Raw genomic sequence first — 44,270 nt, forward strand, 5'->3', positions numbered from 1 at the left:
CCTTTTTTTTTGTATCGATTTTTCGATACTTTTTTACTTATAGAGAGTACAGATAAAAAACTTTTCTGTTTTTTTAATAGTGAGTGTGTTAAAATAATTCGAGTAAGTGAGGTATAACATATGAAGATTGGATTTAATAATGAGAAATATCTTCAAATGCAATCCAGCAAGATTATGGAAAGAATATCGCAGTTTGGAGATAAATTATATTTGGAATTTGGTGGGAAATTATATGATGATTTTCATGCGAGCCGTGTTTTGCCAGGCTTTGCACCCGATTCTAAACTACAAATGTTAAAACAGTTAAAAGATCAAACTGAGATAGTTCTTGTCATTAACTCAAAGGATATTTTACAAAATAAAGTAAGAGCAGATTTAGGAATTACATATGATCAAGATGTTTTGCGTTTGATCAAAGAATTCCAAAAAGCTGGTTTTTATGTTAGCAGCGTTGTCATAACACAATGTGAAGGAAAGAAGATCGCAGAGAGCTTTAAAGCTAAGTTAAAACGTCGTAAGATTGCGGTTTATCAGCATTATTATATTGAAGGATATCCTACTAATACAAAACACATTATTTCAGAACAAGGATTCGGGAAAAACGATTATATCAAAACAACTCGTCCATTAGTAGTCGTTACAGCCCCAGGTCCAGGTAGTGGAAAAATGGCTACATGTTTATCTCAGCTTTATCATGAACATAAACATGGTATTAAAGCTGGATATGCGAAATATGAGACCTTCCCAATTTGGAATATTCCTCTTAACCATCCAGTCAATTTAGCTTATGAAGCTGCTACGGCTGATTTAAATGATGTAAACATGATCGATCCATATCATTTACAAGCTTACGGTGAAGTAACAGTTAATTATAATCGAGATGTTGAGATTTTCCCTGTTTTAAAATCAATCTTCGAAGAAATTTTTACGACTAGTCCTTACCAAAGCCCAACGGATATGGGTGTAAATATGGCTGGTTTCTGTATTGAAGATGATGAAGTATGTTCCAATGCTTCCAGACAAGAAATCATTCGGCGATATTTTAGTACCAGAACACGATATATTCAGGAGTTGTGTACGATTGACGAAGTTCAAAAACAGGAAACTGTTATGAAAAATGCAGGTATTAGCGAAGAAGACAGGCCATGTGTTGTAGCTGCTAGAAAGAAACAGGAAGAATCAAAAGTGTATTCAGGAGCAATTGAGCTAGAAGATGGTACTTTGATTACAGGGAAAACCACCAGCTTTATGGGGGCTTGTTCATCGATATTAATGAATGCTTTAAAGTATCTTGCGAATATTGATGATAAAGATATGTTGATCGAACCAAGTGCATTTGGTCCTATTCAAACTTTGAAGACAGAATATTTAGGAAGCCAAAATCCAAGACTTCATACCAATGAAATTCTGATTGCCTTATCTTTAAGTGCGCAAACCAATGAAAATGCGGCAAAAGCGCTTGATCAATTAAAGAATTTAAAAGGAATGCAGGCTCATGTGACTTGTTCAGTTGCATCTGTTGATCTTTCAGTGTTTAATAATCTTGGAATTCAACTGACTTATGAAGCAGAACATCGTTAAAGGAGAGATATCATGGCAAAATCTATACCTAGCTCGGGAGCAGGAGCGGTTCGTATTATTTTAAAAAATAAGGATAATTTTCATTTTAGTTTACGCAATAAAGGGCAGGAAGGAGATAGAACTTCCTACTTATATGATGTTTTCTATGAAAATGCCACAGGAACTTTAAACATGATGGTTAAAGATGGTGTAGTTGAAATTGCTGCGCTAAATTTAAGTTTGGGTAAGGTTATCACTTTAGATAGTGATACAAATCTTAAAAAATTGTGTACCTTTGTATTGGAAAGCGAGAAATAAATGTTAGTTCGATTACATGTGGTGATTGACAAAGAGGATGAAGATATAGAAAAAAAAGTCAAAGATAAATTATCTTTCTTATGTGCAAAATTCTCATATTCACCATCTAGAGAACAGCCTTCGTTAAATGGATGTTTAGAATGGTATGCAACAGCAGATTTAAGTGATCAGGAAATAAATGATCTTTTAGACGTCTTAAACAATGATTGGGATGGAGATCATTATGACTGTGATGCTTATGGATTTAATACCAAAATGTTTGACGAGAATGTTTATTACTTACAATTTCAGACAATATAAAAGAGCTAGTCTTTTCGTAGTTTTTGAAGTACGAAAGCTAGCTCTTTTATTATGTCTTCAGAATTTATGGATGCCGGATCTTTGTTGATTTCAGCGCTTTTAGAATGAAGATACGCAGCACAAGCAGCTCCTTTAGATGGAGATATCTTATGCCCTAGTATACCTGTAAGAATGCCACATAATAAATCACCACTTCCTCCTTTTGCCAAGGCACTGTTTGGTCTGGATAATACATAGAAATCGTTTTTAGATCCAATATAGGTGATATCAGATTTAAGGATCAATATACAATTGGAATATTTATTTGTAAATTCTCGTACTGTAGAAAATGGAGATTCTAAGATTTCCTGAACTGTTTTATTAGTCAAGAATGTCATTTCTTTTACATGAGGAGTGAGTATAGTAGGGGCATTACGATTTAACCATTCTAAATGGTCCTGCATGACCCATAGAGCATCTGCATCCAAAATGACAGTCTTGTTAGAGGATAGAAGAGTTTTTACCATTTCAATGGTAATTTCATTTCGCTGCATACCATTTCCAATAGAGATTAGATCATATTGATCCATATTTTGTTTAAGAAGATCAACAGCACTTAAGGCAAAATGCCCGTCTCGATCATTAGCTCTTAGATGCATCGCAAAATCCATCTTCATAGCCATAAGATCACCAATACAATCAGGTTCCATTAATGTCAGCGTACCAATTCCACTGGCAGCACAGGCTTTGGCGGCAATCGCAAGGGCTCCAGGCATCGCTTTTGATCCACCGATCATCAAAGCTTTACCAAAACTTCCTTTATGTGAATGATCATCTCTTTTTGGCAGCATTTCCTTGATGAGTTCTTCATTGATCAATTGTGCATGCTCATTTTCTAGATGAAGTGAAGTAGGAATTTTAATATCAGCTAATAAAAGGTTTCCACAGTATTCTTTTCCTGGATAAATCCAATGTCCTTCTTTAAAACAATCCAAGGCAATGGTTGTATCGGCATGAATGGCACAGTTTAAGATCTTTCCACTTGTGGCATGTATTCCACTAGGAATATCAATGGCGTAGATTTTCTTATTTGATGCGTTTGCCATATCAATTAATTGTTTGTAAGAGCCTTCAATATCTCTAGATAATCCATTGCCAAATAAACAGTCAATTAGGATATCGCTTTGATTGATATAGAAACGAATTGTATCAAGATCATCTGTATATGGTATAGCTAAAGAACAAATGATCTGAAATTGAACTTTGGATTCTTGTGAAAGGGTTTTGTGATAGGGAAGATAGATGGATACGTCATATCCTTCATGGGCTAATAGTCTTGCGATAGCTAAACCATCTGCTCCATTATTTCCTTGACCACAAAGAACACATATTTTTTTTGAAGGATCTTCTTTATTTTGAATGATCCTGCAACATTCAGCTGCAGCTTGTTCCATCAAGACTAAAGAAGGAATATGATATTCATTAATGGCACATTGATCGATTTTTCTGGCAATTTCTTGAGAATGAATAAACTGTTTATTCAACATCACATACCACACTCTTTGATACTAGAGGGGCAAATTCGTTTTTGCATGCGACATGTAGCGGATAATCTGCGTATGTATCCAGATCTTCCTTATTCAAGGTCACTTCTAAAACAACGTCAAAGCTTCTTTGGGAATTTAAGAAATCTTTTCCGACCCACATATCTTGGACAAAAGGAATCTGGCCTTTCATCTTATTTAGGATTTCGATCAATGCATCCTGATTTTGTTCATTTCTTTCGTTTAATTTAAAAAATACAATATGTTTCATAAGACACCTGCTCTTTCTAACTAATAATATACACTAGAATATGGAAAATAACTTGTTTTTTTTGAAGTTGTGTTATAATTTAAGACCTAAGAGGTAATGCTATGGAGAAAAATAACTCAGTAAAAAATTCGGTTATTATAAGTGGTTTGATTGGAACTGGGGGTTTGTTTGTCGCAAAACTTTTAGGACTGGTTTATTCAATACCATTTTCAAGTATATTAGGTTCTGAAGCTTATATGGGATATTATGGGCAGGCTTATAATATTTATTCGTATGTTCTGAATGTATTTACCGCAGGATTTCCTTTTGCGGTTGCAACCTTGGTTGCACGTTATACAGTATTAAAGGATGCCAAAACTGTCCTGCTGGTAAAGAAGATTTCATTATCTTTTTTAGCTGTTACAGGGTTTATAGGCATGCTTATATTGATGGCTTCAGCTGGATTTTTAGCACCGTTAATGGTTGAAGAAGATCCGGAAATTATGGCCAATGTCATTCGTATTCTTTCAGTTGCTATCTTTTTAGTTCCTGTTCTATCGGCCTTTAGGGGATTCTATCAAGGTATGAAAGAAATGGAAGAGTATGCCTTTTCGCAAGCTTTTGAACAGTTGTTTCGTGTAGGCTTCTTATTGAGCGCGGCATGTTTGATCGTATATGTTTTTGGTTGGGAGAGAAAATGGGCTTTATATGCTTCTGTTTTATCGACCTCAGTGGCTGCCATTGCGGCAATTGCTCAAATTGTTCATTTTGATCGAATTCACTGTAAGCCGATCATTGAACAGGCAGCTGTTCAAAAAGAAAAACCGATCGATTCAAAAAAGTTATTAAAAGAATTTTTTGTCTTGGCAATTCCATATTTAATTGTTGCGATTTTAGGATACAGTGATTCAATTTACAATGCGGTATTATTGCCTACGGGTTTACGTCTGCATAATTATACCTCTGATCAAATTACAACGATCATTTCCGCAACAACATATGTTGGAGTGAAATTAACGGCTATTCCGATGATCTTGGCGCCTGGTTTTACAGCCGCTTTGATTCCACATATTTCCAGTGCTTTGGCACAAAAGAATTATAAATTAGCTAAAAAGAATGTGTTGGATTGTTTAAATATTATCTTTTATATCGCATTACCAGTATCTTTCTGTATTTTTGCATATGCTGAACCTTTATTCTTCACTTTGTTTCATAATGAAGATCTTCAGCTTTGTACGTATGTAACTCAATGGTTGTCGATTGAAGGATTTTTTGGGACTTTAACACCTGTGGTTACAAATATTATGATGGCTTTGGAGTTAAAGCGAAATGTATTAAAACGTTTGTTGGTCTGTACTTTGATCAAAGGTTTAACAATGGTTCCTTTAGTATGGATATTAGGATTTCCTGGAGCAGTCATTAGTTCAACTCTGGGATATCTGTATCTTCTTTACTATAACTTTAAAGAAATCCATAAAGTGTATGGGATTAACTATCATAAAACAGGCATTATCATTGTTCGTGTTTGTATTGGAATTGTCGGATTATGGACCACTTCATTATTGTTGACACAGATTGGTCTAGGTGGAGTTGAAGGGGGAAAATTAATTTCCTTTGTGAAGATGGCTGCGAATGGTTTGATCTGTGTAGTTGTATATTTTTTAATAACAGCGTATTTAAAGGTTCCTCAGAGCGTTTTCCATATTCGTTTTTCAGGAATCATGAATAAATTAAAGAGAAGAGGAGAATAAACTTGTTTGATGTTCTTGTGATAGGAGCTGGACATGCTGGTATTGAAGCATGTATGGCTAGTGTAAGGATGAAAAAAAAGACTGCATTGATAACTTTGAATATTGATATGGCCGGGTCTATGCCATGTAATCCAAGTGTTGGTGGTCCCGCAAAAGGAATCGTTGTGCGTGAAATTGATGCCTTAGGGGGCATAATGCCTATTGTAGCGGATAAAACAGCTTTGCAGTTTAAAATGTTGAATACAACAAAAGGGCCAGGTGTCTGGTCATTACGTGTACAAAGTGATAAAGAAGCTTATAAAAAGATGATGAAAGAAATCCTTTTAAATACAGAAGGATTAACAGTGATTGAGGCTGCCTGCCATTCTGTTATCATTGAAGATGGTAAAGCAACAGGGGTTCGATTAGAAGACGGAAGAATCATTGAAGCTAAGACAGTTATCTTGACAACAGGAACTTATATGACAAGTACGATCTTAAGAGGTCATACCGCAACAAGCAGTGGACCGGAAGATCAACCTACAGTAAATACTTTGTCTGAAAGCCTTCGTATGGCGGGTATAAAAACATTCCGTTTAAAAACAGGGACACCTTGTCGTGTCTTAAAAGATTCGATTGATTTTTCGAAAGCGGAAGTTCAACCGGGAACGAATGAGTTTTTAAGCTTTTCAACTACGACCAAAGAAGAAGATGTGCTTCCATTTGATCAACAGGAAGTTTGTCATTTGATCTATACGACACCAACGACACATCAGATTATCAATGATCATCTACATGATTCGGCGATGTATTCAGGATTGGTTAAAGGTGTAGGACCTCGTTATTGTCCAAGTATTGAGGATAAGCTTGTTCGTTTTGCGGATAAAGAAAGGCATCAATTATTTTTAGAACCGGAATCTAGATCATTAGATACGATTTATATTCAAGGATTTTCAACTTCTATGCCAGTTGATGTACAGGAAGAAATGGTTCATTCTTTGCCTGGACTTGAAAACTGTATCATCAAAAAATATGCATATGCGATTGAATATGATGCGATCGATCCTTTACAGATGAAACCGTCTTTGGAAAATAAGATCGTAGAAAATCTATTTACAGCTGGTCAGGTCAATGGAACAAGCGGATATGAAGAAGCAGCCGGTCAGGGAATCATGGCTGGAATCAATGCCTGTCTGAAAATTGATGGAAAAGATCCATTCATTTTAAGAAGAGATGAAGCTTATATCGGTGTTATGATCGATGATCTTGTGACAAAAGGAACCAAGGAACCATATCGTTTATTGACATCAAGAGCTGAATATCGTTTATTGCTTCGCCATGATAATGCAGATCAAAGATTATTGGAAAAAGCCTATCATCTAGGGTTGGTATCTAAGGAAAGATATGATGCTTTCGTCTTAAAAATGGAGCAAATTGAACGTGCAAAAGAGGAATTAGCTCAGGTTCATATAAAACCAGGGAGCAGTGTTGATGAATATCTTCAATATTTAGGTTTTGATCCTTTAGCACATGGATGCAGTGAATTGGATTTATTAAAACGTCCAAAAGTAACGATTCATGGTTTAAGTTCGATTACTAATGTAGATTATCCACCGGTTATTGCCCAACAAGTAGAAATTCAAGTTAAATATCAGGGGTATATTGAAAAGGCCAAACGTGATGCAAAGCATCTAGAACAAATGGAAAAAGTGGCATTGTGTGAAGATCTAGATTATCTACATATGGATAATTTATCTTTAGAAGCTAGACAAAAATTAGACCAAATTCGACCTGCTACACTTGGACAGGCAAGCCGTATTTCAGGTATCAATCCAAGTGATATTGCCTTATTGGCGATGAAAATGAAAAAATAAGCGAAAGATGTTATAATATAGTGTAAAGGGGACATCTATATGAAACATAGAAAAAAAACAAGAAAGATATCAAATATGACCCGGTTTATCATATGTGCATTGCTTTTAGGTATGACTTGTTTTTTAACTTGGAGCGGAATTCAGGATCTTAAAACAACAGCTGAGATACGCTTGAGTATCCAACAGAATAAAAAGAAAACTCAGGAATTAGAGGAAGAGAAAAGTGATCTGGAAGAAACAAAACAAAAGCTGACAAATCCGGATTATATCGAGTATATCGCTAGAGGAAAATACCTTGTGACAAAAGAAGGGGAGCAGGTGTTTAAATTTCCTAGTTCAGAAGATGAAGAGAGTGAAGAATAATATGCAGACAGATCAGAAGTATAAGATGTATCTTTGGAAACAAAAGAAAGAATATTATACCGAAGAAAATGGTAAGATTCTTTTTAAAGAAGATACACCAATGGAGATTATCGAAAGCTATGAATTGTGGCAAAAGCAGATGCAAAAGCTTAACGATTTTCCTACTAAGCGCACTTCTGGTCTTTTTTCTTTTTTAGAAAGAGACACAAAAGAAAAACCAAAGCAGGAACCAGCTAAGGCTTTGATGCTGGCAAAAGCGTTTATTCAGCGTCAAAATGAAGGGCTGGATTTTAGTAAAGAGATGTTTGCCCCAGGTTTTATCATGATTGACGCATACAAAAAAGTGTACACATCATATCTACAGATTCCAAAATACAATACTAAAAAGTATATGATTCAGACACATTTGAAAAACAATGATATGATTGCACTGTTGTGGACCATGGAAGATATGGATAAGGTAACGATATTTACGTTTGATAAAGATAAAAAAATTACTAAAGTACAAGAATTCGTATGTAGTAATTGATAAGAGCTGTTTAGGACATTTAATTGTCAAAACAGCTCTTTTTTGATACTTTTTCGGCTTTGTCATTTTTTTGTAAGAAATTTATGTCATGCTTATGGATGGAGGGGATGATATGAAGAATTACAAAAAATTGGTCATCAAAGTCGATGAGACAATTGCAAGTGAATTGATAGCTAATGATTCTGATGATTTTGATGGTCAAGATCTTAATGAGGATGACCAGACATACTATCTTAAGGATCCTATTGAAAAGGATGATTACATGATCCATGAAGGCAGGATCGTTTATGGAAAAAACCTAGTTGTACTTGATCCTCAAAGGTCTTTCATTACGATTCGAGAAACTTTTCGATCAGGAGATTTGGTCATGAATTTTGAAACTGGCGAATTTTTTCGTAACGAAGAAAAGCTAAATTTATCCTATATTGAACAGTTCTTATTGGAAATATTTGTTAGAAATGCTAATCGGATCTTATCTAGAGAACAGATTATCTCAATGTTTGAAAGTATCTCTAAAAAAGGAATCGGTGATAACACTCTTTCTGTTTATATTTCACGCTTAAGAAAAGCTTTAGGAACTTATAAAGGAATGGGATATATTAAGACATATCACAAACTGGGATATAAGTGGAATCACAAGATTCGATAGTCTTGAACGCCTTTAGAAACGCTAAAAAACTTGAAATGTACGCATGAAATGTATAAAATAAGAACGATGCGAAAGGAAAGAAAGAGTATGTCAAATCGATTTGATTCAAAAGAAGTTTTTAAAGAGCGTTTTAAACTAGAAGTATCAGAAATGTATGGTCGCAATTTTGAAGAAACATCTTCTATTGAGCGATATCAGGTTTTAGGACATATGATTCGTGATTATGTAGGTATCAATTGGCGTGAAACTAAAAATGCGATCAAAAAGAAAGAGACAAAGCAGTTATATTATTTCTCCATGGAATTTTTGATGGGACGTCTTTTCACAAACAACTTGATGAATTTAGGGTTGTATGATGTTGTAAAAGAAGGCCTTGAAGATCTTGGTATGGATATCAATGAAATGGAAGAAATGGAATCCGATGCAGGATTAGGAAATGGTGGTCTAGGACGTTTAGCCGCTTGTTTTATGGATTCTCTTGCCTCTTTGAATTTAGCGGGTCATGGTAACTGTATTCGTTATCGTTATGGTTTGTTCAAACAGAAAATTGAAAACAAACGTCAGGTGGAGCTTCCTGATTGCTGGCTAAAGTACGGAAATGTTTGGGAAGTATGGAAACCACAACATTCTGTAGAGGTTAAATTTGGAGGATCTGTGGATCTTTACATGGATCACATGGGAAAATTCCATACAAATCATAATCCTGATTTTGTTGTAAGAGCGGTTCCGTATGATGAGCCAATCGTTGGATATCATACAAAGACAACAAACACATTACGCTTATGGGATGCAGAAATTGATGAAGCGAGCGTAAACTCAGGACAGTTAAACAAATATTTGAATGATGTTATGGCAATCACTGCCAACGTATATCCAGATGATTCTACGGCTGAAGGAAAGAAATTGCGCTTGAAACAAGAATATTTCTTCGTATGTGCAGGAATCGATCAAATCATACGTTCACATTTACAGGTGTATCCAACTTTGGATAATTTACCAGAAAAAGTTGCGATCCAGTTAAATGATACGCACCCAGTTCTTGTAATTCCTGAATTGATGCGTGTTTTAATGGATGATTATAATTATGAATGGGATGATGCATGGCGCATTGTGACAGGTACTGTAGCTTATACAAACCATACAGTTATGGCTGAAGCTTTAGAAAAATGGCCTCAAGATACAGTTCGTTCATTATTGCCACGTATCAATATGATCATTGAAGAAATTAATCGCCGTTTCCAATTTGAAGTAGATCACAAAGGCTTGTTGCATATTTGGAACAATGTTGCGATCATCAAAGAAGGTCAGGTACATATGGCGCATTTAGCTATCGTAGGTAGTCACAGTGTCAATGGTGTTGCAAAACTACATTCTCAGATCTTGGTTGATGATGTAATGAAAGAATTCGCTGTGTTATATCCAGAACGTTTCAATAACAAGACAAATGGTATTACACATCGACGCTGGTTATTGTATTCCAATCCACAATTGACTTCTTTATTAGAAGATACAATCGGAGATAGTTTTAAAACAAACCCAGAAGATCTAGAAAAATTGATGGATTACGTAGACGATCCAATTATTCAGAATCGTTTTATGGAAGTTAAACATCAAAGAAAGCAGATCTTGGCCGATTATGTAAAGAAAACTTTAGATATTGATGTTGATGTAAATTCTATCTTTGACTGCCAGGCAAAACGTCTTCATGCATATAAGAGACAGTTGTTGAATATTTTCTGTGTTATGCATTTATACTTTCGTATGAAGAGTGAGCCTAATTTCAGAATTTATCCAAGAACATTCTTCTTCTCTGCCAAAGCAGCTCCGAGCTACGAATTGGCAAAAGAAATCATCAAATTAATTAACTTTGTTGCGGAAAAAGTTAATAATGATCCAGAAACCAATTCATTCTTAAAAGTGGTATTCATCCCTAACTACTCTGTTTCTGTTGCCGAAATCTTATTGAATGCAGCAGATGTTAGTGAGCAAATCTCTACGGCTGGTAAAGAGGCAAGTGGTACAGGTAATATGAAATATATGATGAATGGAGCCTTAACACTTGGTACTTTAGATGGTGCAAACGTAGAAATTGTTGAACGTGTAGGACAGGAAAATGCGCAGATCTTTGGTCTTCATGTCGAAGATATCAATGAATTAAAACATCAGAATTCTTATAATGTATGGGATTTTTACAATTCAAATTATAATGTTCGTCGTATCGTTGATTCATTGGCAAATGGAACGTGGTCTAGTAATCATGACGAATTCCGTTTGATCTATAATGATTTGATGTTACGTAATGATGAATTCTTTGTGTTGGCAGATTTTGATTCTTATGTATATGCTCAATCTCAAGTAGAACAACGTTATCGCGATCGTGGACGTTGGGCTCGTACAATGTTGATAAATATTGCCAAATCAGGATACTTCTCAAGTGATAGAACAATCAAAGAATATGCAGATGAAATCTGGCATTTAACACCAATTAGTTTTGAAGATTAATAAGAAAGGGCTATATGCCCTTTTTCTATGTTATACTTGAGATAAGAGGAGCAGGATTATGAAGAAAAGAATATTATTATTAGGTGCAACTGGATCGATTGGATTACAGACAATCAATGTGATTGACCAACATTCAGATCTGTTTGAATTGGTGGGAATTGCAGCAGGTCATAAGGCTAAAGAGCTTAAGCAAATATTAGATACACACAATACTATCCAGGCAGTTGGAATTTCAGATGTTTCAAAAGCTGAAATCTTTGACTCTATTAAGGTATATAGTGGTGAAGATGCCATGTGTAAGATGATCCAGGATCTAGATTATGATTTATTGGTCAATGCGGTCGTAGGATTTCGCGGACTGAAGCCAACTTTAGAATCCTTGAATAAGGGCATTGATGTAGCTTTGGCAAATAAAGAAAGCCTGGTTGCCGGAGGTGTGTTGGTAAGAGAAGCCTTAAAGAGAACAAATACAAAACTCTACCCAATTGACTCAGAGCATTCTGCAATTTTTCAATGTCTTCAAGGCAATCGCAAAGAAGATATAAAACGATTGATCATTACGGCATCAGGAGGAAGTTTTCGAGACAAGAGTCGAGATGAACTGACTCATGTAACAGTAGAACAAACCTTGAATCATCCAAACTGGTCTATGGGAAAACGTATTACAGTAGATAGTGCGACTATGGTCAATAAGGGCTTTGAAGTAATTGAAGCGCATTATCTTTTTGATCTGCCGTATGATCAAATAGATGTTGTCTTGCATAAACAAAGCATTGTTCATTCTATGGTTGAATATAATGATAATGCGATCATGGCACAGTTGGGTTCAGCTGATATGCGTTTACCTATCCAATATGCTTTAATGTATCCTGATCGTTTATGCCTAAAGGAGGATAAACCTTTGGATATGACAAAAACATTACAACTAGATTTTAAAGAAATGGATTTTGTACGATATCCAATGTTGAAACTTGCATATGAAATTGGTCGAAAAGAAGGAAATCTTGGTGCTGTGTTCAATGGTGCGGATGAACAGGCTGTGGAATTATTCTTAGAAAAAAAGATATCTTTTTTATCCATTGAAGAGGCAATTCAATATGCGATCAATACTGTTGAATATATTGCCACTCCTAGTTTAGAACAGCTGGAAAACAGCGATAAAATGGCTCGAAAAGCAGTTTTATCCTTTGCGCAAAGTGCGCATTCACTAGACTAAAACTTTTATTCGTAGTAAAATAAATAAAGACTGTAAGAGAAATGGAGTGAGAGCCATGAAAAAGAAAATTATTTATACTTTAGCAGCGACTATGGCTGTAACAGGTGCTGTACAAATCGTATCAATGCCAGTTAGTGCCAAAAGCGTTGCCCAAGATGTATCACAAAGCACGAATAAACCTGTTGAAATTAAAACCGCGCAGGACTTTATTGATACTTATTGCAGCTTAAGCAAAATAGATTCCAAGGGGAATTTTACGAATGAAAAAGTATTAATCACGGCTTTGACTCAGAAGAATTATCAAGGTGTTCTTTCAGGGAAAGTCGTTTATGATACTCTTTCCAAAGAAATGCAGGCTGAAATCGATACATTATTGAGTGAACAGTTGCAAGCAGAAGCGTTAAAGTTAAAGATGCAGCCACTTTATAAAAGTTTTCCTGAAATGGCAGCAGCTGCTCTAAAAATTGATATGGAATTATATCCTGAAAAATATTCATCACAAGATGATTCAAATAATGAAAATACAGAAAATCCTTCAGATGAAGTAGAAGATACGAGTAACCCGGGACAAGGAGAAACGGGGGCAGATAATAGTTTAACGGATGATAGTCAAAATGATAAAACGGACGTTGAGGATGATTCTAAAGATAACGATAATCAGATAGATAAGAATGAAGACGACAACAATAGTGAATCAACAACGGATGATGAAACCAAAGATCCAGTTGAAGATAAAGAAGATTCTTTTACAGATGAAGAAACAGAAGATCCTGTTGATGAATCCAAAGATGAAAATAGTGAGGCTGCATATCCAATCGTTGGCTTGACACCTGGTAAAAAAGAAACAGAAAAGAAGAGCGTGGAAGAACCAGTTTCTATTTTAGCTGCTCTAGAAAAACCAACGGTTGTAGTTGAAACACCTGCGACGGAATCTAAGCAGGAAACGGTAAATCTTGAAACAGTGTCAACAACGCTTCCAACGCAAACAACTACAACATCTACGGAAGCTCAAAACTTTATTGACACATATTTAACAAGTTCTGCAGGGAATGTTTATACGCAGGCAAATAGCTTAAACTATAGAAATATTTTGAATGGTTTGTCTACATGGAACAAGTTTACTGCTGCGACTCGCAGTGATGTTAACGCAATCTTGAAGACAAGAGTAGGTAAGACTTATCAGACTCTATTGAAAGAAGCACAAACGATTCAGTTCAATGGTGTTAGTCAGACAGTGGCCGGAGGATCAATCAATACCGCAACACAAAGTAATGCCGGATTGTATGGTGCATTGATGGGCTTGTCTGTTGGCTTGTTTGGACTATTCTTTAAAAAGAAAAAAGAACATAATTAGGCTCTGATGTGAGATCAGAGCTTTTTTTCTAGAAATGAGCGCAATATTTGACAACTGTTTCAGTCTTTAATAAAATTAGAAATACGAAAGAGAGAAGATCAGCTTATGCAGTTAGGTGAATCATTGGAAGATTATTTAGAATCAATTTTAGTTTTATCAAAATGTTTAGATCATGTTCGAAGCGTCGATGTGGCAAGTTATCTTGGCTTTTCTAAACCTAGTGTTTCACATGCGGTCAAACTATTAGCACAGCAGGGGCATATTCATCTGGATGATAACAAGTTTTTGACATTGACTGAAACCGGAAAGAAAATCGCAGAGGAAACGTATAGAAGACATTGTTTCTTTACCGAAATGTTGGAAAACATCGGGGTCCCTAAAGATATAGCACAAGAAGATGCATGTCATATTGAACATGTGATATCTCAGGAAACATTTGATGCGATTCAAAAATACTATGAAGAAAAAGAAGCACAGTAGAGTGCTTTTTTTTGGAAAGAGAAAAGATAAATATGAGACCAGAAATATTAGCTCCCGTGGGAAATAGAGAAGCTTTAGAAGCAGCGATTGCGGCAGGCTGTGATGCCGTATATTTTGGATTGCCGGTTTTTGGGGCAAGAGCTTATGCCAAAAACTTTAGTTTAGAGGTAACAGAAGAAATTATTAAAAAATGTCACCTTTTAAATATAAAGGTGTATATTACGATGAATACAGTAATCTTTGAAGATGAAATGGAAGAAGCTTATGCTTTGGCAAAACGTTTGCATGAGATGGATGTAGATGCCTTGATCATCCAAGATTTAGGATTATTGCATCTTTTGCATCACCGTTTACCTGATTTAGTATTACATGCGTCTACACAATTAAGTGTTTCTAAACCAAATATGATTGAAAAACTAAAACAATTAGGGGTCCAACGCGTGGTTCTGGCTAGAGAATGCACGATGGATGAGATACGGGCATGTGTTGAAACTGGTATGGAAATTGAAGTTTTTATTCATGGTGCCATTTGTATTTGTTATTCAGGACAATGTTATTTTTCAAGTGTTCGCTACGATCGAAGTGGCAATCGTGGTATGTGTGCTCAACCATGTCGAATGCCATATACTCTGTATCAAGATAATGCACTTGTAGGCAAAGAGCTTTATTATTTAAGCCCAAAAGACCTTTCTTTGATCGATCAGGTAAAAGAACTTGAAGAAATGGGAGTTGTTTCTTTAAAGATAGAAGGACGAATGAAGAGTGCTGCTTATGTTTATGAAAGTGTGATGCAGACCAAGAGCGTGTTAGATAATAAGTTTCGTTCTAAACAAGATATAGAAGATTTGATGGTGACTTTTAACCGCGGTTATACAAAAGGCCATGCATATAAGATGAGTGGATATGATCTTATGAATCCACAGAGCTGTAATCATCAAGGAATCAATATAGGAAAAGTGATAGGGAAGAGAAATGGCAGACTGGTTCTACAGCTTAAACATGAATTGAATCAAAATGATGGTATTCGAATTGGAAAAGATCTTGGCTGTCATGTCAATTATTTATACGATAAAAAAGGCAAACTGACGAGCCATATACCTGCAGGTTCGGTTTGTGAGATCAAAGGCCCTAAACAAGCTAAAGTAGGGGATACGATTTTGAAAACAACTTCTGTCTTGGTAAATGAGAAAGTTGAAAAAAGAATCAAGCAAACGAATCGCCAAATTCAATTGAATGCATCTATTGTTTGTGACGGTGTTGGCTCACCATTGATCTGCAAGATATATGATCAAAATATCAAGGTTGAGGTGATTTCAAAGGATGTGGCCAGCCAAGCACAAAATCGTGCCTTGGATGAAGTGACAATCAAGAAACAATTCAACAAGACAAAAGATAGTTTTGCCTCGTTTGCCTCAATCAATGTGGATATTCCATCAAATATTTTCTTTACGATTTCCAGTATCAATGAATTGAGACGTAATGCTTTAGAAATGTTCAAATCAAAGAAATTAAAGAAACGACCAATCAAAGAAATAGATTATGTATACAAACCGCCTGTTTCAAAGACTGACCGAAACATTTATGAAGTTATGACGCCGGATAAAAAGATGGATACTAAAGATCTATGGGTGTGTGAGATGGATCAATCTAAAGGAAATATAACTTCTTTAAAAGGAGATGTATTGCCTCATCTAGGGAAGACACAGATCATAGATGGAATGAACGTAACAAATTCATGGGCTATTGCAGCCTTATTGGAAATGGGATATCAGCAAGTTGTGCTCAGTGATGAAAATAAGCTTGAGAATATTTCAAATATCATGAATTCATTTAAGGAAAGATACGGTTTTGATGCACCAGTCTTGGTGTGTATATATCAACATCGCCGTTTGATGACAATGAATCATTGTGTAATCAATACAGCTTTAAAAGATGGAAAGAGAAAGAACTGTTCTTTATGTCATCAACATGAATTTAAGCTAAAAGGTAAGGATAAAAAATCAGTGATTTGCCTTGGTGATAGAGATTGTCATTTGCGTTTATATGATGAGATTTTGAGTGATGATATTGCACAAATTGCATCTTTAAAAACAATGGGAATCAAAAATTTTAAAGCTGTATTTTTAAATGAGTCTTTGCGTGAAATACAGAGCGTAATAAATCGAATTCAAAGCTTAAAAGCCTAGTTTTTTTATTGAAACTAGGCTTATTTAGTGCTATCATTTTAATAGCTTATAAGGCTTAAAGGAGGAAATTTTATTATGCCTATTATTGTTGATGTATATGCACGTGAAGTATTAGATTCTCGTGGTAATCCAACAGTTGAAGTTGAAGTAACTACTGAATCTGGTGCTTATGGACGCGCTATGGTTCCAAGTGGAGCTAGTACAGGAGAAAGAGAAGCATTAGAGCTTCGTGATGGCGATAAAACTCGTTACTCAGGAAAAGGAACTACTAAAGCAGTTGATAATGTAAACAACATCATTGCTCCAAAAATCATCGGTATGGATGTTCGTAACCAGAACCTTATCGACCATACAATGTTAGAACTTGATGGAACTCCATTCAAGAAAAACTTAGGTGCAAACGCTACATTAGGTGTATCAATGGCTTGTGCAATCGCTGCTGCTGATTTCTATGGTATGCCATTATATAACTACTTTGGTGGATTCAACGCTAACACATTGCCAGTTCCAATGATGAACGTTATCAATGGTGGTAGCCATGCTGACTCTACAGTAGACTTCCAGGAATTCATGATTCAGCCAGTTGGTGCTAAATCAATCAAAGAAGCAATCCGTATGGGTGCTGAAACTTTCCATGCTTTAAAAACAGTATTGAAAAAACGTGGATATAACACTAACGTTGGTGACGAAGGTGGATTCGCTCCAAGTTGTGTAAACGGAAACGAAGAACCACTTGAATTGTTGGTTGAAGCTATGAAAGCTGCTGGTTACAAACCAGGTGAAGATATGACAATCGCTATGGACGTTGCTGCCAGCGAATTCCATAACCATGAAACTGGTTTATATGAATTGAAAAAATCAGGACAAGGAAATAAAACAAGCGATGAAATGATCGATATGTATGCAGAATGGATCGAAAAATATCCAATCGTATCTATCGAAGATGGTCTTGGAGAACGTGACTGGGACGGATGGAAAAAACTTACTGATCGTTTAGGTGACAAAGTTCAGTTAGTAGGTGATGACTTATTCGTTACTAACCCAGCTATCCTTCAAGAAGGTATCGAAAAAGGTATCGCAAACGCTATCCTTATCAAAGTTAACCAGATTGGTACTTTGACTGAAACTTTCGATGCTATGGAATTAGCTAAGAAACATAACTACACTTGCGTAGTATCTCACCGTTCAGGAGAAACAGAAGATTCAACAATCGCTGATATCGCTGTTGCATTCAACGCTGGACAGATCAAAACTGGTTCAATGTCTCGTACAGACCGTATCGCTAAATACAACCGTTTGATGCGTATCGAAGATGAATTGAATCAGCGTGGAGAAGCTCACGTTGCTAAATACTTAGGTAAAAAATCTTTCTACAACTTATACAAATAAGCCTTGTAAAAATTGACCTCTTCGGAGGTCTTTTTTTTAATTCTTAGATATATCGTGTATAATTTATATATCATCGGAGGTTTTGTATGAAAGCTATAATTTGTGATTTGGATGGTTCTTTGATGCCACCAAGCAGTGGACTATATGTAAGTGAAAAAGTAAAAGAAAAATTAATCGAAATTCAAAAACACGGAATCATGGTTGTTTTAAATTCAGCCAGGATCATTCAAGGGGTATACCCTTTGGCAAAACAAATTCAAATGGATGATTTTGGAGGATATGTTATTTCCTGCAATGGATGTCATGTAATGAATGTTAAGACCAATGAGACCGTATTCGAATATCAGATATCGAAAAAGGATGCTTTGTTTATCTGGCAAATTTGCATGAAACATGGCTTAAAACCTGGGATTTCTCAACCAGAGTATATGTTGGCAGAGGATTTTGCAATTGGATATCAGTTGGATCGCAATAATTGTGAAGTGGATTATTTATTAACAAGAATTCCAAAACAGTATATAGAAGGTCCTATCTGGAAATGTTGTATATCAGATACAAAAGAACAATTAGATGCTTGCTTTGAAGATGTAAAAAGTGAAATTGAATCATATTGTGATTTAAAAGTCATACGTAGCACACCAACAATGGTTGATATCATTGATAATAAGGTAGATAAAACTATAGCTGTGGATCGCTTGTTAAATAAGTTGAATATTAAATGGAGCGATATCAGTGTTATCGGAGATACGAACTCAGATCTTGGATGTATTCAAAAAGCAGGTCTTGGTGTAACTTTGGAAAATGGTAGTGAAGCTTGCAAAGATGCAGCTGATATGATCGTGCCATCTTGTTATGATGATGGATGTATTATGTGGCTGGATAGAATTTTGGAGGATCTTAGATGAAAATCATAGATATGCACTGTGATACGATCTTAGGATTGCTAGAGAAAGAACAAAAATATCAAGATGTTTCTCTTTATGCCAATGATCTTTGTGTTGATATTCAAAAATTAAAAGCTGGAGATTATCTGATTCAAAATTTTGCTTTATTTACCGACCAGAAAACTTTAGAAATACCTGAACATCAAACTATGAAATTGATGGATATGTATTATCGAATGTTAGAAGAAAACCAGGAATATATTGCACCTGTATTGCGCTATGATGATATAGAACGAAATGCTAAAGATGGCAAGTTATCTGCCATGTTAACTTTAGAAGATGGTGGTGTTGTTTTTGATGATTTGGCAATGTTAAGAAACTATTATCGTATGGGTGTACGAATGATAGCTTTGACATGGAATTATGAAAATGGAATAGGCTTTCCTAATTTATCTATTAATGATATGGGAACAGATTATAAGCAAGCTAATTTCTTTCAGAGGGTGGATACAGTCAATGGCTTGACAGATTTTGGAATCGACTATATTCGTGAAATGGAACATTTAGGAATGATCATTGATGTTTCCCATTTAAATGATGCAGGTTTTTATGATGTGCTGAATTATACATCTAAGCCATTTGTGGCTTCACATTCGAATGCAAGAAGTATTTGTCCGGTTGCACGTAATATGTCAGATGACATGATTTTGGAACTAGCTAAACGTGGTGGAGTCATGGGAATCAATTTCTGTGGTGATTTTCTAGCTTTGCATGATCAAGAAAATGGTCCAAGTCGAATTTCAGATATAATAGAACAAATCAAATATATCAAAAAATTAGCAGGTATCGATGTTATTGGTTTGGGAACGGATTTTGATGGGATCAATTCAGAATTGGAAATAAAAGATGCTTCGCAAATGTCAAAATTAGCACAGGCTTTAAAAGAAGAGGGATTTAGCGAAGAAGAAATAGAGAAAATATTCTATAGAAATGCATTAAGAGTGTATAAGGAAGTGCTGAAATAGCATTTCCTTCTTTTTTTTATTTTTTTAGCACTTAAGACTTGATTCTGCCAAAAAATGTGTTATGATATTAGCAGTTAGATAAATAGAGTGCTAACTGATAGAATTTCATATAGAAATAAGGAGGCGATATTATGAAATACTATCCAGGATTTAATAGATTTGATTTATTTGATGATTTCTTCTCAGATGCAACAACAAAAACAGCTAATGTTTTAAAGACAGATATTCATGAAAAAGATGGATATTATGTTTTGAGCATGGAAGCTCCAGGTGTTAAAAAAGAAGATATTCAAATTGAATTGAAAGATGGTTATTTGAAAGTTACAGCTTCTAGAAACAGTTCTAAAGAAGATAAAGATGAAAAAGGACGCATTATCCGTCAAGAACGTTATTCTGGAAGCAGCTCTCGTAGCTTCTATGTAGGAGAAGGAATCAAACAGGAAGATGTTAAGGCAAACTTCGACAATGGTGAATTGATCATCTCAATTCCTACAGAAACTAAGAAAGTTGAAGAAGAAACAAAATTCATCCCTATCTTATAATCAAATCAGACATGTCATTAAGACATGTCTTTTTTAATGAAAGAAAAAAGCTCCGAAGAGCTTTTATAGTAAATCGACAAGGTTTTGAATAAATTCATCATAATCTTTTGAAGTAAGGATTTTTTTAACATTTTCACTTTCGGAAAGAATCATGGTAATAGGTTCATAAATCTCATTAAACATATAACGTTCATTCTTGTTAAAGCACATCATGATGACAAGATTTACGGATTTATCGCTCCATTGAATTGGTTGATCACTGATGATAATATTAATGCCAGTTTTGTTGGCATACATTTTCATTGCGTGTGGAATCGCAAAATTACCAAAAGCAGTTGAAGAGATTCGTTCTCGTTCTAAAACTTCTTCTTTAAATGATGTATTGACGTATCCTTTATCTTTAAATTATTGATACATATAATCAATGCATTCTATTTGTGTGTGAAGATCATTTTTTCTTTCAAAGAATTCAGGTAATATCATTTCTCTTAGATATTGATTGAATTCTTTTTTGTCTTTTTCTTTATGAAGTTCATCAATTTTTTGTTTAAGGATATCCTGATCTCTTTTAGTAACAAAGATATTGATCAAAACAGATGGAATTATTTGAGGCCTGGATAAAGGAATTGTGGAAATAATTAAATCAATATTTTGAATGGCTTCTAGTTCACTTTCATCAGTAACAATATATTTGACCAATAAATCATTGGAAAAATATTGATTTAAAGTATCGGTTACTTTTTGGTTAATATCATAATAATTTGGGCAGTATAAAGCAGCCGTAATCTTTGTGGTCAAGCTCTTTTGAGCTTCAATCGTACTACCTAAATGAAATGCGATATATGCGATTTCATCATCATTGATCGTTATACCGGTATACTCTTTGATTTCTCCCGCAAGGTTCACAGATAGATCATAAATCAAAGGACAGGATGATTTAATGCTTTCTGTTAATGGATTTTTAGAAAAGTAATCATTTTTAGAACGAACAAGAAGATTTCGAATATGCAAAGCAAAACGAATCAAAAACTCAGGTTCACTTAAATCGATATAATAGAAAGCATTTACATTTTCAATCAATATCTTTACAAGATCTAAGCAATCTTTTCCGACAAACTCTTCCAAGTTTCCAACAGTTATGCTTTTATAGTCGATCGTTGTAGCACGAGAAATAATAAGCAGAGTCATCTCATAGATTTCAGCATTGCTGAATTCAATATTGAAGTGTTCATTCAATTTTTCGGCTATTTCCTGTGCAAGAGCATATTCATGTAATCTAACCCCAGGTAAAGAATCAACATTCTGTTTATTAATATTATCATTGATGATCCTGTCGACTGCAATTGTGACATGTAAAACTAAGTTGATCAAAGAATAATCATTGATAAAATAGTGATATTTATCAAATACTTCCAAGATTGTTCTGCGTATAAAATCGATATCGATATCCATAAATGCATGTTGTAAAGATTCAATATTTACAAAGTTAACATTGCTTTCATCATACAGTATGGTACTTAACATTTTCCGCTTATTTTTTTCTAGTCCGGAACATTCAATAAAATCACCTTTTGTGATCAGTTGCAAATCAAATTTTTGTAGACGATGTTTCACTTTGGTCAGTTCATTTTTAAGTGTGGACATAGAAATAAAAAGTTCATCACATAGATCATAAGTGTCCAGGGTTACATGAGAATTATGGTTAATAAGTTTATTTATGATATAGGAAACTCTTTCATCAGAAGTTTGAGGGATATGATTGGTATTATCAGCTAAGATCATTACACCTACTTTTGAGTCAATTCGATAGCCTTCGTATGATGATTGTATCGTGTTAGGGAATTCTTCATTTATTTCTCTTACATAATTTTTGATGCTACGTACAGATACATCCAATCTTTCAGCCAGGTTGGCAGAAGTTCTAGGTTGAGCTTCAAGTAACAGCTGGATGAGCTTTTTTAGCTTAGGCTTCATATTATACCCCTTTCCCTGAAACGACACACAAAAAAATAAACGATTTTTCGCTAGGAATATCATAATGTCTGCGTCTGTATAAATCCAACAGACTTTTGCACCCTCTGAATGCAATTAATTATTTGCCCCTAAGGCAGGCAAAAGATGAGTGGAGAACGCTTTCATTTTTTATCATAATGACAGTGTAAAAGTTATCACACTGTTAAGAAAGGAGATCAAAATGAAAAAATTAAGTGTATTACTTGTTTGTGGATCTGGAGCAAGTTCTGGATTCATGGCAGCAAACATGCGTAAAGCTGCAAAGGCGAAAGGGTTGGATATCGATATCAAAGCACGTAGTGAATCTGAAATTGAAAACTACATTGATGATATCGATGCATTAATGGTAGGACCGCATTTGGCTTATATTCTTGATGAAGTTGAAGAATATAAAAACGGAAGAGATGTTAAAGTGATTCTAATGAAACCTGAATATTATTCAACTTTAGATGGAGCTAAAGCTATCGATCATTTATTAGAAGAAATGAAAAAATAAAATTAGGGAATAAAAATTAGAGAAAGGAAACATAATTATGCAAAAATTAATTAATTGGCTAGAAACAAGTTTTCAACCAAAAATGAATAAAATTAATCACAATATTTGGGTTGTGACGTTAAAAGACTCTATGCTACAAATATTACCATTTATACTATTAGGATCTATTTTCTGTGTTGGGGCTGTTGTTGAAGAATGGATTAGTTTACCATTTTCGTTCTGGACACCTTTTGGATGGACTATGGGGATGGTATCTGTACTTATAGCTTTTCTAATTCCGTTTAATTTCTGTGAAAAAAAGCGTTTGCGAAAAAACAGAATTATTGCTGGTTCAACTGGATTAATCTTATTTTTTATTTCGATTACACCTCAAATCATGATTGAGGGTAATCCTGGATTTGGATCTGACGCTTTTGGAGCTGGTGGTATGTTCTGTGCTATGATTACAGGTATAATCACATGTATTGTATTTAATTTATTTGGAAAATTCTCATTCTTTAAAGAAGACAGTGCAATTCCGGATTTTGTTCGTCAGTGGTTTGATGCTTTATTACCAATTGGTTTAGTTATTTTTTGTGGATTTTTGTTAGTACAAGTATTTAATGTAGATTTATATGCAATTTCTGTGAGTATTTTCATGCCTTTACAAGGTGTATTAAATACGTGGTATGGATTTATCTTAATGAATTTCTTCTATTGTTTTATTTACTCAATGGGTATTGCTTCTTGGGTGTTAACGCCAGTAACTCAACCCGTTAGATTAGCAAGTATTACAGCTAATATTGCGCTAGCAGCAGCTGGAACTGCAACAGCAGCTAATTTAAATATGTTTACAGACTCTATGATTTTTAGCACTTATTTATGGTGGGGAGGGATTGCGTGTACACTTCCTCTAGTTGGTTTTCTAGCAATGTCAAAATCAAAGAAATTAAAAGCTTTAGGGAGAGCATGTATAGGTCCTGCTATCTTTAATATCAATGAACCAGTTGTATTTGGTTGTATCGTATGGAACCCAATTATGATGCTTCCAATGTGGATTATTGGTATTGTATTACCATCAATTGTGTGGATCGGATGTAAAGTACTAGCTTTTGCTCCAATTACTACAATACAGTTTGATTTATGGTATTGTCCATTCGGCATTTCTACATGGATAGCAACACAAGGTTCTATCGCTGCAATTGTATTAGCTTTGATTTGTTTGGTTGTTGCAGCTTTAATTTGGTATCCATTCTTTAAAGCTTACGAAAAACAGTGTATTGAAGAAGAAGCAAATAACGATTAATTATCAGGAGGATAGATTGGTATGAATGAAGAAGTAGTACAGTCTGCTATGACCATTATCCTAAATGCAGGCGATGCACGTGTAGCGTGTAAAGAAGCATTGGATGCAATTGCGGCTTTCGACTATGAAACAGCAGAAGAAAAGTTAAAAGTATGTCATGAAAAGATCACTGTAGCTCATAAAGTACAGACTGATGCGATTCAAGATGAAACACGTGGTGAAAAAAGTGAATATTCACTCTTGTTTGCACATGCGCAAGATACATTAATGACAATTTACAGCGAAATTAACATTGCTAAACAATTGTTGAAAATTTTTAAAGCATACGAAACACGCATTGCTGCATTAGAAAAATAGGAACGTAAAGGATTTCAGGCAATGAAATCCTTTCTTTATAAATAGGAGGAAAAATAAAATGAGTAGAGTACCAACAGGATTTCCAAAAGATTTTTTGTGGGGTGGCGCTGTCGCCGCTAATCAGCTTGAAGGAGCTTATGATATTGATGGTAAAGGAATGTGCGTTGCAGATATCAATGAATTTAGAGATGATGTAGATATTACTAAAAAATACAATGAAGAATTGGATACTAAATTTGTTGTTGAGGCAATGAATGCTGGCCATGGTGATGGAAGAATATTCCCAAAAAGATGGGGAATCGATTTCTATCATACATATAAAGAAGACTTAAAGCTTTTGGCAGGATTAGGTTTAAAAACATTTAGAACTAGTATCAACTGGGCAAGAATTTTCCCAAACGGGGATGATGAGAGTCCAAATGAAGCAGGATTGAAATTCTATGATGAATTAATTGATGAAATCATTAAGAATGGTATGGAACCGATGATTACAATTTCTCATTATGAGATGCCTTTGAATCTGACTTTGAAATATAAAGGATGGTATTCTCGAGAATTGATTGAATTCTTTGAAAAGTATTGTAGAACTGTTTTTGATCGATATGCAGGAAAAGTAAAATATTGGATCATTGTCAATCAAATTAATTTAATTGGACATGAATCCTTCAATCATTTAGGAATTGCCGAAGATAAAGTAGACGATCTTCAAAGTGCAAAATATCAGGCGGTTCATAATGAAATGGTATCTTGTGCAAGAGCTACAAAATATGCCCATGAACATTATCCTGAAATGCAGATTGGTATGATGCTATGCGGGGGCTATAATTATGCAGCTACATGTAAACCAGAAGATCAGCTTGCTGCATTAAAGCATAATCAGATGGAATTCTTCTATTCAGATGTATTACTTCGTGGATATTATCCAGGATATGCATTCCGTTTCTTTGAAGATAAGGGAATTCATGTAGAGTTTGGAGAACATGATGAAGAAGATTTGAAAAACACTTGTGATTTCTTCTCTTTCTCATATTACTACACACGTATAGTTACTAAAGAGAGCTATGAAAATGGCAATGAAGCTATTCGTAATAAAGAACTTCCAGCTAATGAGTGGGGGTGGACATTTGATCCAATTGGATTGCGTATTTCATTAAATACTTTCTGGGATCGTTATCAAAAACCAATTTACATCACAGAAAATGGTAGTGGATACTACGATAAATTGGAAGATGGAAAAGTACATGATCCTTATCGTGTAGAATTCTATCGCAATCATATTGAACAGATGAAAGAAGCAATTAAAGATGGTGTAGATCTTCGTGGATATTATGCCTGGGGTCCAATTGATATCGTATCTTGTTCATCCAGCGAAATGTCAAAACGTTATGGATTCATCTATGTGGATCTAGATGATTATGGAAAAGGTACAGGAAAACGAATTAAAAAAGATAGTTATGATTGGTATAAACGAGTTATTGAATCTAATGGAGAAAATTTAGATTTATGAAAAAAGCTGTACAAACTGTTTTAGCTATTGCATCAGCAATTTTATTAACAGGTTTAGGTGTTGCCTTGTTTGTACATGCCAATTTGGGAAGTGATACAATTACTGTTTTTGTGGATGGTTTGCATCGTACATTGAATGTTAGTTATGGTACGGCTTCCAGAATCTACAATGTCATTATGTTGATCATCGCTTTAATTGTATCTTTTAAAAATATTGGATGGGCAACGATCATATATGCATTGACTGTAGGCTTTGCAATGGATTTTTTTGAAGTTTTATTAGCTCCATTAAATATCGTAAATATGAATATCTTGATTCGACTTCTTGTTGCTTGTTTAGGACAGATTTGTTTTGGGTTGACATATGCCTTATTGATAAAATATCGTAAAGGTATGAATCAAATCGATGCGATAGCTTATGCAATCGTAAATAAGACAAACATTTCTTTTAAATGGATTCGAACAGGAGCTGATGTTGTATTATTGGTCATTGGCTGGTTATTAGGTGGTGTCATTGGAATTGGGTCGGTTATTGCGATGAGCACCACAGGAATATTGATCGACTTTTTCTTAAAAATTTTAGGAACAGAAACAGATAAGATGAGTTAGACAAATTGAAGGAGAGTATTACTATGATCAAGATGTTGGCATTTGATGTTGATGGTACGATTACGGCAGGTAATAATGAGATTACACCGAGATTAAGAGCTATTTTCGATCAGCTTGAGAAGAAAGGATTGAAGTTGGTTTTAGCAACAGGAAGACCGTATGAAGACCTTTATCCTTTGAAAAGAAAGAATAATTTTTTTCCTGCAACAGTTTTGTTGAATGGGGCAATGGTTAGAGATGAAAAGGATAATAAGATTTTTGCCCATTATATGTCTATTGATCTAGTAGAAGCTGTCTGCAAGATTCTTCAACAATTTGATGTTCCTTTTGTGTGTTTTACAAAAGATAAAAATGTCGTATATCAAAGTTCAAAGCAAACATATGGTCAAGTATTAGGCATTTATTTGCCAGATTCAGAATTGGAAATGCATGGCTTGATCGATAGTCTAGTATCCGTTGAAGAAACAGATTTTAACTATGAGGAAACATTAAAGATTGAGGCTTTGTTTGAGGATATATCTTTGGTTGACCAGGTTCGAGAAGCATTGAAAGATGTAACGGGTATTGATGTAGTGAGTTCAATGAATTTTAATTTGGAGATTACACCAGATTACATCAATAAAGCAAATGCATTACAGGAGTATGTAAAATACGAAGATATAAATGAAGATGAAGTTATGGTTTTTGGCGATAGTGAGAACGATCATTCTATGTTGGAAGCATTTAAACATTCTGTTTTGGTCAAAAATCCAAATAATGATTTTAAAGTAAATACAAAATATATTGCGCGCTCTTGTCAGGAAGACGGAGTAGCTGAATTTTTAGAAAACTATTTTGAATTGAGAGATAAAAAAGCATGAAAGAAGTTCCAAAGGGATTCCCTAAGGATTTTTTATGGGGTGGAGCTGTAGCAGCCTGCCAGATTGAAGGAGCATATGATGTAGATGGAAGAGGTCTATCAACATCGGATATCCATGCGTATGATAAGAATATGGATCGTGCTCATATTGAAAAAGAAGGCGGAGGGACCTTAGCTGGAATCAAAGCAGCAGTTGAAGACAAAGAAAGTTATATTCCAAAACGTTATGGAATTGATTTTTACCATACGTATAAGTCAGATTTGGCTTTGATGAAGGAAATGGGATTCAAAGCTTTTAGAACCAGTATTTCCTGGTCTAGAATTTATCCAAATGGAGATGAGGAAACTCCAAATGAAAAAGGATTGGAGTTCTATGATCATTTGATCGATGAAATCATTAAAGATGGTATGGAACCAGTTATTACGATGTCTCATTATGATATCCCTCTTCATTTAGTTACGGAATATGGTGGGTTTGCAAATCGAAAAATGATTGATTTCTTTGTTCGCTATGCCACAACATTGTTAGAACGTTTCAAAGGAAAAGTCAAATACTGGATCGTTTGTAATCAGGTGAACCTTGTTCCAACAGTTCAGTTTGGTTCTCTTGGTATTTATGATGACCAGGCAGAAAATATGGAAGAATTGATGTATCAAGCGGTACACAATCAGTTTGTTGCGGGAGCTAAAGTTGTAAAACTTGCCAGAGAAATAGATCCAGATGCGATCATGGGAACAATGGTTGCCGATGGTACGATGTATCCGGCTACATGTAATCCAGAAGATGTTGTATTAACGATGAAGAAAAATCGTATGCAGTATTATTTCACGGATGTACAGTTAAGAGGAGAATATCCTGTTTATGCACTGCGTTATTTTAAAGAAAATAATATCTCGATCCAGATGGAAGAAGGCGATGAAGAGCTTTTAAAAGAGAATCCAATGCAGTTTTTAGCAATTTCTTATTATTACACCAAAATTGTAGACAGTACTAAAAATACCATTAAAGCATTTGATGGATCACAAAATCCATATCTAAAACCAACACCATGGGAATGGCGTGCAGATCCATTAGGTTTATATAATTCTTTATCTCAATATTGGGATCGTTATCAAGTTCCATTAATGATTGCAGAGAATGGTTTGGGTGCTTTAGATAAAATTGAAGAAGATGGAAGTATCCATGATGAGTATCGTATTGAATATTTACGTGAACATATCAAACAATTAAAAGAATGCATTAAAGATGGTGTAGATGTTATCGGATATTTGAGCTGGGGACCAATTGATATCGTATCTAGTTCCAGTGCTGAAATGTCTAAACGATATGGATACATCTATGTTGATCTAGATGATTTTGGCAAGGGAAGTGGAAAACGTCTAAAAAAGGATTCTTTCTATTGGTACAAACATGTAATTGAAACAAATGGAGAAGATTTATAATATAAAATGAGGAATTCAAACGAATTCCTCATTCTTTATCTTTAATTTTTTTCTAAAAACTGTTAAAATAATTAAGCACATATGGCGCGTTCGGCAAGCGGTTAAGCCACAGCCCTCTCAAGGCTGTATCACGGGTTCGAGTCCCGTACGCGCTACCATCTGTCTATTAAGCCTTTATTTAAAGGCTTTTTTATTTACTTAGAATTTCTTTAGCTTTTTTAACTGTGATTGCATTTGGATGTGTTTCTGAATTTAAGTTGATTACTGTACCATCTTCATACTCAATAGATGCTGAACCACAGAGAAAGCCTCCGTCTGGTAATTGAAGCACTTTATCATTATCTTTTAAATCATTGAAATAAGATTCTGGTATAGATGACTCAATGGAAATGGACGTATTATCAAATGCGAAAGAAGGAATAGTCACTAGACTTCCTAAAACAATAAAGCATGCAATAAGTAAAATTTTTTTCATATGTGTTCCTCCTAGATAGCTATCCTAATCAAATTATAACAGGTGCTGTTAATAATAGCAATACTAAATAAAATAAATATTTGTTGTTATTATATGACTTCCCTGATAAAATGTACTTAAAGAGGTGGTTATGGTGGAATTTCAATTAACAAAAAGAGAACAAGATATTATGGAACTTTTTTGGAAAAGCGAGAAACCATTGTCGTCAAATGATATAAAAGTTCTATCTAATGATTTAAGTATCCACACCATTCAACAAGTTTTGAGGCGATTGAATAATAATGGCTTTATTAAAGTTGAAGGGGTTGGCTTTACTAAGAATTCAATTACAAGAAAATATATTCCATGTGTTTCGCAGGCCAAGTATTTAAAACAATTTATAGCAAAGAATACAGAATATGAATTAGCAACTGCATTTATAAAAGAAAATACGGATCCAAAAGTGTTAGATGAATTAGAAAATTTAATATTACAGTCTAGAGAAAAACTCAAATGATGATTCATTTTTCAATATATTCTTTAGCAGTTAGTTGCCTGCTATCCACTATCTTAATAATCGTATTTTGGATTTCTTTAAATTGGAAAAAGGCATTTCATATAATTGATATCAGAGTGTTAAATGTACTTTTTATAGTTATTTTAATACGGTTGATATTTCCATTTAATATTGGAGTTTTTCAAATCAATACTAAAAGTGAATTCTTCTTTAAGACATCAAATGTGTTGGAATTTACATTTTGGAATATATTTCAGATTGTGTGGTTATTAGGAGCTTGTTTATCTTTAACTTTTTATTTCATAAAAATCAGAAATAATCAAAAAATTTTAAATTATATTTTTTCAGATCCAAACAAAATGATTTTGAAAGATTTTCAGTTTCCTGTATTAGTTAGTGAGTATGTATCAAATCCAATGGTATTAGGTATGAAAAAGATTATTTTGCTGCCTGATATTAACTATTCAGATCAGGAAAGATCTATGATAATTGCACATGAAATACAACACATCAAAAATAAAGATGTTTATATAAAGTGTTTGATATCTTTGATATGTGCTGTTTATTGGTGGTTTATACCATTATATTTTTTTAAAAGATGTTCAGAAATATTTTTAGAACTTCGTGTAGATGAAAAATTAATTACTGAAGAGAATAGTTTGTCAAAATATCTATATTTAGAATCATTGATTACTGTAGCAAAGAAAAATACACAGTCCATTATTGATATAAATTATTTTTCTAATTCTTTATTAACTGAACTAGAAACAAGAGTTTATTATCTCTTATCTTCTAATAAACATAAATATAGTGTTTATTTAATTGGAATTATTTTCGTTTTCTCTTTAGCACCATCTATATTTGAATTTTTGCCAGATCAATCTAATATTTATCAACAAAAAAAGACCATTGAACAAGTTGAATTCAATGGTCTAGATAGTACAGATAAGGTATTGCAGATATCCAATGGTGGTTGGTTACATGGAGAAGCGGATATAAGTTCAGGATTTTTGTTTAATTTCCAAACTGAGCATTTTAACAGTAGTACAGATCCATCTTCTATAAGTGTCAAAGAATTAGAGAGTCAAGATTAATTAAGAATAATATTGCGTTGTCTATGATATATAAATTGAAGAATATTTTTTAATATGAATAACATGAGAATTTCCAGGATAGAGAATATGAGAATGGCAACGGGTAAATAAAATAATATTCCAACAAAATTATAAATCATTTGAATAATGGGAATGGATGAAGGAAAACCCACAAAAAGATAATCAGAATGAAGAAAATAATTCACTCCCATCGCAATTGTTGTTAAGAATGCTAATAAAGGGATATTAAATTTTAAATCTTGAAAACTTAAAGATTTAAGTTGTCTTAACTGCATGACTCCCATAAACGTAATTGTTCCATGAGAGATGAAGAAATAAATGACGCGATAAGAGAATGTTTGATTGATTGAGGCAACGGTTGCCGGATAACATAAGGCAATCAATGCGCCAAGCATATTATTGACTGCGATAAAATGTCGCAGTTTTTCATTATCCAGCCAGAATGCCAGGAAGGATGTCCAGATACAGATAGAACACAAATGCAAAGGAAGAATCTCCGTAAAGATAGGGTATGGGCATTTGAAAATGTTCCAGATGTAATAGATGAATTCACCAAAGATTAAACTGGCAGATACGATCTTTTCAATTTTTTTGGTTTTTTCTTCAGGATAATCTTTAGATACTTTAAGCCCTAGATAGAGGCAGCAAATAATCAAGATGATAAATAATAGATGGGTTGTTGAGAACATCATAAATGGATGCTTAGCCGGATCGTCAATTGTATAATATCCAAAAAAGTCCATAATTTTCTCCTTTCAACATTTGTATTTTATCACATTCAAATTGAAAGATTGTTTGATTTTTGTAAAGTATGATTGTGTTATTTCATCAAATTGATATGAATAGTGGTAGAATATTATAAGCAATCGATAAGAGGTGAGACCATGCGACTTTTACATAGGAATGAACTTGATTTTATTGGTTTGGATATTCGTACGATTAATTTATCAAAACGATACTTTGAGAGTGGAGCCATTCAATTGCTGCATATTGAAGAAGTGGAAGATCCGTATGGTGTATATCATGATGTCTCAGCTGTATTAGAAGTTCATGGGCATTTGAATGAATGTTCTTTTCGCATCAATGATTATATGGAGATTGAAAATGAACAATGTGATTGTCCTTGGGGAAGTTATGGCATCTGTGCTCATATAGGGGCTGTAATCCATATGATTTCATTAATGACATTTGATGCATTCCCTTACCATTATCAGAAAACGACTAGTACGCTTCAAAAATATTTGTTAGATAAAGAAGAAAAAAGAAAAGAAGCAGAACTTCTTAGACAAAAGGTGATCATGAAAAGAAGAAAGAATGAATCTAGGAAAATGATCGATCAATTTCAAAGAAGTTATCAGGAACGATTAAACTTTATAGTAAAAAAAGAATCTTATCATTTGATTCCTAATTTTATCTTTGATGAAGACAAGCTTCTGATTGGTTTTCAAATTGCACGGGATAAACCATATATTATAAAAAATCTATATACATTTATCGATAATTTAGACAATCATGAAACAGTGCGATATGGAAAGTTTCTTGAAGTCTATCATGATATCAATAGTTTTGATGAATTATCTAAAAAATGGATCGAATTGATTAAAACTGAGCATAGACCTCAAACTAGTCTTTACTATACGCGAATGTATGAAGGGTATTATGATTCTAATCGATATTTAAAGATTGATAATGAAAACGTCCATAAATTATTTGATTTTTTTAAAGATGAAAAAGAGATCGATCTAACCTTTTTAGAAGAAGAATTTACTTATCCAATAAAGATATCAGAGAATGAGTATAGTTATATTATATCTAAACAAGATAGTCTTGATCTAATTGAAGGGAAAGACGCCTATTATTTGATATCGTATGATCAAATTGTTCGATACCCTGTTGAAAATTACAGCAATTTAAAAGAATTTATTTCGGCCATTTCTTTAGAACCATTATATGTTGATAAAGATGATTTTACATCTTTTGAACATTATGTCTTAAGCCCAAATAAAAAGTATTTGGATATAAAAGATGAAAGGGAGAAAAAGCTTGTTTCTGTATTTATTCCTAAATCATTTAAAGTATATGGTGATTTGTTTGATGATGATACTGTTGTGTTTCATGCAGTAGGAATAGATGTAAATCAGGAAGTAGAAATCATTAAAAATGATCATTTTCAACCTAGCCTTCAAAGTGATTTGATCAAAACGATTTTGGAAAATGAAGCAGATTATATTGAAGAGCACAAAGCATATTTTAATTTAGATAGACCAGAAACTTTTGAACTAATCGAAGAAGGTACAAAGATTTTGTCACAGTATTGTGAAGTGTTTGTATCTGAAGAATTAAAGAAATTAGGAAAAAGTACAAAATATAATTTGCACGTTGGTGTAAGTTTTGAAAATGATTTATTGGAAGTAAATCTTGAAAGTGAAGATTTTGATGTCAATGAAGTGGATGCCATCTTAAAGGCATATCATAAAAAGAAAAAGTATTTTCGTTTGAAAAGTGGATTGATGATTCATCTTGAAAGCAATGAACTTGATGAATTAGATAGTTTTATGCAGGAATATGATCTGAAATCCAAAGACTTTCATGATGGGAAACTGGTCATGGATAATTATCGAGCTTTAAGTTTAGATAAACGATTAGATCAGATGAATTTTATCAAAATTACTAAAGACGATTCTTTGAGTCAATACATCAAAGGGTTTGAAAATATGTCCAATCAGGTTGAAATTGATGATCAATATAATGATGTGTTAAGACCTTATCAAAAGGTGGGAACAAGATGGTTGTTGACTTTATACAGTTATAATCTGAATGGCATCTTAGCGGATGAGATGGGCTTAGGTAAAACGTTGCAGGTTATTGCCATGCTGGATTCTATACGAGATAAAAATAAGACAAGTTTGGTGGTATGCCCAGCTTCTTTGATTTATAACTGGGAAGATGAGATTGCCAAATTCTCAAAAACACTGAACTGTATCAGTATCACAGGAGCAAAAGCAAAAAGAACATTAGGAATTCAAAATTATCGAGATTATGATCTTTTGATTACATCGTATGATTATTTAAGAAGGGATGTAGATTTATATCAGGATCATGAATTTGAATGTATCATCTTAGATGAAGCTCAGAATATTAAAAATCAAAAGACAAAGAATGCCCAGTTTGTCAAAAGGTTAAAGGCAAATCATAGAATTGCCTTAAGTGGAACACCTATTGAGAACTCTTTGGCTGAATTATGGTCAATTTTTGATTTTTTGATGCCCGGTTATTTATATTCATATCATTATTTTAAACAGGAATATGAAATTCCTATTACGCTTGATGAAGATGAAAAAACAACAAAAAGACTTAGAAATTTGGTAAATCCTTTTATTCTAAGAAGAACGAAAAAAGAAGTATTAAAAGAATTGCCAGATAAAGTTGATCACAAGTATATGTTAGAATTTAGTGTTTCAGAAAAGAAGTTATATCTAGCTAATCTTGCGATGGTCAACAAAGAAATGCAGGCAAAGATGAAAGAGGTACATTTTGATCGTATTGCCATTTTGGCGATGTTGACAAAGCTAAGACAAATTTGCTGCGATGCACGATTAGTCTATGATAATATCAAAGAACCTTCTACTAAGATCAATGCAACGATCAGTTTGATCAAAACATTGACAGAAAACAACAAAAAGATCTTATTATTTTCAGCATTTACTTCATTATTAGATTTAGTCAGCAATCAACTGGATAAGGAGCAGATTTCTTATTATATGTTGACAGGCAGCACAAATAAGGAAGAAAGAAGAAAACTTGTAAACAATTTTAATGAAGATGATACAAGAGTATTTTTGATTTCATTAAAAGCAGGTGGCACTGGTCTTAATTTAACGAGTGCGGAAGCAGTGATCCATATCGATCCATGGTGGAATCTTTCTGCTCAAAATCAGGCAACAGATCGAGCACATCGTATCGGTCAAAATGCGAATGTACAGGTATATCGGATGATCATGAAAGATTCGATCGAAGAAAAGATATTGAAGATGCAGGAAAGAAAGGCAAACCTTGCCGATAGTTTTGTGGAAGGCAATGATGGCTCTTTATCTAAAATGTCAAAAGAAGAAATATTAGATTTATTCAAACGATAAAAAAAGAAGACTGTTTAGTCTTCAAATGGGCGGATGCGATAAGTGACGTTTAAATCACTGCAAATTTTTTGGCATTGTTCTTCTTCTTGTGGTGTAATAGTTGTCGCAACTGTGGTCATGACTACATTAGGAATGTGTTTTGTACATTTTTCAGCAAAATCTAGCATTGAATCAAATGCTTTTTCACCAAACTTACTGCGAACGATCTTATGATATTCCTTGGCATCTGGGGTATTTAAACTGATTGAAATTGTATCAATAAGTCCTTCAAATTCAGGTGTAATATCACGATCATGAATAAGATTGCCTAATCCGTTTGTATTGATTCGAATTGGATTTGGGTAATGCGCTTTTAAGTATTTAGCTACCGGAAGCAATACATCAAGTGCTTCGGTTGGCTCGCCAAAACCGCAGAATACGATTTCTTTATATTGAGAGAGATCGTATTTTTTAAATTCATCGATAACTTCTTCGACTGTTGGTTCTTTCTTTAACCATAAAGTTCCTGAATCATCCATATGATCACGTGTCTGTCTTAAACAGAAAGTGCAGGCACAAGGACAACGGTTGGTCAAATTTACATAAAGATTGTTATAAACTTTGTAGAGAATTGTCATGTTATCTTACCTCTTTTCTTTTTATACTTTTAGTGTTTGCAGCAGCTCTTCAAAACACACGCCATCCGTTACGGGTATATCCATTTCAATGGATTTCAAGATACATTTCTTGATAAAGTTAGATGCTTTCTTGACCGATTTGTCAAATGGTACTTGATTAACGGCATCGGCAGCTATGATAGACGAGAATACATCTCCGGTTCCTGAGCGTTGTGTTCCAACACGATGACAGCGTAAGATTTTAGGGGATTTTCCTTTTTCATAACAGAAGTTTGCAATGAATTCTTTTTGCACGATACCTGTGACAACGATTTTTTCTGGTCCTTTTTCAGCAAGTCCTTCGGTCATTTTTTCCAGCTCGCTGATCTTCCATTTTTCCTGGTATGGTGTATCGGTCAAAATACATAATTCTGTTATGTTTGGTGTGATAATATCTGCATATTGAACGAGTTCTTTCATTTCTTCACACATTTCTTTTGTGTAAGTGGCATATATCTTTCCATAATCACCCATAACAGGATCTACAATTATTATATTCTCTTTTGTCTTAAAGTCTTTAAAAAATTGTGTAACGATTTCGATTTGTTTTTTGGAGCCTAGAAAACCGGATGTTATGCCATCAAATTGGAGTCCTAATTTTTTCCATTCATTGATATATAGAGGCATTTTATCCGTATAGTCGTCAAAGAAGAAACTGTCAAAACCTGTATGATTGGAAAATATAGATGTAGGTAAGGGACAACATTGTATTTTAAGAGTTGATATAATTGGTAAAGCGACTGCAATTGAGCAGCGACCGAATCCGGAAAAATCATTGATGACCGCTATTTTTTTTTGATTGTTATGTGACATGATAGACTCTTTGTTCATCTGTCATAAAATAGCATATTCTCGACATGACTTCAAGTTTACAGATTGTTTATAGAGATATTAAACAATCTTAATATTATTGTTTTCATATCGTGCTATAATGATTATAAGGAATGATCTTATGAAATTTAATACATTTATCCATGATGTAAGAATTCTAAAAGCTTTAGATGCGTTGGGATTTCACGATTTAACATCTGTCCAACAAAATACGATTCCTGTCTTACTAGATAATAAGGACTGTATCGTTCAGTCAAAGACCGGAAGTGGTAAAACGGCAGCTTATGCTTTACCTATATTAGAAAAGATAATAATTGATCAAAAAGAACCACAGGCTTTAATTTTGGCGCCAACTAGAGAACTTGTGTTACAAATTCAAGAAACATTTGATCATTTGGGTGTGTATAAGAAAATCAAAACAGTAGCTGTTTTTGGAAAACAGCCTTTTGCCTTTCAAAAAGAAGATCTATCTCAGCGTTGTCATGTTATAATTGCAACACCTGGTAGACTTTTAGAACATCTAAAGGAGCATACATTTGATTCAACAAAGATTCAATATTTAATATTGGATGAAGCAGATGAAATGCTGGGCTTGAATTTTTATCAAGATATTTTACAAATCATAGAATATCTATCCGATTCACGAATTAATTGTTTGTTATCGGCAACGATCAATGACTCAATAGAGAGTCTTTCTAAAGATATTCTAAATGATCCGATTTGGATCATAAATAATGATCAAGCTGATCAAATTGATCAAAGCTTTTACTATACAAAAATGGAAGAGAAAGTATCCTATTTACTTCATCTTTTAGTCAAAGAGAAACCGGAAAGCTGTATTGTGTTTGCGAACACGCGACAGATGGTAGATGAAATATATGAACAACTGCAATCTAGACAAATTAGTGTCAATAAAATTCATGGAGGTATGTTGCAGGAAGATCGTCTGCGGCAAATGAATGCTTTTAAACAAGGAGAGTTTCGTATTTTAGTCAGTACAGATGTGGCAGCTCGAGGCATTGATATTCAAAAAGTAGATTTGATCATAAATTATGAAGTTCCAAATACTTTCTGGATCTATATCCATCGTATTGGACGAAGTGGAAGAATGAAAAATAAAGGGAAGGCAATTACGCTCGTATCCGATCAGGAAAAAGAAAAATATTTAGAAATCATAGATAAACTTAATCTTCCAGAGGATCTCAAAACAATTGAGCTACAGAATGAATATGATCTTTCCTGTCTATCAAAACCAGAAAGACAACTTGAGGATAAAACAAAGAAACTCAGAAAAGATATTACAAAGCTCTATATCAATGCGGGTAAGAGCAAAAAGATACGAGCTAAAGATCTTGTTGGAGCTATCATGAGCATAGATGAAATCGAATTTGATGATATTGGTATCATACAGATTCAGGAACATCAATCTTATGTCGATATTTTAAATGGCAAAGGCAAGATCGTATTAGAAGTGTTACAAAATAAGAAGATCAAGAATAAATCAGTTCGCGTTGAAGTGGCAAATCATTGATCTTCAGGAGGTATTACCATGATTGAGAAAAAAGATGTAACAATTACCCCACTTGGCTTACAAAGAAGATTGCATATTTATCTTCCTGATGACTATTATCAAAGTAAGGAAACCTATCCTGTCATGTATATGTTTGATGGGCATAATCTTTTCTATGATGAAGATGCAACGTATGGGAAATCTTGGGGATTAAAAGAGTTTTTAGATCAATATGATAAGAAATTTATTGTGGTTGGACTAGAGTGTAATCATGAAGGCAATCAAAGAATCGTTGAATTCAGCCCTTATACATATTCAACTCATTATTGGGGAATGATCAAAGGAAAAGGGGCAGAACTTATGGAATGGATCGTGTATGAATTGAAACCTATGATTGATTCCACATATAGAACCATGCCATTTCGCGAGTGTACCGGTATTGGAGGAAGTTCTATGGGAGGTTTGATGGCTTTGTATGCGGTAATCAAATATAATCGTTTCTTTTCTAAAGCTGCCTGCTTATCTTCGGCAATCTTTGCGGGAAAAGATCAACTTCTTCATGATCTTCATAATACTAAGATCAACGCCGATACTAGAGTGTATCTAAGTTTAGGTAAAAAGGAAGCAAATTCTAATTATCTTCACCAACAAAGGCTCTATGATAATATGGTTTTCTCAAATTATTTTAAAGACATAGGGGCAACAAGTATGTTGAATGTGATTGAAGATGGTAAACACGATGAATCTTCCTGGGAAAAAGAAAATAAGATATATTTTGATTTTTTATGGAAATAACCTGTGTTTTTGGCACAGGTTTTTTATTTCTGTAAAAAATTAACATTGAAGAATATATGTATGAATGCTATTCTTTAAAGGCAGATGGGAGCGGAGACAATGAAAAAAATCTATATTTCAGCCGATATCGAAGGAATATGGGGAAATGCTAATCCGGCATATACCATGGCTGGAAGTGAATTGTATGAAGAATATCGTCTCAATATGATCAATGAAGTCAATTTGGTCATTGATCTTCTTTTTAAATATGGAGCTAAAGAAGTTGTTGTAAATGATGGCCATGGAAACATGGATAATCTTTTGCCTTCTAAAATCGATAAAAGAGTTTCTTTTGTAAGTGCTAATGGAGCGTACAAAGAATTTGGTATGATGGAGGGATTGGATGATTCTTTTGATGGTGTTTGTCTGATTGGATATCATACTAGATCAAATACACCGGGAATCATGGCTCATACAATATGGGGATCAATGATCGAACATATTGAAGTGGATGGTAAAGAGTTGGGAGAAACAGGAATTAATGCGATCTTGGCCCATGAATATGGAGTTCCAATTGTTTTGATTAGCGGAGATGATAAACTTCATGTACAGTATGAAGAAGATATTGGGTACAAGACAAACTTTGTAGAAACAAAGAAAGCAATTAATTCACAGACTGCACTTTGCTGCAGCTGGGATACTTTAGTAAGTCAATATGAGAAGGCTATTCAAAAAGGGATGAATCAGGAATCAATAAAAAAAGAAAAAACATCGCATACAATGCGTATTCGTTTTCACTATATTCGAAATGCTGATTTTGTAAGCCGAATGGAAGAAATAAAAAAAGTGGACAACTGTACAGTTGAAATCACAAAAGAAAGTTTTAAGGAATTATACAGGACAATGCGTTTTGTTATTAAGATATGCAATGCATTTGCCTAGAATATAGGGAGAGATTTGATGGATAAAAAGGCAAAAAATTCGAAGTTTTCAAGTCGTTTAGGCTATGTTTTAGCAGTGGCAGGTTCTGCCGTAGGGCTAGGGAACATATGGCGATTTCCATACTTGGCAGCTAAATATGGAGGAGGAATCTTCCTTCTTGTTTATTTGATCTTAACAGTAAGCTTTGGCTATGTTTTGATTGTTTCTGAAACAGCATTAGGAAGAATGACACAGAAGAGTCCAATTGGAGCTTTTAAAAGTTTTGGCCAGGGAATCTGGTATAAGATTGGTGGATGGATCAATGCCATAATCCCAATCTTGATCGTACCGTATTATTCTGTGATTGGCGGCTGGGTCATTAAGTATTTTGTGGAATATATTAAAGGAAATGTGAATGTTTTAGCTCGGGATAATTATTTTAATAATTTTATTAGTGATTCTTTTAATGTTGAGTTCTGGTTTATAATTTTTGCGCTTTTTGCGTTTATTACAATACTAGGTGGTGTAAAAAATGGAATTGAACGATCTAGTAAGATTATGATGCCAATCTTGGTCATTTTGGCAATCATGGTCGTTATCTATTCGGTAACAAGACCAGGCGCCATCGAAGGGGTTAAATATTTCTTGATCCCTAATTTTGAGGATTTTTCAATCATGACGATTGTAGCGGCCATGGGTCAGATGTTTTATTCGTTATCAATCGCAATGGGAATATTATATACATACGGATCTTATCTTGAAAAAGATGTAGATATCGAAAAATCGACTAAACAAGTTGAATTATTTGATACAGCTATTGCAATTTTAGCAGGTTTGATGGTTATTCCAGCTGTTTTCGCTTTCTCTACAGAGGCAGCTGAAAGCTTACAGGCAGGACCGTCTTTGATGTTTATTACACTTCCAAAAGTTTTTGCGAGCATGGGAGCTGGAACGATAGCGGGAATTTTATTCTTCCTTCTTGTATTCTTTGCGGCTTTGACTAGTGCTATTTCTTTATTGGAAACAAGCGTTTCATCTTTATCACAGCAGTTTCATATTTCAAGAAATAAGGCAATTGTTATTATGGCATTTGTGATGTTGGCTTTTGGAACAACTTCTTGTTTAGGTTATGGTGTCTGGGATTTCATTTCAATTTTTGGTATGGCATTCTTGGATTTCTATGACTTCTTGACAAATTCAATCATGATGCCAATTGCTGCACTGGCTACTTGTATCTTAATTATTAAGGTTGTAGGGTTTCAAAAGATCATTGATGAGGTAAAGATTTCCAGTCCATTTAAACGTGAAAAAATGTATGTGTTTTTTATGAAGTACTTAGCATCGTTCTTTTTGATCATTATCTTATTGAGTTCTGTTGCTTCTGTTTTAGGCATCATATCGATGTAGAAACGAGTTGAATATGTTAACTTATATTTCTGAATATGATTCAGCTTTGGGAAAAATCTATCTTGCCAGTAATGAAAAGGCACTGATTGGTCTTTGGTTTGAAAACCAGAAATATTTTGAAAGCACGATTCAAAATGAATGTATTGAAAAAGATACGCCTGTCTTAATTCGAACGAAAGAATGGCTGGATGTTTATTTTGATCACAAAGAGCCAGACTTTATCCCGGAAATTTCTTTTGAAGGAACCCCCTTTCAAAAGAAAGTATGGAATGAGTTGCTAAAAATACCTTATGGCAAGACCATAACTTATATGGATATCGCAAAAAAACTAGGGATTTCTTCTGCAAGAGCTGTCGGTCAAGCTGTTGGACGTAACCCAATTTCAATCATTGTTCCATGTCATAGAGTAATCGGAGCTAATCATAAGATCACTGGGTATGCAGGAGGAATTGATAAAAAAATAGCCTTGTTGGAAATCGAAGGCTATGATTTAACGATATTAAAATAAAGCACACAGTTTTAATGGCTGTGTGCTTTTAAACATTCTATTTCATCTGGACTTAGGGCCCTTGCCTGTCCAATTTCTAGATTTTTTAGCTCGAGTGGACCAAAGCTAACTCTTTGTAAGTAGGTTACTTCACATCCAACTTTTTGAAACATTCGCTTTACTTGATGGAATTTCCCTTCGCTGATCGTCAGATATGCTTTATTTGTATCTAGGATTTCTAATGTAGAAGGTTTAGCGATAAAGTCATCCAGGTCCATAGGTTGATTGAATATTTCAACGGCATTTTCGGGTAAAGTACCTTCAAATTCAACATAATACTTTTTTTGTACATGTTTTTTTGGCGATAGTAGATCATGTGTGAGTTGTCCATCATTACAAACAAGAAGCAAACCTTCTGTATCTATATCAAGACGTCCAACAGGATAAAGATCTTTTCTTATGCTGGGAATTAACTCCATGATTGTTGGATGTACATTATCTTCGGTGGCACTGACATAGCCGGCAGGCTTGTTTAAAATATAATACTCATATTGAATATAGGAAACGGGTGTATCATCCACATAGACAATTTGGTCTTCTTTTACTTGATGATCAGCTTTCTTGATTGTTTTTCCTTCAATCGTGACCCACCCATTTTTAATGATGTTTTTTACTTCGTTGCGGGTTCCATATCCCATATGAGATAGAAATTTATCAAGTCTCATTGCCATCGCCATCCTTTCGCATATTTATTCTTTATGATTCCTTTATCAATCTTTCCAAAACCAAGAGGATATCCATTTACACAAATCAAGATCCAACCTTTTGTCTTTGTATCTAGATCTTTGATATCAATCGTTTCACCCTTTAAATATTTGATAACTCTTGTATCTTCGACGGATAAGTCAACTGTATTTTTAAATTGTTCTTTTTTTAGAGCTAGAGCTAAAGCTTGGCTTGGTTCAAAATGATTCTTTTTGAATTCTCCACAAATCAGACCAGAGCGTAGTAAGCGCCATTTTTTCTGTTCGGGTAGTTGTAATGGACTCCAGATGGCCTTTTCATTTTTAATGATAAAAGATCCTTGAGAAAAATCAAACGTACAGAGATTTAAAAATTCTTTAAATGACTCAGGTAAAGATGTTTTTATATTTTGATATCTTTTTTGAGGGGTATCTCCATCTTTTTGAAGTAAAGCCACAAAATGTCCTTCACCATGAATTTTATGAGGATAAAGTCGAACGCATTCTTCCATATTTATACCACTAGAAAATCCGGGGCATTTAGGAATCGAGACAAGATGTATGTCTGGATGTCTATCTAAAGCATCTTGAATGACCTCTTCATTTTCTTTTACAGAGAACGTGCATGTAGAATATACGATCATACCTCCAGGTCTTAACATATCAATTGCGGATGAAAGAATCTCTTTTTGAATAGGTGGATAGTAAGTATCATCTCTTTGGATCCAACTGTTGATCAAATGTGGTTCTTTTCGAAACATTCCTTCTCCGCTACATGGAGCATCAACTAGGATTTTATCAAAAGTTTGTGTAAATCTATTTGAAAGATCAATGAGGTCTTCACTGCATACCCAGGCATTATAAGAGCCGGATAGTTCCAGGTTTTTGATCAAGCCTTGACAGCGAGATGTACTGATATCATTGGATAATAATAGACCTGTATTATGTAGTTTGGCTGCAAGTTCTGTACTTTTTCCTCCAGGTGCTGCGCATGTATCAAGTACAAGTTCATTTTCTTCTATTGGTAAAACCTGTGCAGGCAACATGGCAGAAGGCTCTTGAAGGTAATAAAGGCCGGCGTAGTAGTATGGATGTTTAGCAGGCTTTTGATCTCCTCCATAATAAAATCCATTATCTGTCCATGGAATAGGAGTTAAATCGAAAGGAGATATTTTAAGAAAATCTTGTACACTGATCTTATTTGTATTTACACGAAGTCCATAATAACGTTCGTGTTCAAAACTTTGAATATATGCTTCAAATTCATCTTTAAGCAGTTCTTTCATCTGTTGGATAAAACTTTCAGGTAATTGAGTGACCATATTAAATCTCCTTTTTGTGCACCCCATTATAGCATAGAATGATAGAGTTGTTTTCATCTGTGGGATAAAAAGAACCTATATACAGAATTTTACTTTTCTGATTTGTCATCGATGTAATGTCATTCTTTTGTAAGAATTATTCAAGACAATATAGA

Annotated in this window: 43 protein-coding genes and 1 tRNA gene; 34 read left to right on the forward strand and 10 right to left on the reverse strand. The window is 34.1% G+C overall.

Annotated features, from left to right (window positions below; genetic code table 11):
• Positions 1–120: 120 nt before the first annotated feature.
• The 3 genes from HMPREF0367_RS03735 to HMPREF0367_RS03745 are packed head-to-tail and all read left to right on the forward strand — an operon-like array spanning position 121 to position 2,178.
• Entirely contained in the window at positions 121–1,581 is a 1,461-nt protein-coding gene (locus HMPREF0367_RS03735) for a DUF1846 domain-containing protein (RefSeq protein ID WP_015536430.1), read from the forward strand.
• Positions 1,582–1,593: 12 nt separating this feature from the next.
• Positions 1,594–1,878 carry a hypothetical protein gene (locus HMPREF0367_RS03740; RefSeq protein ID WP_035401332.1) on the forward strand — a complete coding sequence of 95 codons (285 nt, stop codon included), beginning with the start codon at positions 1,594–1,596 and terminating at the stop codon, positions 1,876–1,878.
• Complete coding sequence (locus tag HMPREF0367_RS03745; protein ID WP_035401333.1) at positions 1,879–2,178, forward strand: hypothetical protein; 300 nt, start codon at positions 1,879–1,881, stop codon at positions 2,176–2,178. It begins immediately after the preceding gene.
• Positions 2,179–2,183: 5 nt separating this feature from the next.
• Here the strand turns inward: HMPREF0367_RS03745 and HMPREF0367_RS03750 are convergent, their stop codons facing one another.
• Together HMPREF0367_RS03750 and HMPREF0367_RS03755 are read right to left on the reverse strand one after the other, a co-directional pair.
• Entirely contained in the window at positions 2,184–3,704 is a 1,521-nt protein-coding gene (locus tag HMPREF0367_RS03750; protein ID WP_035401334.1) for a bifunctional ADP-dependent NAD(P)H-hydrate dehydratase/NAD(P)H-hydrate epimerase, read from the reverse strand.
• A complete protein-coding gene (locus tag HMPREF0367_RS03755; RefSeq protein WP_051335163.1) occupies positions 3,694–3,972 on the reverse strand; it encodes a Dabb family protein in 279 nt (92 codons plus the stop codon). Before HMPREF0367_RS03755 ends, HMPREF0367_RS03750 begins: the two co-directional genes overlap by 11 nt.
• A gap of 101 nt (positions 3,973–4,073) precedes the next feature.
• On the opposite strand from HMPREF0367_RS03755, the gene HMPREF0367_RS03760 reads away from it, so the two are divergent.
• The 14 genes from HMPREF0367_RS03760 to HMPREF0367_RS03825 all read left to right on the forward strand — a co-directional run bounded on the left by HMPREF0367_RS03760 (position 4,074) and on the right by HMPREF0367_RS03825 (position 20,674).
• Positions 4,074–5,702, forward strand: a complete 1,629-nt coding sequence (locus HMPREF0367_RS03760; protein ID WP_035401335.1) for an oligosaccharide flippase family protein — start codon at positions 4,074–4,076, stop codon at positions 5,700–5,702.
• A gap of 2 nt (positions 5,703–5,704) precedes the next feature.
• The gene (gene mnmG, locus HMPREF0367_RS03765) at positions 5,705–7,555 is read left to right on the forward strand and encodes a tRNA uridine-5-carboxymethylaminomethyl(34) synthesis enzyme MnmG (protein ID WP_035401337.1); all 1,851 of its coding nucleotides are present in this window, start codon (positions 5,705–5,707) and stop codon (positions 7,553–7,555) included.
• 39 nt (positions 7,556–7,594) lie between these two features.
• The gene (locus HMPREF0367_RS03770) at positions 7,595–7,918 is read left to right on the forward strand and encodes an FtsB family cell division protein (protein WP_015536424.1); all 324 of its coding nucleotides are present in this window, start codon (positions 7,595–7,597) and stop codon (positions 7,916–7,918) included.
• A 1-nt stretch (position 7,919) separates the two neighbouring features.
• Positions 7,920–8,447 carry a hypothetical protein gene (locus HMPREF0367_RS03775; protein WP_035401339.1) on the forward strand — a complete coding sequence of 176 codons (528 nt, stop codon included), beginning with the start codon at positions 7,920–7,922 and terminating at the stop codon, positions 8,445–8,447.
• A 112-nt stretch (positions 8,448–8,559) separates the two neighbouring features.
• The gene (locus tag HMPREF0367_RS09990; RefSeq protein ID WP_051335164.1) at positions 8,560–9,096 is read left to right on the forward strand and encodes a winged helix-turn-helix domain-containing protein; all 537 of its coding nucleotides are present in this window, start codon (positions 8,560–8,562) and stop codon (positions 9,094–9,096) included.
• Positions 9,097–9,183: 87 nt separating this feature from the next.
• On the forward strand, positions 9,184–11,598 hold the full coding sequence (locus tag HMPREF0367_RS03785; RefSeq protein WP_035401340.1) for a glycogen/starch/alpha-glucan phosphorylase: 2,415 nt from the start codon (positions 9,184–9,186) through the stop codon (positions 11,596–11,598).
• A 58-nt stretch (positions 11,599–11,656) separates the two neighbouring features.
• Complete coding sequence (gene dxr, locus HMPREF0367_RS03790) at positions 11,657–12,814, forward strand: 1-deoxy-D-xylulose-5-phosphate reductoisomerase (RefSeq protein WP_035401343.1); 1,158 nt, start codon at positions 11,657–11,659, stop codon at positions 12,812–12,814.
• Between the two features lie 55 nt (positions 12,815–12,869).
• Complete coding sequence (locus tag HMPREF0367_RS03795; protein ID WP_035401346.1) at positions 12,870–14,168, forward strand: hypothetical protein; 1,299 nt, start codon at positions 12,870–12,872, stop codon at positions 14,166–14,168.
• Positions 14,169–14,273: 105 nt separating this feature from the next.
• The gene (locus tag HMPREF0367_RS03800; protein ID WP_035401348.1) at positions 14,274–14,648 is read left to right on the forward strand and encodes a metal-dependent transcriptional regulator; all 375 of its coding nucleotides are present in this window, start codon (positions 14,274–14,276) and stop codon (positions 14,646–14,648) included.
• A gap of 32 nt (positions 14,649–14,680) precedes the next feature.
• Positions 14,681–16,834 (forward strand): U32 family peptidase, encoded by a 2,154-nt coding sequence (locus tag HMPREF0367_RS03805; protein WP_051335165.1) that lies wholly within the window; start codon positions 14,681–14,683, stop codon positions 16,832–16,834.
• 75 nt (positions 16,835–16,909) lie between these two features.
• Complete coding sequence (eno, locus tag HMPREF0367_RS03810) at positions 16,910–18,223, forward strand: phosphopyruvate hydratase (RefSeq protein ID WP_022356317.1); 1,314 nt, start codon at positions 16,910–16,912, stop codon at positions 18,221–18,223.
• Between the two features lie 86 nt (positions 18,224–18,309).
• Positions 18,310–19,128, forward strand: a complete 819-nt coding sequence (locus tag HMPREF0367_RS03815) for an HAD-IIB family hydrolase (protein ID WP_022356318.1) — start codon at positions 18,310–18,312, stop codon at positions 19,126–19,128.
• Complete coding sequence (locus tag HMPREF0367_RS03820; protein ID WP_035401351.1) at positions 19,125–20,132, forward strand: dipeptidase; 1,008 nt, start codon at positions 19,125–19,127, stop codon at positions 20,130–20,132. The genes HMPREF0367_RS03815 and HMPREF0367_RS03820 overlap by 4 nt, the downstream gene beginning before the upstream one ends.
• 131 nt (positions 20,133–20,263) lie before the next feature.
• Positions 20,264–20,674 carry an Hsp20/alpha crystallin family protein gene (locus HMPREF0367_RS03825; protein ID WP_015536417.1) on the forward strand — a complete coding sequence of 137 codons (411 nt, stop codon included), beginning with the start codon at positions 20,264–20,266 and terminating at the stop codon, positions 20,672–20,674.
• A 63-nt stretch (positions 20,675–20,737) separates the two neighbouring features.
• On the opposite strand, the gene HMPREF0367_RS10705 is transcribed toward HMPREF0367_RS03825, so the two are convergent.
• Positions 20,738–21,019, reverse strand: a complete 282-nt coding sequence (locus HMPREF0367_RS10705) for a PTS sugar transporter subunit IIA (RefSeq protein WP_248660661.1) — start codon at positions 21,017–21,019, stop codon at positions 20,738–20,740.
• Between HMPREF0367_RS10705 and HMPREF0367_RS10805 the strand changes: the two genes are divergently transcribed.
• Complete coding sequence (locus tag HMPREF0367_RS10805; RefSeq protein ID WP_262359516.1) at positions 20,961–21,086, forward strand: hypothetical protein; 126 nt, start codon at positions 20,961–20,963, stop codon at positions 21,084–21,086. The genes HMPREF0367_RS10705 and HMPREF0367_RS10805 overlap by 59 nt on opposite strands.
• On the opposite strand, the gene HMPREF0367_RS03830 is transcribed toward HMPREF0367_RS10805, so the two are convergent.
• Positions 21,080–22,648, reverse strand: a complete 1,569-nt coding sequence (locus tag HMPREF0367_RS03830; protein ID WP_248660660.1) for a BglG family transcription antiterminator — start codon at positions 22,646–22,648, stop codon at positions 21,080–21,082. The genes HMPREF0367_RS10805 and HMPREF0367_RS03830 overlap by 7 nt on opposite strands.
• 220 nt (positions 22,649–22,868) lie before the next feature.
• Between HMPREF0367_RS03830 and HMPREF0367_RS03835 the strand changes: the two genes are divergently transcribed.
• The 8 genes from HMPREF0367_RS03835 (at position 22,869) to HMPREF0367_RS03870 (ending at position 29,400) form a co-directional block, all read left to right on the forward strand.
• A complete protein-coding gene (locus HMPREF0367_RS03835) occupies positions 22,869–23,183 on the forward strand; it encodes a PTS sugar transporter subunit IIB (RefSeq protein WP_035401353.1) in 315 nt (104 codons plus the stop codon).
• 37 nt (positions 23,184–23,220) lie between these two features.
• The gene (locus HMPREF0367_RS03840; protein WP_035401355.1) at positions 23,221–24,468 is read left to right on the forward strand and encodes a PTS sugar transporter subunit IIC; all 1,248 of its coding nucleotides are present in this window, start codon (positions 23,221–23,223) and stop codon (positions 24,466–24,468) included.
• Positions 24,469–24,489: 21 nt separating this feature from the next.
• On the forward strand, positions 24,490–24,825 hold the full coding sequence (locus tag HMPREF0367_RS03845; RefSeq protein WP_035401358.1) for a PTS lactose/cellobiose transporter subunit IIA: 336 nt from the start codon (positions 24,490–24,492) through the stop codon (positions 24,823–24,825).
• 58 nt (positions 24,826–24,883) lie between these two features.
• Positions 24,884–26,332: a glycoside hydrolase family 1 protein gene (locus HMPREF0367_RS03850; protein WP_035401360.1), complete on the forward strand. Its 1,449-nt coding sequence runs from the start codon at positions 24,884–24,886 to the stop codon at positions 26,330–26,332.
• On the forward strand, positions 26,329–26,940 hold the full coding sequence (locus tag HMPREF0367_RS03855; RefSeq protein ID WP_035401362.1) for a YczE/YyaS/YitT family protein: 612 nt from the start codon (positions 26,329–26,331) through the stop codon (positions 26,938–26,940). The genes HMPREF0367_RS03850 and HMPREF0367_RS03855 overlap by 4 nt, the downstream gene beginning before the upstream one ends.
• Positions 26,941–26,963: 23 nt before the next feature.
• The gene (locus HMPREF0367_RS09995) at positions 26,964–27,800 is read left to right on the forward strand and encodes an HAD family hydrolase (protein ID WP_051335166.1); all 837 of its coding nucleotides are present in this window, start codon (positions 26,964–26,966) and stop codon (positions 27,798–27,800) included.
• A complete protein-coding gene (locus HMPREF0367_RS03865; protein ID WP_035401363.1) occupies positions 27,797–29,242 on the forward strand; it encodes a glycoside hydrolase family 1 protein in 1,446 nt (481 codons plus the stop codon). The genes HMPREF0367_RS09995 and HMPREF0367_RS03865 overlap by 4 nt, the downstream gene beginning before the upstream one ends.
• An 83-nt stretch (positions 29,243–29,325) precedes the next feature.
• Positions 29,326–29,400, forward strand: a tRNA-Glu gene (locus HMPREF0367_RS03870).
• 32 nt (positions 29,401–29,432) lie between these two features.
• Here HMPREF0367_RS03870 and HMPREF0367_RS03875 read toward each other — a convergent pair.
• Positions 29,433–29,717 carry a hypothetical protein gene (locus tag HMPREF0367_RS03875; RefSeq protein WP_035401365.1) on the reverse strand — a complete coding sequence of 95 codons (285 nt, stop codon included), beginning with the start codon at positions 29,715–29,717 and terminating at the stop codon, positions 29,433–29,435.
• Positions 29,718–29,847: 130 nt separating this feature from the next.
• Between HMPREF0367_RS03875 and HMPREF0367_RS03880 the strand changes: the two genes are divergently transcribed.
• Positions 29,848–30,213 (forward strand): BlaI/MecI/CopY family transcriptional regulator, encoded by a 366-nt coding sequence (locus HMPREF0367_RS03880; RefSeq protein ID WP_022356328.1) that lies wholly within the window; start codon positions 29,848–29,850, stop codon positions 30,211–30,213.
• Positions 30,213–31,307: a M56 family metallopeptidase gene (locus HMPREF0367_RS03885; protein ID WP_169815935.1), complete on the forward strand. Its 1,095-nt coding sequence runs from the start codon at positions 30,213–30,215 to the stop codon at positions 31,305–31,307. The genes HMPREF0367_RS03880 and HMPREF0367_RS03885 overlap by 1 nt, the downstream gene beginning before the upstream one ends.
• Here HMPREF0367_RS03885 and HMPREF0367_RS03890 read toward each other — a convergent pair.
• Complete coding sequence (locus HMPREF0367_RS03890; RefSeq protein WP_035401369.1) at positions 31,304–32,071, reverse strand: TMEM164 family acyltransferase; 768 nt, start codon at positions 32,069–32,071, stop codon at positions 31,304–31,306. The two genes, HMPREF0367_RS03885 and HMPREF0367_RS03890, sit on opposite strands and share 4 nt — an antisense overlap.
• A gap of 141 nt (positions 32,072–32,212) precedes the next feature.
• Between HMPREF0367_RS03890 and HMPREF0367_RS03895 the strand changes: the two genes are divergently transcribed.
• A complete protein-coding gene (locus HMPREF0367_RS03895; RefSeq protein WP_051335167.1) occupies positions 32,213–35,464 on the forward strand; it encodes a DEAD/DEAH box helicase in 3,252 nt (1,083 codons plus the stop codon).
• Positions 35,465–35,478: 14 nt separating this feature from the next.
• Here the strand turns inward: HMPREF0367_RS03895 and HMPREF0367_RS03900 are convergent, their stop codons facing one another.
• Entirely contained in the window at positions 35,479–36,081 is a 603-nt protein-coding gene (locus HMPREF0367_RS03900; protein ID WP_081683625.1) for a TIGR04100 family radical SAM protein, read from the reverse strand.
• A gap of 21 nt (positions 36,082–36,102) precedes the next feature.
• On the reverse strand, positions 36,103–36,933 hold the full coding sequence (locus tag HMPREF0367_RS03905) for a pyridoxamine kinase (protein ID WP_035401371.1): 831 nt from the start codon (positions 36,931–36,933) through the stop codon (positions 36,103–36,105).
• A gap of 139 nt (positions 36,934–37,072) precedes the next feature.
• Here HMPREF0367_RS03905 and HMPREF0367_RS03910 point away from each other — a divergent pair, with 139 nt between their 5' ends.
• From HMPREF0367_RS03910 to HMPREF0367_RS03930, 5 genes are all read left to right on the forward strand, one after another.
• A complete protein-coding gene (locus HMPREF0367_RS03910) occupies positions 37,073–38,482 on the forward strand; it encodes a DEAD/DEAH box helicase (RefSeq protein ID WP_035401374.1) in 1,410 nt (469 codons plus the stop codon).
• Positions 38,483–38,500: 18 nt separating this feature from the next.
• Positions 38,501–39,256 carry an alpha/beta hydrolase gene (locus HMPREF0367_RS03915; RefSeq protein WP_035401376.1) on the forward strand — a complete coding sequence of 252 codons (756 nt, stop codon included), beginning with the start codon at positions 38,501–38,503 and terminating at the stop codon, positions 39,254–39,256.
• A gap of 99 nt (positions 39,257–39,355) precedes the next feature.
• Positions 39,356–40,177 carry a M55 family metallopeptidase gene (locus HMPREF0367_RS03920; protein WP_035401378.1) on the forward strand — a complete coding sequence of 274 codons (822 nt, stop codon included), beginning with the start codon at positions 39,356–39,358 and terminating at the stop codon, positions 40,175–40,177.
• 18 nt (positions 40,178–40,195) lie between these two features.
• Positions 40,196–41,563 (forward strand): sodium-dependent transporter, encoded by a 1,368-nt coding sequence (locus HMPREF0367_RS03925; protein ID WP_035401380.1) that lies wholly within the window; start codon positions 40,196–40,198, stop codon positions 41,561–41,563.
• Between the two features lie 13 nt (positions 41,564–41,576).
• Entirely contained in the window at positions 41,577–42,071 is a 495-nt protein-coding gene (locus HMPREF0367_RS03930; RefSeq protein WP_035401382.1) for a methylated-DNA--[protein]-cysteine S-methyltransferase, read from the forward strand.
• An 11-nt stretch (positions 42,072–42,082) separates the two neighbouring features.
• On the opposite strand, the gene HMPREF0367_RS03935 is transcribed toward HMPREF0367_RS03930, so the two are convergent.
• The gene (locus HMPREF0367_RS03935; protein ID WP_035401383.1) at positions 42,083–42,775 is read right to left on the reverse strand and encodes a pseudouridine synthase; all 693 of its coding nucleotides are present in this window, start codon (positions 42,773–42,775) and stop codon (positions 42,083–42,085) included.
• Complete coding sequence (locus HMPREF0367_RS03940) at positions 42,772–44,115, reverse strand: RsmF rRNA methyltransferase first C-terminal domain-containing protein (RefSeq protein WP_035401384.1); 1,344 nt, start codon at positions 44,113–44,115, stop codon at positions 42,772–42,774. Before HMPREF0367_RS03940 ends, HMPREF0367_RS03935 begins: the two co-directional genes overlap by 4 nt.
• Positions 44,116–44,270: the final 155 nt, after the last annotated feature.

Source organism: Faecalitalea cylindroides ATCC 27803, assembly GCF_000469305.1.
GTDB classification, from domain to species: Bacteria; Bacillota_I; Bacilli_A; order Erysipelotrichales; family Erysipelotrichaceae; genus Faecalitalea; species Faecalitalea cylindroides.

Bases quoted from the DNA above. Each gene is read 5' to 3' on its own strand.
- HMPREF0367_RS03735 (WP_015536430.1), top strand. From the start codon at position 121: ATGAAGATTGGATTTAATAATGAGAAATATCTTCAAATGCAATCCAGC.
- HMPREF0367_RS03740 (WP_035401332.1), top strand. From the start codon at position 1,594: ATGGCAAAATCTATACCTAGCTCGGGAGCAGGAGCGGTTCGTATTATT.
- HMPREF0367_RS03745 (WP_035401333.1), top strand. From the start codon at position 1,879: ATGTTAGTTCGATTACATGTGGTGATTGACAAAGAGGATGAAGATATA.
- HMPREF0367_RS03750 (WP_035401334.1), bottom strand. From the start codon at position 3,704: ATGTTGAATAAACAGTTTATTCATTCTCAAGAAATTGCCAGAAAAATC.
- HMPREF0367_RS03755 (WP_051335163.1), bottom strand. From the start codon at position 3,972: ATGAAACATATTGTATTTTTTAAATTAAACGAAAGAAATGAACAAAAT.
- HMPREF0367_RS03760 (WP_035401335.1), top strand. From the start codon at position 4,074: ATGGAGAAAAATAACTCAGTAAAAAATTCGGTTATTATAAGTGGTTTG.
- HMPREF0367_RS03770 (WP_015536424.1), top strand. From the start codon at position 7,595: ATGAAACATAGAAAAAAAACAAGAAAGATATCAAATATGACCCGGTTT.
- HMPREF0367_RS03775 (WP_035401339.1), top strand. From the start codon at position 7,920: ATGCAGACAGATCAGAAGTATAAGATGTATCTTTGGAAACAAAAGAAA.
- HMPREF0367_RS09990 (WP_051335164.1), top strand. From the start codon at position 8,560: ATGAAGAATTACAAAAAATTGGTCATCAAAGTCGATGAGACAATTGCA.
- HMPREF0367_RS03785 (WP_035401340.1), top strand. From the start codon at position 9,184: ATGTCAAATCGATTTGATTCAAAAGAAGTTTTTAAAGAGCGTTTTAAA.
- dxr (WP_035401343.1), top strand. From the start codon at position 11,657: ATGAAGAAAAGAATATTATTATTAGGTGCAACTGGATCGATTGGATTA.
- HMPREF0367_RS03795 (WP_035401346.1), top strand. From the start codon at position 12,870: ATGAAAAAGAAAATTATTTATACTTTAGCAGCGACTATGGCTGTAACA.
- HMPREF0367_RS03800 (WP_035401348.1), top strand. From the start codon at position 14,274: ATGCAGTTAGGTGAATCATTGGAAGATTATTTAGAATCAATTTTAGTT.
- HMPREF0367_RS03805 (WP_051335165.1), top strand. From the start codon at position 14,681: ATGAGACCAGAAATATTAGCTCCCGTGGGAAATAGAGAAGCTTTAGAA.
- eno (WP_022356317.1), top strand. From the start codon at position 16,910: ATGCCTATTATTGTTGATGTATATGCACGTGAAGTATTAGATTCTCGT.
- HMPREF0367_RS03815 (WP_022356318.1), top strand. From the start codon at position 18,310: ATGAAAGCTATAATTTGTGATTTGGATGGTTCTTTGATGCCACCAAGC.
- HMPREF0367_RS03820 (WP_035401351.1), top strand. From the start codon at position 19,125: ATGAAAATCATAGATATGCACTGTGATACGATCTTAGGATTGCTAGAG.
- HMPREF0367_RS03825 (WP_015536417.1), top strand. From the start codon at position 20,264: ATGAAATACTATCCAGGATTTAATAGATTTGATTTATTTGATGATTTC.
- HMPREF0367_RS03830 (WP_248660660.1), bottom strand. From the start codon at position 22,648: ATGAAGCCTAAGCTAAAAAAGCTCATCCAGCTGTTACTTGAAGCTCAA.
- HMPREF0367_RS03835 (WP_035401353.1), top strand. From the start codon at position 22,869: ATGAAAAAATTAAGTGTATTACTTGTTTGTGGATCTGGAGCAAGTTCT.
- HMPREF0367_RS03840 (WP_035401355.1), top strand. From the start codon at position 23,221: ATGCAAAAATTAATTAATTGGCTAGAAACAAGTTTTCAACCAAAAATG.
- HMPREF0367_RS03845 (WP_035401358.1), top strand. From the start codon at position 24,490: ATGAATGAAGAAGTAGTACAGTCTGCTATGACCATTATCCTAAATGCA.
- HMPREF0367_RS03850 (WP_035401360.1), top strand. From the start codon at position 24,884: ATGAGTAGAGTACCAACAGGATTTCCAAAAGATTTTTTGTGGGGTGGC.
- HMPREF0367_RS03855 (WP_035401362.1), top strand. From the start codon at position 26,329: ATGAAAAAAGCTGTACAAACTGTTTTAGCTATTGCATCAGCAATTTTA.
- HMPREF0367_RS09995 (WP_051335166.1), top strand. From the start codon at position 26,964: ATGATCAAGATGTTGGCATTTGATGTTGATGGTACGATTACGGCAGGT.
- HMPREF0367_RS03865 (WP_035401363.1), top strand. From the start codon at position 27,797: ATGAAAGAAGTTCCAAAGGGATTCCCTAAGGATTTTTTATGGGGTGGA.
- HMPREF0367_RS03875 (WP_035401365.1), bottom strand. From the start codon at position 29,717: ATGAAAAAAATTTTACTTATTGCATGCTTTATTGTTTTAGGAAGTCTA.
- HMPREF0367_RS03880 (WP_022356328.1), top strand. From the start codon at position 29,848: ATGGTGGAATTTCAATTAACAAAAAGAGAACAAGATATTATGGAACTT.
- HMPREF0367_RS03885 (WP_169815935.1), top strand. From the start codon at position 30,213: ATGATTCATTTTTCAATATATTCTTTAGCAGTTAGTTGCCTGCTATCC.
- HMPREF0367_RS03890 (WP_035401369.1), bottom strand. From the start codon at position 32,071: ATGGACTTTTTTGGATATTATACAATTGACGATCCGGCTAAGCATCCA.
- HMPREF0367_RS03895 (WP_051335167.1), top strand. From the start codon at position 32,213: ATGCGACTTTTACATAGGAATGAACTTGATTTTATTGGTTTGGATATT.
- HMPREF0367_RS03900 (WP_081683625.1), bottom strand. From the start codon at position 36,081: ATGACAATTCTCTACAAAGTTTATAACAATCTTTATGTAAATTTGACC.
- HMPREF0367_RS03905 (WP_035401371.1), bottom strand. From the start codon at position 36,933: ATGTCACATAACAATCAAAAAAAAATAGCGGTCATCAATGATTTTTCC.
- HMPREF0367_RS03910 (WP_035401374.1), top strand. From the start codon at position 37,073: ATGAAATTTAATACATTTATCCATGATGTAAGAATTCTAAAAGCTTTA.
- HMPREF0367_RS03915 (WP_035401376.1), top strand. From the start codon at position 38,501: ATGATTGAGAAAAAAGATGTAACAATTACCCCACTTGGCTTACAAAGA.
- HMPREF0367_RS03920 (WP_035401378.1), top strand. From the start codon at position 39,356: ATGAAAAAAATCTATATTTCAGCCGATATCGAAGGAATATGGGGAAAT.
- HMPREF0367_RS03925 (WP_035401380.1), top strand. From the start codon at position 40,196: ATGGATAAAAAGGCAAAAAATTCGAAGTTTTCAAGTCGTTTAGGCTAT.
- HMPREF0367_RS03930 (WP_035401382.1), top strand. From the start codon at position 41,577: ATGTTAACTTATATTTCTGAATATGATTCAGCTTTGGGAAAAATCTAT.
- HMPREF0367_RS03935 (WP_035401383.1), bottom strand. From the start codon at position 42,775: ATGAGACTTGATAAATTTCTATCTCATATGGGATATGGAACCCGCAAC.
- HMPREF0367_RS03940 (WP_035401384.1), bottom strand. From the start codon at position 44,115: ATGGTCACTCAATTACCTGAAAGTTTTATCCAACAGATGAAAGAACTG.